The following is a 57671-nucleotide window of genomic DNA, read 5'->3' on the forward strand; positions in this document are numbered from 1 at the left end:
CCAGGCGCGGACACCGTGCCGGATGCCCCTTCACCTAACCCGCGGTGATCGCAAAGCGAGCGTTGAGTCCTCAACGCAGGTCTCACAAAACCGACGCCCGTGATCTCCCACGCTTCCTCATGGAAGCTCCTCCGGCGGCAAGGGTCTGTGTTGTTCTTCCGGCCCTTGACCCCGGCTACCGTCGCACGTTGGGTTTGAGCAAACAGCGCCGTGCCGGCAAGAACGTGGCCCAAGTACGACTCTGGGATTGTCACTCCTCCCGCGCTCCCCTGTTGGAATTTACGCTTTGCGCGGTCTTTGCAGATCATTCACAGATCCACTTGCGTTCCGAACACCGAAGCGTGAGAATTGCTTTTGCAATTGAATGTCGTTTTGGCTAGCCGCCGATCTGGAATCGTCTGTGCAACGGATCTGTGCCATTGTCGTTCTGCTGATTCACGGGGGGATGAGTCTCCTCGGGAACGCGGGGCTGCATGCTCACAGCGGACTCTGCTGCCACGAACACAGCACGGTTGCGGGACACCGGCACTCCGGCTGTTCGCATCACCACCATCACAACTCGGCCGGTTCGGGCGAGCGAAAGTCCTCTGAGAAGAAGGCCCGCGGGCCAGCACTCAACTGCGACGACGACTGCTCTCTCTGCCGTCTGTTCTCCCTGTCGGCTTCTCCGTCGCCCCCGCCGCAAATCGGCATCGTGGCTGAGATCGCTCCGCAGCCGCTCCCCGCCTGGGACGCGGTTGTCGTCGAAGCGGTTCGCCGCGTCGCTTCCGCCCGCGGACCACCCGGCGGTTCTTCGCAGGCCTGATTCCCGCTGCGTTGCCGTCAGTCGACGCACGCGCGGAGGGAACGCCGCTGGACGCAATCCGGCGGTCCTGCACTCGCTCAATCCTCGCTTCGCTGCTCTCCAGCCGCCCTGACGGTCTTCCGGCCCCTTCGTTTTTCGGGCTGGCGGACGCGCCGTTTCTTTCATCCGCTCATTCATTCCGACGGAGACATTCCATGGCCTCGCGACGAGGTTTCACGCTGATCGAACTTCTGGTGGTCATTGCCATCATCGCCGTGCTCGTGGCGATCCTGCTGCCCGCCGTCCAGCAGGCCCGCGAAGCGGCCCGCCGCTCCACCTGCACCAACAACCTCAAGCAGGTCGGCGTGGCCCTGCACAACTACCACGACATCCACAAGACCCTCCCGAGCGGCTGGATCGGCGTCAATGAATCGACGCGACTCCCGTCGGCTCACGAAGGGGGGAGCGGCGCGGGGTGGGCGATGATGATCCTCCCGATGATGGACCAGGGGGCGCTCTTCGGAAAATTCAACGACCAGCTTCCGATCAGCGATCCCGCGAACGCCGCGGTCGCCCGCCAGTTCCTTCCGGTCTACATCTGTCCTTCGGACGCCGCCTCCGTCCAGACGTGGGACATCGACGAGGAGGGGAGCCCGGGGACCAAGCTGGCGACGCTCGCCCGGGCGAACTACGTCGGATCGTTCGGGACCGTCGAGATCGACCTGTGTGAGAACGCGCCAGGTGCGGCTCCGGTCTCCAGCACGGGGCAGTGCGTCAGCGACGGGGCCTTCTATCACAACAGCCGGAACGGGTTCCATGACTTCACCGACGGAATGAGCTCGACGTTCTTCGTCGGCGAGCGGAAGTCGTTCCCGTCGGCGCCGTTCTACTCGACATGGGTCGGCTCGGTTCCCGAAGGGGAAGAGTCGTTCGCCCGGATCCTGGGGGTCTTCGATCACACTCCGAACCATCCGGCGGCTCACCTGGAGGACTTCAGCAGCACCCACGTCGGCGGGGCGCAGTTCGTCTTGGCGGACGGGCACGTCAAGTTCGTCAGCGAGAACATCGACGGCGAGGTCTACCGGGCGGTCGGAACGATCCGCGGCCGCGAGATCATCTCCGACTTCGAGTGAAGTTCCGGGCCGCGCGGCTTGGTTGATGTCCGTCAACCGTTCGAGTGAGATACCGAAGCGATCGCACACCCCGGCCTCCTCAGCGGAGGTGTGGGGTCGTTTCGTTCTCCGGAGCCGCCCTGTGTCCGAGTCTTCGAGCCCTGTCCGCGTCCTGGCGATTCATGCCCATCCCGATGACATCGAGTTCCAGTGCGCGGGGACGCTGGCGCTGCTGAAGCAGAAAGGGTGCGACGTCCACATGGCGGTGATGACCGCCGGGGACTGCGGGAGCGCGGAGCTGGGGCCGGACGAGATCTCCAACGTCCGCCGCGAAGAGGGTCGGAAAGCCGCGGAGATGCTGGGAGCGGGGTACACCTCCCTGGAGTTCAAGGATCTCCAGATCTGCGTCGACAACGACAGCCGGCGGCGGGTGACCGAAGTGATCCGCCGGACGCGGCCGGATATTGTCATCACCGCTCCGCCGGTGGACTACATGTCCGATCATGAGATGACGAGCCGGCTGGTCCGGGATGCGACGTTCAACGCGTCGTGCCCGAATTACGTGACGCAGCAGTGGGATCCGGCTCCGGCGACGAAGAAGATCCCGTACCTGTACTACGTCGATCCGATTGAAGGGGTGGACTGGTTCGGGGTGTCGACGCCGACTGACTTCATCGTCGATATCTCGTCGACGTTTGAGCTCAAGCTGCAGATGCTGGCGTGTCATGACAGCCAGCGGGCCTGGTTGCGGCGGCAGCACGGGCTGGATGAGTATCTGGAGGGGTGTCGGCGGTGGAGTGCCCGCCGGGGGCAGGAGATCGGTGCGGCTTACGGGGAGGCGTATCGGCAGCACAAGGGTCACCCGTATCCGCATGACAACCGTTTGGAAGCGCTCATCAAGGGTTGATCCCGAACCGCGTCCTTGCCGGCACGACTTTCATAACTCAGACCCAACGTGCCACGGCCGCTGGGGTCAAGGGGCCAAAGAAACAACACAGGCTCCCTTGCCGCGGGAGGCACGTTCATGAGGAACCGTGGTAAGCAACGGACGTCCGCTTTGTGGAACCGGCGTTGAGGACTCCCTCATATCGGAACGCTTGCTGTGGGATTCCCGCGGGTTGGTGAGGGGGCATCCGGCACGTTGTCCGCATTTGGACACTCACGCCTTCAGACATCTCTCGACGGCCAGGCCTCCGGCGGGCAAAGGGGCGTTGCCCCTCTGCACTCCCCACCAGGGGTTACCCCCTGGACCCCGGTGGTGTGGGATCATGTCTCCTCACGGACCGCCTTCCGCAATGCCCGGAGCGACATATAAACCAGCGAGTCCGGCTCCCCCGTCGCAAAGAAATCCCGCGTCAGAACCTGCCCGCCAATCCATCCATTCTGCGGGTCCTCATGCCCCCGCCCCTTCTCAAACAGTGGAGCGAACGGGTGAAGTTCCCCAACAGGGAGCGTGGCATGCAACCCGTTGTCGAGCGAAATCACCGCACCGCCGCTCTCGTCCAGCAGAGCCACATCCCCATCCACCATCACCCGCTGCGACGTTTCGCCGGCACGGTCGGTGTGAACGGTCTCAAAAACGATGCGAGCCCTGTCGTGCGGCTTGATCGGAGCCTGTTTCGTCCCGGCCATCAGTCCCCTCCAACAGAACGGTTTCCGGACCGTTGATCCGGGTTGCCTCAGCGGGAACGGCCGGAGCGGCACTCTCGATCAGACAATCGGAGCCGGTCCCCGATCAATCCGGTAGAAATCGCCGCCGCGAGGCGGTTGCCCTTCACACATGCCGCACCGTTGATACGATAACTCCCCAACCGGGAGCGCTCCCCGACGACCTCACCCTGCCTTGCCGCGCCATGGCGGCAACCGGAGTCGTCCGCATGGAATCGTCCGCCGCCCCCCTCGCGTCCTCCCTCCCGCCGGTCCCTCCCTCGACCTCCTCCGCTCTCGCCGGACTCAAGTCGCCGCTCGAAAGCCCGATCACCGTCCAATCCCGCCGCTGGTTCCTCAAAGCAGGACTCGCCGGCCTCGGGGGACTGATGTCTCCCTCGCTGCTGCGGGCCGGAACCGAAGCGGCTGCCACGAAGCCGAACTCCAAGAAGTCCGTGATCCTGATCTGGCTCTCCGGAGGGCCCAGCCACATCGATATGTGGGACCCCAAGCCGGAAGCCCCCACGGAAATCCGCGGCCCCTACAGCCCGATCGCCACCAAGTTGCCGGGTGTCCAGTTCTGCGAGCACCTCCCGCTCCAGGCCTCGATCCTCGACAAGATGTCGGTTCTCCGCGGAGTCGACTGCCAGTCGAGCAACCATACGCCGATTACCTTCCAGGCCGGGAACCCCCTGGCCCGCCGGACCGATGACGGCAAGGATGGCGCGGGCTGGCCCTCGATGGGCTCCGTCGCCGCCAAGTTCCGCGGCTCCAACCATCCCGACATGCCGGCATTCGTCGGCCTCGCCCCCTCATGGGTCGCGGACGTCTACGAATCCGGGGACATGGGCGCGCAGTTCTCCGCCATCAAGGGCCTTGATGTCGTCGGGAAGTTCGCGCTGCCGAAAGGGATCGAGGCGTCGCGGCTCGAAGACCGGGAGTCGCTGCGACAGTCGTTCGACCGGCTGCGGCAGGACCTCGACCAGAAGGCGACCCTCGAAAAACTCGACCGCTACACCCAGCAGGCGTACAGCATGGTCCTGGGGGGCCACGTCCAGCGGGCCTTCGATCTCAACAAGGAATCGGACGAGACCCGCCTCAAGTACGGCAAGAACGAGATCGGCGAGAAGGTCCTGCTGGCCCGGCGGCTGGTCGAGGCGGGCGTGAGCTACACGACCGTCAGCGCCAAGTGGGGCTATTTCGACCACCACGGCGACAACGTCCAGTGGGGCGGGATCGAAAAGGGGCTCACTCCGATCCTCCCCACAGTCGATCGGGCCATGTTCGCCCTCGTGAACGACCTCGAGGAACGGGGCCTCCTCGACGACACCCTGGTCCTGATGCTCGGCGAGTTCGGCCGGGCTCCGGTCATCAACAAGGAAGCGGGCCGCGACCACTGGACGAGCGTCATGTCGATGCTCGTCGCGGGGGGCGGCCTGCGGCACGGCCAGGTGATCGGCAGCACCGACAGCAAGGGATACGGTATCCAGAGCGGCATTGTCCGTCCGCAGGACCTCGCCGCGACCGTCTTCCGGCACCTGGAGATCGACCTGGAATCCCAGTGGACCAACCTCCAGGGCCGTCCGATGCCGATCATCGTCGAAGGGGGCCGGCCGATTCCGGAACTGGTCTGAGACCCGCCCCCCGCGCGGCCGCCGCGAAAGCGGCTTACCGCACGTTCAGGCGGATCATGTCGCTCCAGGGGGTGGCCTGAAAATTCGCTCCCGATCCGCGGGTCGCGCGAACACGGAACACGATCCCGGACCGCCAGGCCCGGAACGAATACGACGTGGTGTCCGCGCCGACGCGGCCGATCGTCACCCAGTTGATCGCCGATTTGCTTCCGGTCCCGTACTGGATTTCGAACCCGTCTTCCTGGTTCGCGTTGTCCTGCCACATCAGCGTCACCATCGTCCGGGAATTCGAACCGATGAGGCTGGTCGGCGCGTTGAAGATCGGAGTCGGCTGGACCGGCTGGTAGTTGTCGGGATCGAATGCCGTGATCACCGCCGCCTCGGCGTCGACGAGTCCGTAGCCGAACTCGTTGTCGCGTCCGGCGGTCCCCAGATCGTGCGCCGAGACCTGCAGCACGGACCGGACTTCATGGTGCAGCAGCCCGTCGCCGTTGAGGTCGGGGACCCCCGCGGCAATGATCAGTGCGGCGACGCCGGCGACGTGGGGAGAGGCCATCGACGTCCCGCTCAGGGTCGCGTAGCCCCCATTGGGGTACGTCGAAAAGATCGACGATCCCGGCGCCGCCAGCTCCACCGTTGAGCCGGTGCTCGAGAAGCTGGAGCGGGTGTCGGAGGTCGTTGTCGAGCCGACGGCGATCACAGAGTCGTAGCGGGCCGGATAGCCGACCGTGTCCGCTCCCGGCCCCTCGTTCCCCGCCGAGGCGACAATCACCACGCCGGCCGCATAGGCGTTGTCGAACGCCTGCTTCACGATCGTGCCGGGATTGGACGTGCTCCCGAGACTGAGATTGGCGACCTGGATGTTGTTCTGCACGCACCACTGGAGGGCGGAGATGATCTTCGAGTACGCCCCGCTGCCGTCGGCTCCCAGGACCTTGAGCGCGTACAGGTCCACCTCGGGAGCGACTCCCACGGGACCGACTCCGTCGCGGACCGCCGCCACCGTGCCGGCGACATGCGTCCCGTGGTAGTGATCGTCGATCGGGTCGGAGTCGTTGTTGACGAAGTCGTAGCCCCCGCGGTACCGCGGCCCCAGTTGCGGGTGCCGGTAGTCGATTCCCGTGTCAATGACCGCCACGCGGACGGATCGCCCGAGGATCGGGATCGCCCCGGTGTAATTGAAGGTCCCGGCATGGACGGGCCCGCAGCCGATCCGCCGCACGCCCCAGACCGTGTTGATGTCGTGCGCATCGACCCGCTCGTCGGCCTCGACCGTGACGACCCCCGCTTCACCCCGCAGCTTGGCGACCGCCGAAGCGGGCATCTCGGCGGCGATCGCCGGCACGAGGGAAAACTGCTTCCGCACCCGGCCCCGGTGCTTCTCGACGATCCCCGCTTCCGCGAGAGCGGGACGGCGATTGAAGCGGATAAGAACGGGAATCGAGTCCTCGGCCCGCGCGGCCGAACCGTGAGAACTGACCAGAATCAGGAACGCCGTCAGTCCACAGAGTGGCAGCCTGCCCATTCGCCCAGCCTCCCGACGCGAAGTCGAACCGAGGGACTCCTTGCAGCGCGCCGGGCCGGTGTCCTCGGTCCGTGGTCCGCGCCGTCGCCCTCAATTCGCCCGACGACGTAGCTTCGCATCCCCATTCCCAGGGGGCAAGGCGGAGATTCGTTCCGAGGACGACGCATCGGCGCCGCAGTCAGCGATCGGTCGCCGCCTTGGACGCTCCAATCCCCTGCAGCCGCTCGACCGTCTCCCGGACGATCCGGCGGATTTCCGGATCGCCGTCCCCCGCCAGGTCGGCCAGGTCGCTGATCTGCCCCTTCCAGACCATCCGCCCGGCAATCCGCATCGCCCGGCGGCGACGCTCGGGATTCTCCTTGGAACGGTCCGACCGGATATAGGCGAGGAGCGGCTCCGCCCCGGCCGGCCCGAGCTTGAGCAGGTCCTCCTCATAGACGTAGCCCAGCTTCGTCTCCCCGATCGTGGCGAGGACCGCATCGAGGCGGGCCTGGAGCTCGCTGTCCTGCGGCGTCTTCATCACGAGCAGCGGAAGCTGCCACCGGGTCGCGGCCAGCGGGTCCATCTTGCGGCTGCGTTCGGCCGGCTTTCCGCCGACAATCTCGACGCACGATTCCGGCGGAATCTGGATGGCCGACGCCGATGTCTCCAGCGCCAGAGCGTGGTCCGTGAGGGCCGTGCAGGAGACGGCGTCGGTCTTCACCGACCATTGCAGTTCGGAGGAGGTGGGGCATTGGAACACCGATAACCGGGGGGCGACGCCGGACCGCGTCCCGAGCTGAATCCCCAGTTCGCACTGCCGGGCCGCCTGGGCCCACACCTGCCCTTCGACCAGTTCCACGCGTTCCAGAGGATGCACGACCAGTTCCGTCCCGGCATCCATCCGGACGATTCCCTGGCAGCCGGTTTCGAGCTCGCAGAGGGCGTCGGGGCCGGTCCGGACGCGGGCGCCATCCGTCAGGACAACCGGTCGGTCGGGGATCAGGCTCGTCCGCTTCCCGGACGGGCTGATGACTTCAACCGGGCCGGTCGCCCGGACCAGTCGCGTCGAACCCGCCGCGGAGGCGATCGGGGTCGCCTTGCGCCCCGCCCGCAGGCCGATCGCCACGGCGACCAGGAGTCCGGCGGCAAACAGGAGCCCGAGCCATCCGGCACCGCGCGCCGAGGGAACCGAAGCCTTCGCCGGGCGGGGAGGCGGGGAACCGATCTGTGTTTGCAGGCGCGCGACGAACGCCTCGACATCAGGAACGACGAGATGCGCCCGCAACTGGCGGTCGACCTGGCGCAGGTCGTCGAGCCGGCGGGCACAGTCGGAGCAGGTCGCCAGATGCGCGCCGACGCTTTCTGCGTCGGCCTGCGGAAGCACGCCGTCGAAATAGGGGCTGAGCCGGTCGGAGAGTTCGTCACACCTCATGGAGCGTCCTCCCGACGGTCAGGAGTTGCCGCCTCAGGATCTCCCGGCCGCGCGCGAGCCGGTCGCTCACCGTCGCGCGGGCCACTCCGATCCACCGGGCCATGTCGTCGTAAGTCATTGCATCGTAGTAGTGCAGCAGGATCACTTCCCGCAGTTCCTCGGGGAGTGACTGCACGTGCCTCAGAACGGCCGCCTGCTCTTCCGCCGCCGCGGCTGTCCGCTCAGGAGGGTGCTCCGCGGACGAGACCGTCAGGACCGCATCGCCGTTCCGGCTCGGACGGAGGCGGGCGGACCGGACGCGGTCGACGCAGGCGTGGATCGCGATCGACCGCAGCCAGGCGCCGAAGTGCTCCGGATGCTGGAGCCGCCCGAGATCCTGAAACCCTCGCAGGAGGGTCTCCTGGGCGACGTCTTCCGCGTCGGCGCGGCATGCCAGACGGGAGTGGCATAGCGCCAGGATCCGCCGGAACCAGCGGCGCGCAAGCTCCCCGTAAGCCGCGCGATCGCCGGCCACCGTTCGCTGCACGAGCTGTTCGTCCGGAGTCTCCACCGGAAGACAGTGTCCCTGGAATGACCACACGATTTCCACCGCACCCGCCCGGATGCGGCCCGAGGAAGTCGGTGCCAGACGTGCCGCAGACCGGGCAAATCCGGGCCGATCTACCGTTTTTTGAATCTTTGGAGAATCCCCCTGCCTCCCCGCGACGCCCGAGCGACTTAGCAGGAGAGGTGGCATCGGTCCGTGTCACCTCTCCTTGAAGTGTCACCGTCCCGGGTCCCGAAGGAGTCTGCCATGAATCGCAAGTGGTTTTATCTGCTTCCCGTCGGCGCCTGTCTGTGCGCCGCGTGGGTGGTCCGCGCCGCGGCGCCGAGTTCCGCGGAATCGGCCCCGAACAAGATCCTGCCGGCGACTGCCACCGGCGACGACCTGATCGTCCATGAGTGGGGAACGTTTACGACGTTCTCCGGCTCCGACGGCATCCGGCTCGACTTCCGTCCGCTCGCGGCCGCCTACAGCGACCTCCCCGACTTTGTCCGGGACCGGGCCTTCGGATTTGGTTCCCCCTGGTCCAAGGGACGCATCCGCGGCAAGGTCCGGATGGAGACGCCGGTGACCTACTTCTATACGGAGCGGGAACGATCGATCCGGGTGAAGGTTGATTTCCCGAAGGGGCTCCTGACAGAGTTCTATCCCCCCGTGCAGTCGTTTCTGCCCGCTTTCGACCGGAAGGTGGGCACGACGACGGGTGAGACGATCGGGAACTCCAGCCTCGACTGGGGAACGGTCCAGTTGATCCCCGCGAGCGCCTTCCGCCCGCAGGTGTCCGACCCCAAGGACGCCGAGTGGCTCCAGCAGCAGATCCTGCAGAACCTCTGCCTTCCCGGCAACGGCCACTATACGGCGGCCCGCGCGACGGACTCAGCTTTTGTCCGAACTGTTGAACCGCTTCCGGCGAAACCGGTGATCGACGAACTGGACGGGTTTTCCAACATGCCGGGCCGGCGGCACCTCGAGAAGTTTCTGTTCTATCGCGGTGTCGGGAAGTTCGAGCTGCCGGTGACAGCCACCGCCGACGCCTCCGGACAGGTGAGTCTGATCAACAAGGGGGATGCTCCCCTGACCGGGGCGTTCCTGGTGCAGGTCCGCAGCGGTGCCGACGGCCGACCGACGTTGTGGCGGACGCGAGTTGCCAAGGTTCCCGTCGGGTCGCCTGTCGTCTTCGATGGTCCGCACCTCGTGACCGATCGGAACAAGTTCTACGACGAGATCGTGTCGCAGCTCGTATCGGAAGGTCTCTACGAGAAAGAGGCGCGGGCGATGGTGGCGACGTGGGAAGACTCGTGGTTCACGGAAATCGGGACGCGGGTGTTCTACTGTCTGCCGCAGGCGGCGACGGATGAGATTCTCCCGCTGACGATTGAGCCAAAGCCGCAGCAGACGGTGCGGGTTCTGGTGGCCCGGCTGGAGGTAATGACGAAGTCGGACGAGACGCGGGTTCTCGAGACGATTGGAAAGTCGGCGGTGGAGCGGACGGAGCGGATCAAGGCGGCGGGTGGGGCTCGGATTGAGGAGGCTCCGATTCCGGCGGATCTGTTGGCGCTGGGGCGGCTGGCGGAGCCGGCGTTGGCGCGGGCGAAGTCGATTGCCCGCGAGGAGACGGTGCGGACTGAGGCGGAGCGTCTGCTGAACCAGTTGCAGAATGAGCTGCAGACGCGGTAGCGCGCTTCATCACCGGGGTCCAGGGGGTAACCCCTGGTGGGGAGTGCAGAGGGGCAACGCCCCTTTGCCCGCCGGAGGCCTGGCCGTCGAGAGATGTCTGAAGGAGATCGTGTCCAAGCGCGGACATCGTGCCGTATGTCCCCTCACCAACCCGCGGGGATTGCAAAGCGAGCGGTGAGGTCTGAGGGGGCGTCTTCGCTACGCGTTCAGCGCAGGGCGGACAGAGCCCGCTGCATCCGTCCCAGGTGGCCGCCGAGGCGAAGAAATCCGCTCGCGCCCCGATGCCATTCCCACACGAGCCCGTCGTCGGGATGCAGGACGGAGCCCACGCAGCGGAACCCGAGTTTCCGGAGGACCGACGTGGAGGGACTCTCGTGCGGCAGCGTCTGGGCCGTCACCAGGACCTCCGGATAGGCGTTGAGGGCGATCGCCACCAGCCTGCGGGCCTGCTCGGTGGCGATCCCTCGCCCTTCGAATTCCGGGAATGTGCAGTAGGCGATCTCGACACGCGACGGACCGTTGGTGGAGTCAGGCGGCGACTTGAAGCCGCAGGCTCCGACGATCCGCCCCTGGGATTCCGCGAAGTACCCGGTCCACGGACGAACGAACCCGGCGCGGCGGTAGAGGTCGGCCGTGGCGTTTCGAATCTCGTAGGTAGCCCTGGCGGGGAGCGGACAGTCCGTCTCGATCTCTCCCGCGGGCCCAATTTCAATCAGGTGGATCACGTTCCCCTCGCCCTGCGTCACGATGTGCAAGGGACGAAGACACGCCCGATCCGGCGGGGTTCGCGGGCGACGCCTCGGATGGCCAGCCGCACCCTCAACCGGTCAGCGGATGCTCGCTCAGGATGCTGTAGACCGGGCCCGCCGCGGACAACTCCGATCGGTAGTGGCAGACCGCTTCGATCCGCGGTTCGCCGAACGCTGTGGACGCCTCGTCGCGGAGGAGTGATTTCAGTCCGGGACAGTCTGGTGTCTTCACCCGGGCCAACGTGACGTGCGCGGCAAACGGCTTCCGGTCGCACGCGAGACCGAGTTCCGGGAGAGCGGCCTGGAGCCGCGCAGCGATGAGCTTCAGCGGGTGATCCGGAGCGAGTCCCATCCACACGACCCGCGGACGTCGGAGATCGGGGAAGGTTCCCAGACCGGTCAGACGAGCTGAATAGGGCTCAACACCTCGGATGCTCTCTGCGATCGCACCGGAGATGGCCGGAACCGCCCCGGCAGGCGTCTCACCGAGGAACGCGAGCGTCAGATGGCATTGGCGGAGTTCGACGACGCGAACTTCTCGTCGGAGGTCCTGAAGTTGTCGATGGAGAGCGACCATCTGCGGCGTGGCGAGGATCGGCACGCCGACAAAGGTCCGGATCGTCCCGGGTGTCTCGTCGGGAGTGGGCGGCGGAAGCGTCACGTCCGCGGAGCCCCTTGGCTGGAGAGCCATTCGAGAGCCTGCCGCGCCGCCCGGTCCCCGCTGTGAATCGCGCCCGCCACCGTGGCCGGGAAAGTGGCGTCGGTCGCCTCGCCCGCCCAGAACAGCCCACCCGGGCCCGGCGCCTGGAGCGGGGCGTGGGCCTCGGCGTGCCCAACGGTCGCGTAACTGTAGGCACCGAGGGCCCAGGGGTCCTGGCACCAGTTGTAGACCCAATCCTCGACGAGGTGCGAGGCGATCTCCGCAGCCGGGAGGCCGAATCCTTCGGCGAGGTCGTCGAGAGCGACCTGCCGGATCTCCTCGGTCGACATTCGGCTGATCGCTCCGGCACGCGGTCCACCCGACCATCCGGTGAGGACCCGGCTCTCGCCCAGCGGCCACCAGGTCATGAAGGTCCGGCCGGGGACATGCAGAAAGCCGCCGAGTTCCGCGAGGGTGTCCCGCCAGAACGGCTCCCGGAACAGCAGCACCGCCTTGATGATCTCCCCCATCCGGAATCCGCGGATCGCGTCGGACCGGCGGACGCTGTCGGGGACAAAGCGGAGGACGCCCGCCTGGAGAACGCCGATCGGAAAGGTCGCGATCGCGCAGCGCCCCTCGTAGGTCCGCGGCCCGCCCGAGCGAGTCGCGGTCACACGGACGCCGGTTCCCGGTTCGCTGGAGACGTGGGTGATGTCCGTCTCCAGTTCGATTTGGGACCGGGATGCGCTCTTCTCCAGGGCCGCCACGACCTGATCGTATCCTCCCTGAAGTCGACGGATCCCCTGCTCGTCGACGCCGACGCTTTGCTCGGAGGACCGGAGCCAGCGGATGCTGATGAGCTCCTGATCGGCCGCGTTGAAGCCCTCGACGTACTCGGTCGCCATCCGCCGGGCGTCGGCCGGGACGTCTTCGCAGAACTGTCTCAGGAACTCGGCGAAGGAGAGGTCTGGTCCGTCGTAGTCGTTCAGACGGCCGAAGATCGTTTCCCACTCGCCGCCGAAGCGTGTTTCGACGAGTTCGTTTCCCTCTCGGACGAGATGCCGGTCGGGCATCGTGTCGCTGCGGATTCCCGCTTCCTGCAAGATCTCGTCGAAGAGGGGGGACGAGCCGTGGAGGAACTCCGGACCGCCGTCGCAGAGCTCACCTGTGGAGAAGCGGTCGGTGACGATCCGGCCGCCGAGGCGACTTCGGCTCTCGAGAATCACGGAGTCGACGCCGGCAGCCGAGAGACGGCGGGCGGCCGCGAGTCCGGCTGCTCCGCCGCCGAGGATCAGAATGGGAGAACCTGACATTGGGGCAAAAATCCATGTGCCGCTTCTCCCGTGGAGCGGCACGTCCGCATTGTGGACTGTGGCGCGCCTGCCCTTGGGGGTTGCTGGCCGATGAATTGTACGCTGCGGCGTCAGGACGACACGAACGTGTCTGGCCCCTGAAGAGTCGGGTCCAGGGGCACCCTGGTGGGGGATGCAAGTGGGGCCACGCCCCCTTGCCCGCCGGAGGCCCTCTCGTCGGTAGATGTCTGAAGGAGAGTGTGTCCAAACGCGGACACCGTGCCGGATGCCCCCTCACCAACCCGCGGGGATTGCCAAGCCAGCGGTGTATTTTGAGGGAGTTCTCAACGCGGGTTCCACAAAGCGGTCGCCCGTTGCCTACAACGGTTCCTCATGGAAGCGCCTCCGGCGGCAAGGGGGTGAGACCCCCTTGACCCCGGTTGCCGTGGAACGTTGGGTCTGAGCTATCAACGCAGTGCCGGCGAGGACGCGGCCAGAGTATGCACCTCATGCAGCCAAAACCCCGTCAAGCCGTTCGTATCCAGCCGCAACACCCATCTCCATCCCACAGGCAATCGTGCCGTCCCGCGCCTCTTTCGAAGGATAGAGAATCGTCGTCGTCAGCGTCGTCACCCCGTTCGCCTCCGCGAGAACCGCGGTCCCAATCTGCTCACCCGCCTGCGTCTCACAGCCGAACTCGAACTGCTCCGTGTTGACGATCCGCTCCGGCGCGAGGATCTCGCGATACGTCCCCCGCATCGCCATCTCGGTCCCGTCCGTGTTCTTCCAGGCATACCGAAAACCGCCGCCCACCCGCAGGTCAATCTCGCACACGGTCATCGTCCAGCCGGGAGGCCCCAGCATCCACCGGCGGAGCAGCGCCGGCTCCGTCAGCGCGCGGAACACGGCCGCCCGCGGCGCATCGAACTGCCGCTTGAGGACGATCTCGCGATCGGACGGCGTTTCGACGATCAGCTTTCGGTTCGCTTTCATCGGGACTTTCCTTTTCGGGGAGAACGGGGAGGTTTGTCGGGTTGGCCGACCGCCTTGAGCTCTTCCAGGACCGCGTCCAGGCGTTCGTAATTCGCCTCCCACAGCCGGCGGTAGTTCTCAAGCCAGTCGGTCGCCTCGGCCAGGGGCTGGCTCTCGATGTGGCAGGGACGACGCTGGGCTTCCCGCCCGCGGCTGATCAGTCCCGCCCGCTCCAGCACCCGCAGGTGCTTGGAGATGGCGGGCTGACTCATCGCGAACGGTTTGGCGAGCTCCATCACCGAGACATCCCCCTCCGCCAGACGGGCCAGAATGGCACGGCGGGTCGGATCGGCGAGCGCGGCGAAGGTCGCAGTCAGGGCGGCAGACGGGTCGCTGGATGGGGAAACAGAGACCATTGAATAACCTCCTTGTTCTATAACCTATTGGTTATTTATAATGCCGCCGGATGGTCGTCAAGCGGGGAACATGACAAACTGGTCAGGTCCTCCGGGCCCGTTCCCCTCCCCTTCGGCCGCCGGTGAGATGTTCTCGCTGGATCGTCCCGACCGCCGCGTGGCGGCCGAGGACCGCAGGTTTTGTCCGATGAAAGGAAGAAGAGTCATGCGATTCGCCGCCGCATTCACCGTCCTGGCCGCGCTGTCCCTGGTCTCGCTCGCCCCCGTGGCCTCCGTCGCAAGGGGGGCCGAACCGATGATGCCCGCTCCGCAGAAGGAGCATGAATGGCTTCAGAAATTCATCGGTGAGTGGGACTCCGAGTCCAAGGCCTCCATGGGACCGGGACAGCCGGACATGCAGTGCAAGGGGACGATTACCTCCAAGGCCCTCGGCGGGTTCTGGATCGCTTCGGAGATGAAGTCCGAGATGATGGGGATGTCGTTCACGGGCCTGCAGACGATCGGTTACGACGCCAAGAAGAAGGCCTACGTCGGAACCTGGGTCGATTCGATGACCGACCACATGTGGAAGTACCAGGGGACGGTCGACAAGACCGGCAAGATCCTGACCCTCGAAGCCGAAGGCCCGAACTTCATGTCCGACGGGAAGATGACCAAGTTCCAGGACATCTACGAGTTCACGGACAAGGACCACATCACCTTCTCGTCGAAGATGCTGGGCGATGACGGCAAGTGGGTCACGTTCATGAGCGGCACCTCCGTCCGCAAGAAGTGAGAAGGTCCGACTCGCAATGCCTCGCGGGCCCGCCACGTGCGGGCCCGTTTTGTTTGGAGTGATGAGTTCTCGATCGTCAGTTTTCAGCGACAAGGCGGTACGGTGCCGGGAGAGGGCGATCCCGGCGGGAGCGACTTCCTCGGGCCGCGTTGAAAGACGGCGGGCATTGCCTGATACTCGCGGGCGTCTGCCGGTCCGCTCGCTGGGTGCACGCCAACACCGCAAGGTCGGACCGGATTCCTCCTTCGGCCCACCTGTCTGTTCAGGATCTTCGCCATGCTGTTCCGTTCGCTCTCCGTCGCGGTCGCGGTCATGTTCGGGCTTGTCCACCCCGTCCTTTCGGCGGAGCCAGCGGCCTCGACGGCCGCCGTCCAGCCGGTCCGGATGGGCTGCGGGATCATGACCTTCGACACGGTTCCCGGCTGGGGACTGGGAGACGACGGCAAGTCGGTCCTCGGCTCGACCCACGGCGGCGTGGTGGTCGACAAGGGCGGCCTGATCTACACCAGCTCCAGCATGGGAGTCTTCGCCTTCACGCCCGAAGGAAAGATCGCCCGTAGGTTCCTGGGGGACAAATACTCCAATCTCCACGACATGGAGATCCGGGACGAAGACGGCACCGAGTTCATCTACGGCGCCCGCAATGCCAACGCAGAGGGGATCAAGTTCAACGCCGAGACCGGGGACATTGTCCTCAAGCTCCCGTTCCCGCCGGAGTCCGGACTCGACCTCAAGAAGTTCAGCCCGACCGCAATCACCGTGGCCAAGAACGGCGACATCTATCTTTCCGACGGCTACGCCAGCAACCACATCTTCATCTTCGACAAGACGGGCAAGTACAAGAAGCACTTCGGGACCAAGGGGAACGACCTCAAGGAGTTCAATACCGCCCACGGCATGACCCTCGACACGCGGTACGAGCCGAACCGCCTCCTGATCTGCGACCGCAACCACGCACCGAAGGGGCGGCTGGTCCACTACGACCTCGACGGTAACTTCATCGAAGAGGTCGTGACCGGCCTCGGAATGCCGACCTCCGTGGCGATCCAGGGGGATTACGTCTCGGTGCCGGACCTCCTGGGCCGCGTCGTCATCCTCGATAAATCCAACACGATCATGGCGGTCCTGGGGTACAATCCCGATCCGGCCATCGGACGCAACTTCAACGTGCCGCAGGACCAGTGGAAGGAAGGATTCTTCAGCGGGACGCACGGCTCCTACTGGGACAAGGACGGCAACCTCTACGTCCAGGACTGGAACGTCTCCGGCCGGATCATGAAGCTCGTCCGCGTGAAATAGCTTGCCAGAGGCCGTTTTCGCTCGATTTCCGGGCGAAATCGGCCCTCGAATCGCTGGAAACCGCCCCAGCCGGCACTGTGGAGGTTTTCGAAAATCCTGATATCCTGAGCTTTTTGGCAGGCTCCGGACGCTTCCGGGCCGGCCAAATGAACACCGGTTCGCAGAACTGACAGAGGATTCGTGAATGGCTCGTCGAGGCTCGACCCGACTGGACAAGCGCCGCGAGGCGGAAGCTGTCGCCGCGCGTGAAGGGGGAGAGGGCGGAGAAGCCCCGGTCAAAGCGAAAAAGGCGGCCGCCAAGAAGCCGACCCGCCGCAAGACCAAGCTTGCCGACCGCAAGCGGCTGAGCTGGGGCGTGTTCAGCGGAACCCTCAAGGAAGAAGCCCGCTTCGCCTACGACCAGAAGGCCGCTGCCGAGGAGAAACTCGAGCAGCTCCGTTCCAAGGGGAAGAAGCTCTACTTCATCCAGCCGATCAAGGAAGTCATCACCGACGGCATCGCCCGTCCCCGGCCGATTCTGGACGAGGACGACGAGTACGATACCTCGCCCCGCGCCCGCCGCGCCGCCGCCAAGGCTAAGAAGGAGCGCGAGTCCGAGGAAGAGGACGATATGCCGGAACCGCTGGACGATCTGGACATGGGCGACGACGACGAGTGATCGTCGGTTTTCCGCCTGAAGCATTCGAGAGAGACGCGACCCCACCGGTCGCGTCTCTTTTTTTGCAGGCACGGCTCGTTCCAGTGTCCGCTATGGCTTGGACGGCTCGGCGGGGGCGAGGCCTTCAAGGGGCGGATGATCCATTGCGCGAGTGAGGCGGGGTCCAGGGGCTCGCCCTGGTGGGGGATGCAAGGGGGCGACGCCCCCTGCCCGCCGGAGGCCTGGCTCGTCGGGAGATGTCTGAAGGAATGAGTGTCCAGGCGCGGACGACGTGCCGTATGTCCCCCCCACCCACACGCTGGGATTGCAAAGCCAGCGGTGTGATGTGAGGGAGTCCTCAACGCTGGTACCACAAAGGGGACATCCGTTGTGTCCACGGTTCATCATCGAAAGTGCCTCCGGCGGCAAGGGGGCGTGGCCCCCTTGACCTACCCCTTTAAAGGTGCCTGGCAGATACAATGCGTTAGATCAACAAGCTTCGTAATTTCCAGGCCAGTTTCCCCAGGACTTAACGCGGATGTCGACTGCCTGTCTCTTCGAGACCAAGAACCTCTCGAATTGTCAACTGCGGAGTCAATGGAGGCAAAACGTCGTAACCACCCCTGCGGTCGCCAGTTAAGATCACCTTTAAAGGGGTACCCCCTTGACCCCAGCGGCCGTCGCACATTGGGTTTGAGCTATCGAGTCGTTCCGGCAAGAACGTGGTTCAAGACCACGGAATCAGCCGCCCTTCTCGACGGACCACGATTCTGCGATTGCCCCCGCCCCCTGACCGTAGCCCGCTCGCCACTGAAAACCGACGACTGAAAACTTCCTACACAATCGACGAGCTCTGCAGAATCGGCAGCATCAGACCCACGACCACAAACAGCACGATCGCCGCCATCACCAGCAGCATCAGCGGCTCCAGCATCCTGACCACGATCGCCAGCTCGCGATTCGTCCGGATCTCCAGGTTGTCCGCGATGTTGATCAGCACCTCTTCCAGATTGTTCGCCTCTTCCCCGACCGAGATCATCTCCACGACCTCCTCGGGAAACTCCTTGCTTTGTCCTAGGGGCCGCGCGAGCGACTTCCCGGTCGAAACGTTTTGCGCCGCGTCCTCGATCGCCTTGCTGAGAACGAGGTTCGCCGTGGCGTCCTTCGAGATCTGCAGCGACGGCAGGATCGGCACGCCGTTCCGCAGGAGCGTCCCCAGCACGCGGCAGAACCGGGCGATCGCCAGGCTCCGGACGATGCGGTTCACCCCGTAGGCCTGGAGCCGGAACCGGTCAAACTGCCACCGCCCCTTCTCGGTCACCAGGTACCGCTGGATCCCCACGACGGCTCCCGCGATCGCCCCGACGGCGACCCACCAGTACTTCTGGGCGAAGTCGCTCATGGCGATCAGGGTTGAGGTCGCCCAGGGGAGCCCACCCCGTTCCCGCATCCGCTCGAAGATCGGCTCGAACTGCGGGACGAAGTACACCATCAGGACCATCACGACGACCGAGCCGAAGATCAGGAGGAACGAGGGATAGATCATCGCCCCGATCACCTCGGACTTGATCTTCTCCTGGTGCTCCGTGAACAGCGCGACGCGTTTGAGGACGTCTTCGAGGAATCCCCCTTCTTCCCCGGCGCGGACCATGCTGATGACGAGCTCGCGGAACACCTTGGGGTGGTGCCGCATCGCCTCGTACATTCGCGTCCCGTCCGCGACTTCGCCGCGGACCTCCTGGAGGACGTACTTCATGGCGGGCAGGCGGGCCTGCCGTTCGAGCAGCTCCAGCGAGCGCAGCAGCGGTACCCCGGACTTCAGCAGGTCCGCGAGCTGGGAGTAGAAGAGGGCCAGATGTTTCGGGCTGACGCCGCGGGTCGCCGACTTGCGGTTGACCTCGCCGGACTCGGCCAGCGTGACTTTGATCGGGAAGAGTTGCTTTGTGCTGAGCGCAACGAGGGCTTCCTGCTGACTCCCGGCGGGGATCAGTCCGGTTACCTGTTTGCCGGTGAGGTCACGTGCTGTGTATTCGTAGTCCGCCACGACCGCTCAAGCCAGAAGGAAGGGGCTGTCATCATACGGGGGCTTTGGCAGACGATTCAAACCGGGTTTTCGGAGGATTCAGCGGACGCTCAGGTTTGTGGGCGGGGCAAACGGGCTTTTCCGTTGTTCGAACGGCGTCCTTGCCGGCACAGTTCCCATAGCTCAACGCCAACGTGCGACGGCAGCCGGGGTCAAGGGGGCAACCCCTTGCCGCCGGAGGCCTCTTCCACGAGGAACCGCGGGGCACAACGGATGTCCCCTTTGTAGAACCAGCGTTGAGGGCTCCTTCAAACCACACACATTGAATTGCGATCCCCGCGGGTTGGTGAGGGGGCATCCGACACGGCGTCCGCGCTTGGACACACTCTCCTTCAGACAACTCCCGACGAGCCAAAGCCTCCGGCGGGCAGGGGGTGGCCCCTGCAAGCCACCAGGGCATCCGCCCTGGACCCGGTCGGCCAGCCGGGTTGGGTTGCGCCCTCCACACCCGTCGGCCTCGGTACGCCCTGCGAACGCCTGCGGCACGGTTAGCCACCCTCTCTACCTTCCGCCTTCGGCCTACCGCCTTACTCTCTCTCCCCCTCTCCGCCGCTGGCCATCCCGCCCCGATCCACCATAATCATCTCTCCACCACAAGAGGTTCGCTTGACCGCTCCCTACGACGCCCTGCTCTTCATCTCCTTCGGCGGCCCGGAAGGACCGGACGATGTCATTCCCTTCCTGGAAAACGTCCTCCGGGGACGGAACGTCCCCCGGGAACGGCTCCTGGAAGTGGCGGAGCACTACAACCACTTCGGCGGCGTCAGCCCCATCAACGCCCAGGTCCGGGACCTGATCGCGGCGGTTCAGGCGGACTTCGCGGCCCACGATCTCGCCCTCCCGATCTACTGGGGCAACCGAAACTGGAAGCCCTACCTCCCAGACACCTTGGCCCAGATGAAAGCCGACGGCGTCCGCCGCACGCTGGGCTTCGTCGTCTCGGCCTACAGCTCCTACTCGAGCTGCCGCCAGTATCGCGAGAACATCGAGGCCGCGCAGCGACAGGTTGGCGAAGATGCCCCGAACGTCGACAAAATCCGCGTCTTCTACAACCACCCGGACTTCATCGCCGCCAACAGCGAACAGGTCCGCACGGCGATCCAGTCCCTGCCGGCCGCACTCCAGACCCGCCCCTTCGTAGCCTTCACGGCCCACAGTATTCCCAGCTCGATGGCCGCCGGCTGCGACTACGAGAAGCAGCTTGGCGAAACGGCGCGGCTCGTCGCCGAATCGCTCGGACTCGTCCCGGACCAGTGGCGGGTCGTTTACCAGAGCCGCAGCGGCCGGCCCGAAGATCCCTGGCTGGATCCGGACATCTGCGACTTCATCCGGACACTCAACCCAGAGACAGACCCGGCGCTCGTCATCGCTCCGATCGGCTTTCTGTCGGATCACATGGAGGTGCTCTTCGACCTCGACGAACAGGCGGCGGAGGTCTCCGCCGAGCACGGAATCACCATGGCCCGGGCCGCGACGGTTGGGATCCACCCGCGATTCGTGGGGATGATCCGCCAGCTCGTTCAGGAGCGCCTCAACCCGGAAGCCCCCCGCGAGGCGATCGGCCTCTACGGCCCCAATTGGGACGTGTGCGCGGCCAATTGCTGCCCCGCCCCCGTTTATCCGGGACGTCCCTCCCGCCCCGCAACCTAGCCGCCGGCGCGGACGCGCTTGTCCGCTGGCCGGTCCCCCTTTCCACTCCAGTCTCATGACCATCGCGGACGCATTTCGACTCGACGGACGACGACTCTTCATCACCGGCGGCAGCCGCGGGCTGGGCCGCGAGATGGCTCTCGCGATTGCCGAGGCCGGGGCGGACGTCGTCATGGTCGGCCGGGACGCGGCGAGCCTCGAGGCGACCGCGGGCGAGATCCGGGGGCTCGGGAGGACGTGCGAAGTTCTTGTCGGTGACGTCGGTATTCCGGAGGAGTGCGAGCGAGTCTGCCGCGACGCCCTCGACCGCCACGGGCCGTTCGACATTCTGATCAACAACGTCGGCGGGCGGCGGATCAATGTCCCGCTGCAGGAGCAGACCCTCGACGAGTGGCGGCAGATCCTCGATCTCAACCTGACCAGCACGTTCCTGTGCATGAAGCACATCGGCGGGGCGATGCTCGGTCGCGAGACCGGCAGCGGCGGACGGATCATCAACATCGCGTCGATCGCGGGACAGGTGATCTTCCGCGGGATGGGAGGCCGGAGCTACGAGACCGCCAAGGCGGCGGTGATCCAGCTCACGAAGGCGGCAGCGGCCGACTGGGCGACGCACGGCGTGACAGTGAACGCGATTTGCCCGGGGGGCTTCATGACGGAGCCCAACCAGCGGTGGCAGCGGCTGGACCCGCAGTTCACGGAGCGGGCGGTCGCCCAGATCCCGCAGGGAGTCTTCGGCCAGCCGGAAGACCTGGGACCGCTGGCGGTCTACCTCGCGAGCGACGCCGCCCGCTACGTGACCGGAACTGCGATCGTCATCGACGGCGGATACACCGCCTGGTAGCGCGGCGGTCGATCCCGCTCAAATCTCGACGATCGGTTCGGCCTGCTCGACCGTGGCCTGGGCCGCGGCCGCAAAGGACTCTTCGAGGGTAACCTCCCGCGATGCATCGGCAATCCGCAGTCGACCGGCAATCCACATGCTGGCCAGCGTCACGACCGCCCCGATCGCTCCCACGACCGGAAAATGCAGGAACCGCCCGTCCGCTCCCTTGGCGAGGATCAGTCCCGCCACGGAGGTCCCCAGGCCCGACGCCATATGCTGCACGGCGGAATTCGCACCCAGAAACCCTCCGCGCCGGTGAGGCTGAACGCTCGAGGTGATCATCGCCATCGCCGGGACCATTCGCCCCGCGTTGCTGACCATCAGGGCCGCCATGACCAGCACCGCAAGCGCCGTCGAGACCGGCGGAAGGTTCGTGACGGCGATCATCACCAGCGCCGTGACGGGCGCCAGCATCCGATAGACGCGGAGCTTGCCCAGGCGGTCGGCGATCCGCCCCGCGATCGGAGCGGCGAAGAGAGTCAGCGCTCCTCCGACGATGTAAAGCAGCGCCAGATGGCTCTCCGGCAGGCGGACATTCGCGACGAGGTACGGACTCATGAACGGGAGCACGGCAAAGCTCCCGAACTGCATGGCGACCGTCAGGGCGAAGGCCCGCAGGTGATTCGGTTCAACGAGAGTGCCTCGCAGCCGCGCCAAAGCGGATTCGGTCTGGACCTTTCCGACATGGGCGTCGAGCGCCGGCATGGTCCGCCGGGCCATCAAAAGCGTTGGAACACCCAGAGCGGCGAGGACGAAGAACGGCGTGTGCCATCCAAACTTCTGCCCCAGCGTGAGGCCGATCGGCACGCCGAAGATCGAGGCGATCGCGAAGGCGGACATCAGCGCTCCGGTCGCCGCCCCCCGTCGATGTTCGGGGAAAACATCGCCGATGATCGTCATGGCCATGCCCCCCAGGACCCCGCCGAACGCCCCCGTCAGGAACCGCGCGGCGAGCAGCGCTCCGTAGTTGGGCGCGAGCCCGCAGGCGAGCGTTCCGACGAGGAACCCGGCGTACAGACTGAGGAACGCGCTCCGCCGCGGCCAACGATCGATGACCATGGTGGCCAGAAGGCCCGCCAGCCCCGCTGCGTAGGTGTAGGATGAGACGACCATCGAGAACCGCGCAGGAGTCAGCCCCATGTCCCGCTCCAGTTGGGGAGCAAGCGGCATGATGACCATGAAGTCCACAATGTTCGTGAACTGCACCGACGCCAGGATCAGCAGGATCAGCGATTCGTGAACGGGAGGCGCGGCGGGCGTGAGGGACGGCTGCGGACTGGAGGGAAAGTCATTATTCCCGGCGGAGGGGGCGGGCTCCGGGTCAATCATTTCGGCTCACGTGGGCGCGGTGTGGGGCGGGGCCAGCATTGTAGGCACCCTGCCGCGCGGTGGAGAGGTTGTCCGATGAACTTTGGAGAAAGACGGCCGCTGGAGCGAACACGCTCCGCCCCTGTGTTCACCCGGACCGCGTTCTTGCCGGCACGGATTTCATAGCTCAAACCCAACGTGCTACGGCAGCTGGGGTCAAGGGGGCAACCCCTTGCCGCCGGAGGCACTTCCACGAGGAACTGTGGTAAACAACGGATGCCCCCTTTGTGGAACCAGCTATGAGGACTCCCACGATCCACACCGCTGGCTTTGCAAGCCCCGCGGGTCGGTGAGGGGGCATACGACACGATGTCCGCGTTTAAACATGCCCTCCTTCAGACGTCTCTCGACGGGCCAGGCCTCTGGCGGGCAAAGGGGCCTTGCCCCTCTGCACTCCCCACCAGGGTGCCCCTGGACCCGGTTCTGCGCCCCGTTACGGGAGCGCGATCGTCGGTGCCGTCCCGCTGGTCGGACGGTCGAATGGCGTTCCGTACTCAGTGTAGCCGTCCACGAACCCTCCATGAGAGAGAAAGAACTTGCCGTTCTCAACACCCATGAACCGATCGAGGCGATCCTTTTTTCCCGTGGCGTCGTGGCTGAACGTGGCCCGCGTCAGTTCCGTCCACGTTCCATCCGCCGTCCGGATCCACTGCGGGCCGAAGAGCGCTTTCCGGCGCAGATGTCCCGTGCTCCCCGAGAAGTTCTCGCTGAAGCTGTGCAGGCCCCGCAGGTAACTGCCGTCGCGCGGCGCCTGCATGCTGGAGATCAGCATCCACGCCTTCTGGTTGGGGTGAAAGTAGTACCCGCTGTAGATCGTCTTCTCCCCGTCAACAGGCTTGGCCGTCAGCAGGAACCGCTGCGGCTCTCCGGTCCGCCAGAGGTACTTGAGATGGCTGTGCCCGCCAGTCCCTTCGTTGCCGAAGTCGGACGTGTGGACCCCTTCCCCCTTGCCGACCAGCGACACCCGGTTGTCCTCGGCCACTTCGTCCCGCTTGTCCGCCGTGGCGCCGTTACCGGCGTCCCACACGCTGAAAATGATCCGGCGCTCCGTCTCGGAATTGACCTGCATGCCGAAGTAGCCGCGATGGAATCCGCAGGCCATGTAGAACGTCGTCACGGGATCGTCGACCGCCGTCACTTCGTTGTAGAACCACTCGACCTTCGCATCTTTCGGAGTCGGGTAGGCCAGATGGACGGAGGCAGCGTTCCGCCGGGGCTTCAGGTTGAAGTGGGCCGTCGTCGCCGGCTCCCCTTCCAGGATCAGCGCCTGGATCCGGTCCACGCCGGTCCGGGGATTTTCAACGGAACGCAGCACGATCGGAACGTATCCCGTCTTCGCGATCGTGAACTCGCCGAACGCGATCTCCCGCTGCGTGCCGTTCCCCGCGTCGACGTGTGCCTTGCGCGTCTCGTCCCCGATCTGCAGGGACAGATCGACCGGGACATCCCCTGTGAGCTTGACCTCGAGCCCGGCTTTGACGGTCCCCGTGGTCTTGAAGTCGCCGAACCAGGCAATCTCCTGCTGGGGATCGCCCCAGCCATTGATCCCTTCGCGCCCCATACGTCCCGACTCGGGATCGGGAGCGAAGTAGGCCGTTCGCCCGGGAATCCGAACCTCGTCCGCCAACAGCACCGCCGGCATCAGCGCCAGCAGGAATCCGACTCGATACAGCACGCTTCCGTCCCTCCCCGACCAATTCGCGAGCGCGATAAGATCCAAGTTGGACGTCTACGATACAGGAATTTCCGGCAGGATAATAGACACCGGCCGTTCTGGTTCGTCCGAGGCGGACAAGAGGCCGGGGCCGACTTCGTCGCAACGGTCACGGGGTGGAGGCCGACGGGCTGTTCGCGGATTGAACCGCGGGAGGCGATCCAGCGGGATCGAAGCTGTTTGGCGCCCCACCTTCCGCAGTCGAGGCGGTGGCGTTCCCGACGAAGACGATTCCTGAGCACTTTCCCGTTGTCGTCAGCGCGGCGTTCCGGAGACCGCTGAAGACGTTTCCGGTCAGGACCACGTCCGATGTTCCGTCGAGCAGGACGCCGTAGGCCAGGTCGCGGGAGATCGGCTGTGCGTGCTCGAGGGGCCGCTTCGTCTCCTTGCCTGTAAAGCTGTTGCAGAAGGTGTTACCCGTCGCCGTGATCCGGCCGCTTGCGGGGCCGACCTTCAGCGAGAACTGGTTCACGAGCACGAACGTGTTGGCCGAGACCGTGCAGCCCCATGCGTCGCGAAGGTCGATTCCCCCCTCCAGGTGGTGAGCGATGACGTTCGCGCTGAGCGTGATGCCGTAGCAGTCCCGGTCGAGGATCAGGGCCGTCCCGTTGCACTCTTCGATCATGTTCCCGGAGACGACCGAGCCGTAGGTGTTCTCGATGATGACGCCGTTGCCGAGGTGGTCGTCGACGTTGTTGCCGTTCATGCAGAGGTTGAAGCTGTCGACGCAGCGGAGCGCGTCCTGGTTCTCCTCGAAGTGGTTGCCGCTGACGACGATGTCGTGGCAGTTGACGATGTTGACGCCCGCCTTGCGGCAGTAGGTGATGATGGAATCGCAGATTCGCGGGTCTTCGAAGCAGTCGATGAGGCTCACGCCGTGGCCGCCGTGGTGGTCGATCGACATGCCGCTCAAGTAGACCTCCTGGACCCCTTCGCACAGTAGCCCGTCGCCCCCCTTGGGCTGGGTCGACTTCGCGTCGACGGCGGCCGGATCGCCGCAGATCCGGAAGTCGGCGAGCTGCACGCGCCAGAGCTTGGCCTTCTTGTCGGTCTCCCAGGTCGCCGGGCGGACGATCAGGGCGGGTTCTCCCTCCGTGTTGGCGTTGACGATCTTGGTCGCCGCGCCTGCCCCTTTGATCCGGGTCTCGCTGCGGGAGAGGACGAGGGGCTTCGTGATGCGGTATTCGCCGGGTGGAATTCGAACGATCCCGCCGGCGGCGGGGACCGCGTCGAGGGCGGCCTGGAGCGAGGGGTAGTCTGCGGCGGCGATCTGGACTGGCCCGGCCGGGTTGGCCGGAGTCGGCTGGGATGGGGCCTGAGCGATCCACATGGAGGCGGCGACGGTGATCGCGAGGAGGAGAAAGAACGGGTGACGCATGAGAAGTCGATCCTGTCGATGAGGTCGCGGAGCCTGGAGCGGCGGAGGGTCCGCGAGGCATCATCACGGGACCATGCCGGAGGAGCAAACCACGGCGGACGGATGATCGATCGTGAAACCCAGCCGGGGTCCAGGGGCACCCTGGTGGGGAGTGCAGAGGGGCAACGCCCCTTTGCCCGCCGGAGGCCTGGCCGTCGAGAGATGTCTGAAGGAGAGGGTCTCCAAATGCGGACAACGTGCCGGATGCCCCCTCACCAACCCGCCGGGATTGCAAAGCCAGCGGTGTACTTTGAGGGAGTCCTCATCGCCGGTACCACAAAGTGGATGTCCGTTGTGTCCCACGGTTCCTCATGGAAGTGCCTCCGGCGGCAAGGGGTTGCCCCCTTGACCCCGGCTCGCCATGGCACGTTGGGCTTGAGCTATCAAATCGTGCCGGCAAGGACGTCGCCCGAGGCAGCCCCCCCCAACTCTCTCACGAGTTTCCCGGATTGCCGTTGACATATTCCTTTAACGGCATATTCTACAGCCATGGCTCGTGCAGCAACGACAGCAGACGTTTTCAACGCCATCGCCGAACCCCGGCGGCGGCAGTTGATCGGTCTGCTGGCGGAGGGAGAAGAGGCGCCGGTGGGAGACCTCGTGGCCCGTATGGGATTGCCCCAGCCGACGGTCTCCAAACATCTTGGCGTGCTGCGAAAAGTCGGCCTTGTCTCGGTCAGCCAGCGAGGCGCGCAGCGCCTCTATCGACTGAATCCCGGGGAGCTGAAAGCCGTGCATGACTGGGTCAAGTCGTTTGAACGGTTCTGGGCTCATCAGATCGACCGGATCAAGGAGCGGGCGGAACGCCGCGCCGCCGAGATCCGCGAAAACAACTGATGACGCCGGTTCTCTGATCTGTTTGAAAGTCGCTTGCCCGCGTTGACGTCGGTCGACGTGAAGAGCGAACGCCACATCCCGATGCGCCCCTGTTTCGCGGGGCGTTTGACGAAGTCCCCGCACGGCCGCCCGATCCACGGGACAAGGCCGAGTCAATTCCATGGACGCGCGTCGGGGCGCGCCGTCTTCAAAGGCCGTTTCCCGCCACTGAGGTGTTCCGATGGTGACCAGTACTGCGTCGGTTGAAACGCTCGAAGTCCTGAAACAGGAGGTAATCGCCGCGCCGCCGGAGATCGTCTTCGAGTCGATCCTGGAAATGCTCGGCCCCGCGAGCGAGATGCCGGACGGAACCCCGTTTCCCATGAAGATCGAGCCGTGGCCCGGCGGCCGGTGGTACCGCGACCTCGGGAACAATGCGGGACACTTCTGGGCCCACGTGCAGGTCATCAAGCCGCCGTTCCTGCTCGAGCTGGCCGGCCCGCTGTTCATGTCGTACCCGGCGATCTCGCACGTGCAGTACCGCGTCACGGCCGAGGGGACGCAGTGCACGCTCAAGATCCAGCACAAGGCGATCGGCCTCATCAGCCCCGAGCACCGGACCGGTGTTCACGAAGGCTGGGAGGGAGAGATGCGACTCATCCGCCGCCTCGTCGACAAGAAGCTCAAGTCCCGGTAGGGGCATCGCCCTTTCGCAGCCGCTCGCGCGTTCGCCGCTCATCTGCCGTCTGCAGTTTCCATCCCGTCTTCGGAACGACTTATGAAAGCAATCGACTCCATCCGCTGGGCCCTCCGTTTCACGGACGAGGGAATCCGGCATCTTGTGGCGGACATGCGGGATGCTCCGCTGACGCAGCCCACCTCCCGCGGCGGCAACCATCCGCTGTGGGTCATGGGGCATCTCGCCTACATCGAAGGGACGCTCTCCCCGACCCTGTTCGGCGAGCCCAATCCGGTCGAGCACTGGGCGGCACTCTTCGCGCCGGGAACGACGCCGTCGACGGACGCCTCGACCTATCCCCCGTTCGAAGAGATCCAGCAGACGTTTCACAAGCTGCGGGCCGCGACGCTCAAGCGGCTCGACGAGGTGGGCGAAGGAGGGCTCGATGCGCCGCTGAAGGAGGTGCCACCCGGGTTTGAAGAGGCGATGAGCTCCGTCGGCCAGACGATGCTGCTCATCACACTGCACCAGATGGTTCACTACGGACAGATCGCCGACGCCCGCCGCGTGGCCGGCCGCGCTCCCCTGATGTAGTCCGACGCCCGGCGGTCGGCCCCATCGCCGACAACGCCGGAGTTCTCATTTCCTTTTCCACACCTTGCCCGAGGAAGTCATGGCCACACACCCTGTTGTCTCCCGTGAAGAATGGACGAAAGCCCGCCTGGCCCTGCTGGAGCGGGAGAAAGAACTGACGGAGCTTCGCGACCAGGTGAGTGCGGAGCGGCGGCAGCTCCCCTGGGTCCGGATCGACAAGGATTATCGGTTCGCGACTCCGGGCGGGACGAAGAAGCTCGGCGAGCTCTTCGACGGGCGGCACACGCTGATCGTCTACCACTTCATGCTGGGCCCCGGCTGGAGCGAAGGCTGCCCAAGCTGTTCCTATCTGATGGACCACGTCGACGGGATGCAGCCGCACCTGAATGCTCGCGGCGTCACGTTCAGCGCCGTCTCGCGGGCGCCGCTGCCGGAGATCGAACGCTTCAAGACACGGATGGGGTGGAAGTTTCCGTGGGCGTCGTCGTTCGGCTCCGACTTCAACTACGACTTCCATGTCTCGTTCGGGCAGGAAGATCTGAACCGGGGGAGGGTGGAGTACAACTTCTCGACGGGGCCAGCTCCGGTCGAGGATCTGCCGGGGCTGAGCGTGTTCGCCCGCGAGCCTTCGGGCGAGGTGTTCCACACCTATTCCGGTTATGCCCGTGGTCTCGACATCCTGCTCGGGACGTACAACTACCTCGACATGACGCCGCGGGGCCGCGAAGAGGAGAGCCTTGCCTTCAGCATGGCGTGGGTCCGGCATCACGACAAATACGGGACGGACTACAAGGTCGACCCGCAGGCGGGCTACGTACCCCCGGTCGGCGCGGCGGTGCCGCACTGCTGCGGGTGCGAATCATGAGCGGCTGCCGTTGCTCGCGGCCGCGAACGGCTATGGAAATCGGCGGAGCCACCCGGACAGGCGCGAGCTCACACCCGGTGTTGTCCCGTCTGGGCGATGCCGCGTTGTGGGCGGTTCCCGCCGTCGTGCTGGCGATCCTTCCGAAGTGCCCCGTTTGCTTTGCGGGCTGGATCGCAGTCCTGTCGGGGATCGGAGTCACGCTTCCTGTCGCGGCGTCGATCCGGTGGGTGCTGGTTGCTGCGTCGGTGGTGGCGATGGTTTACCTGACGATTCGCCAGGCGGCGCGCCTCGCGCGGACGTAGTGCGGCCTGGCGATTTCGTCCGGTCGAACCCCGCCCTCGCCGGCACGACTCCCATAGCTCAAACCCAATGTTCCACGGCCACTGGGGTCAAGGGGGTCTCACCCCCTTGCCGCCGGAGGCACTTCCGATGAGGAACCGTGGGAAACAACGGACGTCCGCTTTGTGGAAGCGGCGCTGAGGACTCACCGCTCGCCCCGCAATCCCCGCGTGTTGGTGAGGGGGCATCCAGCACGGTATCCGCGTTTGGACACGATCTCCTTCAGATATCTCTCGACGGCCAGGCCTCCGGCGGGCAAGGGGAATTCTTCCCCCTGCACTCCCTGACCAGGGTGCCCCTGGACCCGGTGGAGCTCGCCCCCGGTTGACGCAGTTTGACGTTCAACTGATAATCCCGCCGCGTGACCTGCGGGTCGCACAAGCTCAAGTTCTTCGGAACGCTGCGGGGTTACCCCGCGGGAGATGTGTTGATCCTCATTCGACTCAGAGCTCGGCGACGGTTCGCCATTGGAACCGTCCGCCGAGCTCGGCACAGGATTCGTTGTGCGGCCCGCCGGTCACCGTTTCTGCATCGCCTCGCGTGTTCACACTCCCGGACCTCCTTCCCTCCGGACGTGGCAACGATTGCCAGGCACGTCACGACCTGCGTGTGAATCGTCCGCATGGGATTGCTGAGCTTCCTCAAACGGTTGCTGTTCGGAGCGCCGGCCTCAAACGATGCGCCCGCCCGCCCGAAGCCGTCCAACGATCCGGCAAGTCGACCAGCGACTCCGCCCGCGTCGCCTCCATCGACGGACGGCACCGCCACGAAAAAGCGGGTTCGCCTCACGCCGATGCGCCGGCAGGGCCCGCGGGAGCGGGGCCAGCCCGCACGGGAAACCGCTCGTCCCCCCTACCCCTACGCCTTTCCGACGTACGGCGGAAAGTTCCTCGACCTCTCGGACGGAACCGACTTCGAGCGGCTCCGGCAGTTCGGACTGCCCGAACTGGTCTACCCGGGACAGCTCGCCGAATGGCTTCAGCTCCCCCTCGGCCATGTGGCATGGCTGACGTACCGGTTCTGCGACGGCAACCGGCCACAGACGGCGGGGCAGGCGCACTACCACTTTCACTGGGTGCGAAAGAAGAGCGGCGGACACCGCTTGATCGAAGCCCCCAAGTCCCGGCTCCGGCGGGTCCAGGACCAGATCCTGCGGGAAATTCTCGACCGCGTCCCGTCCCACCCGGCGGCGCACGGGTTTGTCCGCGGACGGTCGATCGTGACCAACGCCGAACCGCACGTGGGACATAAGTTCGTCTTCAAGCTCGACCTGGAGAACTTCTATCCCAGCGTCCGCTACTCGCGCGTCGTGGCGACCTTTCGTTCACTCGGCTACTCGCGGGAAATCGCGATCTGGCTGGCGCGGCTCACGACATCCCTGATCCCGACTGACCTGCCGACTCCGGGACAGCGGCCGGGAATGCTCTACGCGTACTTCGGACGGCACCTGCCTCAAGGGGCCTCGACGTCGCCGGCGATCGCCAACCTGTCCGCGCTGGGGCTCGATATCCGGCTGAGCGGCCTGGCAAACGCCTACGGCTGCACATACACACGCTACGCGGACGATCTGACACTTTCGGGCCCGGGGAAAGCGGCCGGAGCGCTGCGGGAACTGATTCCCCTGTCGGAGCAGATCGTCCGGAGCGAGCGTTTTCATCTGCATCCGGTCAAGCGCCGTATCCTCCGCCGCGGACAGCGGATGCGGGTGACCGGTGTCGTGGTGAACGACAAGGTCAACATCGCCCGGGGCGACTTCGACCGCCTCAAGGCGATCCTGACGAACTGCATCCGGACGGGCCCCGAGGCCCAGAACCGTGAAGGGCTCCCGGCGTTTTCCGACCACCTGCGGGGGCGGATCGCCCACATCACGCAGCTCAACCCCAACCGGGGAGCGAAACTCCAGGCCCTCTTCGCCCGGATTCGATGGCCCTGAGCGGGGATGGTCGGGTAGACTCCGGGTTCGACGGTCGCAAGTCGTTCTGGGAGTTGCCGAATGCGGTGGCTGGCCTCGGTTGTCCTGCTGATTGTTCTCGCGCCTCGGGCTCAGGCGGAGGCTCCGACCGCCGAAGGGCTCAAGTTCTTCGAGAGCAAGGTCCGGCCGCTGCTCGTTGAGAAGTGCTTCGAGTGCCACGGCGAGAAGAAGCAGAAGGGAAGCCTGCGGCTGGACAGCCTGGAGGCGGCCAAAGAAGGGGGCGATTCCGGGGCTGCGGTCGTTCCCGGCAAGCCGGAGGAGAGTCTTCTCGTCGACGCGATCAATTACAGCTCGCTGGAGATGCCTCCCGGCGGCAAGCTGACGGAAGACGAAATCACCACGCTGACCGAGTGGGTCAAGATGGGGGCTCCCTGGCCTGAAGAGGCCAAAGGGACATCGAGCCGGCGGACCGAACGGACGATCACGGACGAAGACCGCAGTTACTGGGCCTACCGTCCGCTAGCGGCCCCCGTGCCGCCGCCGACCGCCGACGCCACTTGGTCGCGGACGGACATCGACCGGTTCGTGCTGGCGCGGCTCGAGGCGGAGCGGATTCGACCGGCCGAGACCGCTTCGAACGTCACGCTCGTCCGCCGTCTCTACCAGGACCTCACCGGCCTGCCGCCGACGCCGCAACAGGTCGATGCGTGGCTCTCGGACACGTCGGACAAAGGCTACGAACGTCTCGTCGATGAACTCCTCGCGAGCCCGCGTTATGGCGAACACTTCGCCCGCTTCTGGCTCGACCTTGTCCGCTACGCCGATTCCGACGGGTACAAGCAGGACACCTATCGTCCGCACGCGTGGCGGTACCGGGACTACGTCATCGGGGCCTTCAACGCCGACAAACCGTACGATCAGTTCGTCCGGGAACAGCTCGCCGGCGACGAATTGTCACCGAGTGATCCGGAGGCCCTTGTCGCCACCGGGTACCTGCGGCATGGGATCTACGAATACAACCAGCGCGACGCGCGGGGCCAGTGGCGCGTGATCCTGGAGGACATTACCGACACGACGGCGGACGTCTTCCTTGGGATGGGCTTCGGATGCGCGAAGTGCCACGACCACAAGTTCGACCCGATCCTGCAGAAGGACTACTACCGGCTCCAGGCGTTCTTCGCGAACCTGGGGATGCGGGACGACGTCGTGATCGCCGATGCCGCCGCGTCGGCACGGCACCGCGAGGAACTCGCCGTCTGGGAAGAGAAGACCGCGGAGATCCGCACGGAGCTGCAGAGGATCGAAGGACCGTACCGCGAACGGTCGCGGGCCCACGCGATCGGCATGTTCCCCGAGGACATCCAGGCGATCATGGCGAAGCCCGCGCCCGACCGGGACTGCTACGAGCGGCAGATTGCGCATCTCGTCGAGCTGCAGGTCTGGGAAGAGTGGAACCTGATCGCCCAGAAGCTGAAGGGGGATGAGAAGAAGCGGTGGGACGCTCTGCAGAAGGACCTCGCGGTCTTCAAGGAGATTCAGCCCGCTCCGCTCGCCGTGGCCCCGATGGCGTGCGACCTGACCCGCGCGGCCCCCGTCGTGATGGTGCCGGACAAGCCCCGGCTGGGCGAGATCGAACCGGGTGTTCCGAGCGTCTTCGACACCGCCCCGCTCGCGATCCAGCCGGTCTCGACGGCTCCGGAATCGTCCGGCCGCCGCGCCGCTCTGGCGGAGTGGTTGACCCGTCCGGACAACCCGATCACGACGCGGGTCATCGTCAACCGGATCTGGCAGCAGCACTTCGGAACGGGACTTGTCGCCTCGGTCTCGGACTTCGGCCGGCTCGGCGATCCTCCGTCGCACCCGGAACTGCTCGACTGGCTGGCGCGCGAGTTCGTCGCCCATGGCTGGAGCTTCAAGTGGCTTCACCGGCAGATCGTCCTGTCCGCCGCGTACCGGCAATCGGCGGAGCCTTGCGCTGTCGCCACGGGCCAGCCGGATCCGGCGGTTGTCGATCCGGGCAATCGTTTGTTGTGGCGGTTCCCGGTTCGACGTCTTGCGGCGGAACAGATCCGGGACGCGCTCCTGGCCGTGACCGGGGAGCTGCAGTCCTCCGCCGGCGGCGAGGGAGTGGAACCGGTCGAGCCGAAGCGAACGGTCTATTTGAAGATGATCCGTAACCGCCGCGATCCGCTGCTGGAAGTCTTCGACCTCCCGGACCGGCTGATCAGCGCGGGGGACCGGAACACGACGACTACTCCGACGCAGTCGCTGCTCCTGATCAACAGTCCCGCGATGCTCGAACGGGCGCAGCAGTTCGCGGCCCGTGTCCGGCGGGAGGTCTCCGGCGGCTGGGAGTCCTCGGTCCGTCTGGCGTACCAGCTCAGCGTCTCCCGCGAGCCGACCGACGTCGAGTCGCGCCGCGCGGTCGAGTTCCTTGTCCCAGCTGATAAGGCGGTGGACGAACAGGCGACGAGTGCCCGTTTTGTGGACTTCTGCCATGCTCTGCTGAACTCGAACGAGTTTCTCTACATCGACTGACGCGGCGTGCGTTCGCCAGATGGTGATCCGACATTGCGCCCCAGCCGGGTCCAGGGGCACCCTGGTGGGGAGTGCAGAGGGGCAACGCCCCTTTGCCCGCCGGAGGCTTGGCCGTCGAGAGATGTCTGAAGGAGAGCGTGTCCAAACGCGGACACCGTGTCGGATGCCCCCTCACCAACCCGCGGGGATTGCAAAGCGAGCGATGTAGAGGGGAGGAGTCCTCAAAGCCAGTACCACAAAGGGGACGTCCGTTGCTGACCACGGTTCCTCATGGAAGCGCCTCCGGCGGCAAGGGGTTGCCCCCTTGACCCCAGCGTCCGTCGCACGTTGGGTTTGAGCGATGTGCGTCGTGCCGGCAAGAGAATCGTCCCAGCGAGCGGGACAAGACGTTTGTTCGCCTCCACCAACCACGCACGCAGACGTCGAAGCCGTGTCGGGCCGGCCTCAAGGCCGCCATCTCTGATAGAGATCGCCGAGGATCGCCCGCAGAGGCGCAACCAGCTCCGGCGCTCCTGCAACGATCGCCTGATCGACACTCTCCCGCTTCGGCTGATCGGGATCGTCCGGAGGAACGCCCCAACTGCTGTAAGCGGGATAAAACCGGTTCTGGTTCCCTGAGGTAATGGCATCGATCGCCCGCTGCGCGTCCCCCGCCGTCGCTGAGTCTTTCTGCGAGAGCAGGGGCCGAAGGTCTTCGAGGGCAGACCTCTTCAAGCTGTAGGCGAACAGGGCACAGGCGTTGTGCCGGACCGTCCGACTTCGATCCTGAAGAGCGGACCGAGCCAGCCGGAGAGCCCGGTCATCGGCATGGGCGTATCGCAGGACGAATCGGACAAGATCGGCGCGGTAATCGGCCGCCGGCTGCTGCAGGTACTTCGCCTCACAGCAGGGGATCAGCTCGGCTCCGAACTGCGCCAGATAGATCTCGCGGATCGCCGATCTCTTTGCCGGCGTGGTCGACTCGAGGAGATCGAGAATCCGGTTGATCACCTGCATGGGTTTCCCCAGGGAGGGACATCACCCTCCGTATGTTGGAATCGAGGTGGCAGGACAAGGAGGCAGCGAACTGACGATCCGGTCCAGTGCCTCGCCCGGCTAACGGTCGAAGATGGGGAGGGCGTGGTTGGGAACCTGAAGAATAATGAGGGCCATCGCCGTGCTGTATTCGTTCCCGAACCAGGGGTCGGACCAGTAGCCGTCCGTGAGCTGGGAACTGCGGAGCTCGGCCCGGATGCCCGAGTACCACTGTTCCCACATCCGCCCCCCCGCATGCCAGGCGGCCTGGATGGCGTAGTAGTGCCCGTAGAAGTAGTTCTCCTGGTCGCGGACGATCGCCACGCCGGGAAAGAACTGCTGCAGGTAGCGGCGGCCGTTGTCGAGGAGCGGGCCCTCATGGACACCGGAGGTATAGAGACTGGCGACGGCCGCGGCGGAACGGGGGAAGCGGCTCTCGGCCGCCTCGAAGAGGCGGTAGCGGAAGCCGCCGTCCATATTCTGGCAGCGGGTGACGTACTCGATCCCGCGGTCGATCGTTTTCTTGGGGACCGAGATCCCGGTGTTCCGGGCGCCGCGGAGAGCCATCAGCTGGCAGGCGGTGACCGAGATATCCGCCTCATTGGAGGCGGGCGTGTAGCGCCAGCCCCCCTGGTCGTTCTGGGAGTCGATGATGAGGTCAACCGCCCGCCGCAACAGACCGCGGAGCGCCGGGCGGTCGGTCGTGCCGTACGCCTCGGCCAGGAACATCGTCGCGAAGCCGTGGCCGTACATCGGGCCGTGGTAGCCGACCCCCTCTTCAACGATGTAGCCCGAGGGAGCGGCACGGCTCTGGAGATAGTCGATGACGCGGTTGATCGCTCCTCCGTACGGGCCGCGGCCGGGGGTGCTGCCCGAGGAGAGGAAGGCGAGTCCCGCGAGCCCGGCGATGCCGACATTCTTCCGGTAGCTGCCGGCGGTGCCGAATGCGCCGTCGGGAAGCTGGCGTTCGGCCAGCCACTTGAGACCGCGGTCGATGGCGGCCTGTGTCTCCGGCGTCACGAGGGCCGGCGTCGATCGAGAGTCGGGCTGCCCGTACGACGCGAGGAGCGGCAGCGAGCCGGCGGCGCCTCCGAGCAGAGCGATGAAATCGCGACGCCGCATTCCGGACGATGCTCCCGACAGGACCCCGTTGTGATCGAGCGATGCGGTCAGGTTATCGCGAAGCCGCTTCGACCGCGACGGGTCAGCGTCGATGCGTCACTGGTCGATCTGTCGGGGAAAGGCGTGGCGCACCGATTACGCCGGCGGGGAGTGATCGATTCGAGGTCATCCGGCGACAGGCCCCATATAGGGCTCAAGAGACGCGGGGGTAATGACGACGCGCTCAGGAACGGCGTCGTTCTGTGGCCGCCGCGACACTTCCCGCCCCTCCCCGACCGCCATGAGCTGGGAACGCCTGATCGGTTGGTTCTCGTCGCTGCTCTTCTGGCCGGCGCTCTTTTGTGCCGCGGGGCTGTTCGCGCTGGTCGTTGTCACCCCGCCGCTGGTGGAGTCGTTTGAACTGGAGGAGCGGCTCGCTCAGCGGACGGGCGAGCTGATGGGCTTGAACGCACGCGTTGAGCAGCTGCGGCGGGTCGAGCGGGCCTTGCTTTCGGACCATGGTTTTCAGCGGCGCGTGATGCAGGCCCAGGTCGCGGCGGCTCCCCGAGCGGACGAAACGCGGATTGCCGTGGCGGACGAGCTGCACTTTGATCCACGGTCTACGGAGACGGCGCCGACGATCGTCTGGCAGGCTCCGTGGTATGCCGCGGCGATCACGATGCTTGACGAGTCACCGGGGCTGCGGCGGTCGGTTGTCTGGACGTCGGTGGTGCTGTGCCTGTTTGCTTTTGTCTTCCTTCCGGTCCGCGTGGCCGTGGAGCGGGAGGTGGTGACGGAGGACGTGGACGCTCCGGAAATTGCTTCAGCCGCTTGAGCCTGTGGTGTGGTGGGTGCAGGGTACGATCCCCAAACATTGCTGTCCGAACCGGGTCCAGGGGCACCCTGGTGGGGAGTGCAGAGGGGCAACGCCCCTTTGCCCGCCGGAGGCCTGGCCGTCGAGAGATGTCTGAAGGAGAGCGTGTCCAGGCGCGGACACCGTGCCGGATGCCCCCTCACCAACCTGCGGAGATTGCAAAGCGAGCGGTGTGGTTTGAGGGAGTCCTCAACACTGGTACCACAAAGCGGACGTCCGTTGTGTCCCACGGTTCCTCATGGAAGTGCCTCCGGCGGCAAGGGGGCGTGGCCCCCTTGACCCTGGCTGCCGTCGCACGTTGGGCTTGAGCTATGGAGGTCCGTCCGGCGAGAACGCAACTGGAGCCAGCGGGATAGCCCTTCTCGCGCGGTTCCGCGAATCGCTACGCCGCCTCGCGGAACCGCAACAGCGGCTTTTCGATCGTGACGACCGTGTTCCGCGGAACGCTCCGAGTCACCGAGGCGCTCGCCCCGATGACCGAGTAGGCTCCCACAACCGTCCGGCCCCCCAGCACCGTCGCATTGGCGTAGATGGCGACGTGATCCTCGATCGTCGGGTGTCGCTTGGTCCCGCGGACCAGATTGCCGTCCGCATCCTTGTCGAAGCTCAGCGCACCGAGCGTAACCCCCTGATAAATCTTCACGTGCGCCGCGATCTCGCACGTCTCGCCGATCACGACCCCCGTCCCGTGATCGATGAAGAACGACGGCCCAATCGACGCGCCGGGATGAATATCGATGCCCGTCTGCGAGTGAGCCCACTCCGAGAAGATCCGCGGGACCAGCGGGACCTTCTGGCCGTAGAGCTGGTGAGCCAGCCGGTGGACCGTCACCGCCTCGAAGCCGGGGTAGCAGAAGACGATCTCGTCGATTCCGGAAGCGGCCGGGTCGCCGTCGTAGGCCGCCTGGGCATCGGTCGCAAGGAGCCGCCTGAGGTGCGGCAGGGCGCTCAGGAACCGGATGGCATGGTCCTGCCCGAGGGCGGCGAAGTCGGCCGGGACCGGTTCCTGGCCGACGGTCCGTCCCGCCTGCGACTGATAGCGGAAGGCCCGCGCAAACTGGTCGGCGAGGCGGTCGTGGAGCGAGTCGATCAGGTCGCCGACGTAGTACGGCGCGTTAACGAGGCTCAGGTTCTGGCGACGGCGGTAGCCCGGAAAAAGGATCTCCTTGAGATCACTCAGGATCGAAAGGCAGACTTCCAGACTTGGCAGCGGCTCCTGCCCCAGATGGGTGATCGACGCGGCGTCGGACGAGTAGGTGTCGATGACCTGGCTGGTGATGCTCGCCAGGACGGACTTGCGACGAAAGTCGATAGCCATGGATCGGTGACTGCGCAGGAGATCCGCTCGAACGCGAAACGGCTGAGCGGGATTTCGGCGGCACGCTGTCCCGAAGGCGAGCGAAATCCGAACGCGACCGACCGTGCTCCGGCTCCCCAGCCGCAGAGTTTCTCCCCCCTTCCGAAATTCTCCACAAGAACTGCGGACCCTGGGGCGGATTCTGCCGATGTTATGAGTCGGCGGCCAAACGACTTCCGGCTGCTCCCCTCCCCGTTCCTCCGCCCGGCCTGGCCTCGACAGACGCATCCCCTTGTCTGCTCCCCCACCCACCGCTGAGCCTGACTACTGGTTCGCTGCCCGGCGTCCGTTTGCGGCGCTGGTCTTCGTGCTGCCGTGGCTCTTGGTCTACGAGGTGGGCGCGATCTGGCTGGGGCGGGAGCTCGAAGGGGTCAGGACCGGAACCGACGCGTGGATCCGGATGTGGCTGATGGACTTCGGAATGCCGGTTCCGGTCGTCCTGCCGCTGCTGACGATCGGGATCCTGCTCCTGTGGCACCGTGGCCGGGGAGACCGCTGGGAGATCCGCCATGAGACGCTGGCGGCAATGGGAGCCGAAAGCTGCTTCCTGGCGGTCCTGCTGGCGGCCTGCGGGCACCTCATGCGGACCTTCGTCCCGGCGGCGATCGGGGCTCCGGAGGCCATGTTGACCCGCACGGTCAATTTCCTTGGGGCGGGTCTGTATGAGGAGACCCTGTTCCGCCTGATGGCGATTCCGGCGTTGTTCCTGCTGCTCCGCGCCCTGCGGGCCCCGTCGCGGGCGGCCTGGGGAGCGAGCATCGCGGTCGTGAGCCTGGCGTTTGCCGCGTGCCACTACGCGGAGGCGGGAAGCGGAGGGGGGATTCTGAGCTGCGTGCCGCATCTGGCGGCCCACCCGGAGCACTGGTTCGGGTTCGCGTTCCGGCTGTTCGCCGGGGTGTACTTCTCGGTGGTTTTCCTGGTGCGGGGATACGGCATCGCGGCGGGGACGCACATTGTCTACGACCTGCTGGCCGGGATTCTGTTGTCGGCCGGGCCAGCCTGAAGGACCGCGTCCTCGCCGAACGGACGCTCATAGCTCAAACCCAACGTGCCACGGCCGCTGGGGTCAAGGGGGTCTCACCCCCTTGCCGCCGGAGGCACTTCCGTGAGGAACCGTGGTATGCAACGGGTGTCCGCTTTGTGGGACCAGCTATGAGGACTCCCTCAAAATACACCGCTGGCTTTGCAATCCCCGCGGGTTGGTGAGGGGGCATCCGACACGTCGTCCGCGCCTGGAGACTCACTCCATCCGACATCTTCCGACGGCCAGGCCTCCGGCGGGCGAGGGGAATTCTTCCCCCTGCATTCCCTGACCAGGAGACCCTGGACCCGGTAATGGTCTGTCCGCGCCCGATGTCTGCCGCGTACAATTCCGCAGACTTCCCGTGGCGGCAACGGAACAGCGGAACCGGCGCTCGATCGGTCTCCTGTCGGCCCACGTCGCCCGTCCCCCCGGTCAGGAGCGGCCGCCGTGTCCATTTCCGCCCCCCGCACCCTCCCGTCGGAAATCCGAGCCATCCAGGACGAGATGGCCGAGATCGCCCGCGGCTATAAGCTCGACTTCTTCGAGACCATCTTCGAGTTCGTCGACTACGAAGAAATCTCCATGATGGCCGCCTACGGGGGCTTCCCCGTCCGCTACCCCCACTGGCGGTTCGGCGCCGAATATGACGAACTCATGAAGGGCTACTCGTACGGTCTCCAGAAGATCTACGAAATGGTCATCAACACCGACCCCTGCTACGCCTACCTTCTCTCCTGCAATGCCCTGACCGACCAGAAACTGGTCATCGCCCACGTCTACGGGCACTGCGACTTCTTCAAGAACAACGCCTGGTTCGCGCACACCAACCGCAAGATGCTCGACCAGATGGCGAACCACGCCTCCCGCATCAACCGGTACATCGACCGCTACGGCTACGAGACCGTCGAACAGTTCATCGACGCCTGCCTCTCGATCGAAGACCTGATCGACCCCTACTCGCCGCACATCCGCCGCACCCCCAACCCCGACCAGGTCCGGGCCGAGAAGGACCGCCGCGACCACGAAGATGAACAGGAGGAACACGGCCTGCCGGAGCCCAAGGGAAAATTCCGGGCGAAGGACTACATGGACGCCTACATCAATCCGCCCGACGTCCTGGAGGCGGAGCACCGTGAACGCCGCCGCCAGGAAGAGGCCAAGGCGGCGTCCCGGTCATTCCCCGAGGAGCCGCAGCGGGACGTGATGCTCTTCCTGCTCCAGCACGCCCCCCTCCGCGAGTGGCAGCACGACGTCCTGGCAATGATCCGGGATGAGGCCTACTACTTCGCTCCGCAGGGGCAGACCAAGATCATGAACGAAGGGTGGGCCAGCTACTGGCACTCCACGATCATGACCCGCCACGGGCTGACCGATGCGGAAGTCATCGACTACGCCGACCACCACTCCGGAACGATGGCCATGAGCCCCAGCCGGCTCAATCCCTACAAGATCGGTATCGAGCTGTTCCGCGAGATCGAGGAGCGGTGGAACAAGGGGCAGTTCGGCGCCGAGTGGGAGGAGTGCGACGACCACGAGACACGGAAGCGTTGGGACAAGAAGCTGGGCCTCGGCCGCGACAAGATCTTCGAGGTCCGCCGGATCCACAACGACGTGACCTTCATCGACACGTTCCTCACGGAGGACTTCTGCCGCAAACACCGGATGTTTTCCTTCGCCTACAACGAGGACAGCGGCGACTACGAGATCAAGAGCCGCGAGTTCAAGGAGATCAAGAAGCAACTCCTGACGAGCCTGACGAACTTCGGCCGGCCGTTCATCTATGTCTTCGACGGCAACTACCGCAACCGGGGTGAGCTCTACCTGCGGCACGACTACGCCGGCGTCGAGCTCAAACAGGACTACGCCCAGGACACGCTGACCAACCTCCAGCGGCTGTGGGCCCGCCCGGTCCACATCGAGACGGTCATTGATGACGAGAAGAAGGTCATCTCCTTCGACGGCACACGGCACGAGGTCCGCGGCGCCTCGTAGGCCCGTGGACTCGTCCTCGAACTAAGTTGCTTTTCTCCCCGCCCGCCTCAACACTGGCCGCACATCGAAATTCGATGATGTGTCTCGTGGCTGTTGAGGTCGCTCATGGTTCGTGTTGCCCGCGCTGCTTTCGCGGTTGGCCTGCTCCTCTGGACATCGCTCGCCGCGGCGGACGATGCCTTCCCGACGCCGAAGAACACCGAGCCGTCGACGCAGCCATTCACCTCCCCGCAGGACGCCCTCAAGAGCTTTCAGGTCCCGGCCGGCTTTGAAATCAGCCTGTTCGCCGCGGAGCCGGACGTTCAGCAGCCGATCGCGATCGCCACCGACTCACGCGGCCGGCTGTGGGTCGCGGAAAACTACACCTACTCGGACGCCAAGCAAAATCACGACCTGAGCCTGCGGGACCGGGTCGTGATCCTCGAAGATACGGACCACGACGGAAAGCACGACAAGCGGACGGTCTTCTGGGACAAAGCCCAGAAGCTGACGAGCGTGGAAGTCGGTTTCGGCGGCGTGTGGCTCCTCTGCCCGCCGCAGATGCTGTTCATTCCCGACGTCAACGGGGATGACGTTCCCGACAGCGAGCCGCAGGTCGTCCTCGACGGCTGGGAAGCTGAGGGCTCGCGGCACAACTTCGTCAACGGCCTCCGCTGGGGCCCGGACGGCTGGATTTACGGCCGGCACGGGATCCTGACGACGTCGCAGGTCGGCCGTCCCGGCTGTGCGCCGCAGGACCGGACCCCGATGAACTGCGGGGTGTGGCGCTATCACCCGACGCGGCAGACGTTCGAAGTCGTCTGTACCGGAACGACGAACCCGTGGGGGATGGACTGGGACGAGAACGGCGAGCTGTTCTTCATCAACACCGTCATCGGCCACCTCTGGCACGCGATCCCGGGAGCCCACCTCCAGCGGATGTTCGGCGACGACCTCGATCCTGAGGTGTACGCCCTCCTGCCGCAGGTCGCCGACCACTTTCACTGGGACACGCGCGAACAGTGGAGCGACATCCGCAAGCTCGGCGTGACGCCGACGACCGACGAAGCGGGCGGCGGCCACGCCCATTGCGGCCTCCTGATGTACCAGGGGGACAACTGGCCGGCCGAGTACCGCAACTCGCTCCTGACGCTGAACCTCCACGGACACCGGATCAACCGGGACGTGATCGAACGGGAGGGGGCGACTTTCACGGCCCACCATGCGCCCGACGTCCTGAAGGTGGGAGACCCGTGGTTCCGCGGGATCGACCTCATCACCGGGAACGACGGCGCGGTCTACATTGCCGACTGGACCGACGTCGGCGAGTGCCACGAGAACGACGGCGTCCACCGGACGTCGGGCCGGATCTTCAAGGTCAGCTTCGGCCAGCCGAAGCCCCCGGTCGCTCCGGACCTCGCGCAGCTGTCGCTCGACGAACTCGTCTCGCTCCAGTCGCACACGAACGACTGGTATCCGAGAGTCGCCCGTCGGCTGCTCCAGGAGCGGATCGCGACCGCTCCCGAGGAGCAGCGGACACAGCTCGCCAGCCTGCTTCGGAAGCGATACGACCAGGAGACGAATCTCCGGACACGGCTCCGGCTCCTGTGGTGCCTCGGCTCGTGCGGCCTCGTCGAGGATGGCTGGCTCTATGGCCGGCTCGGCAGCGAGCACGAGAGCATCCGCGTTTGGGCGATCCGCTTCCTCCTCGACCGCGGTCCCCTCTCGCCGCAGACGAGCAGCCTTCTGACCGAAATGGCGGTCAACGAACTGAACGGGCTCGTCCAGGTCTATCTCGCCTCCGCCCTGCCGCAGCTGGCGCCGGCGGACCTCTGGAAGGCGGCCGATGGACTCTGTCAGGCCTCCGATTTTGCCCAGGACCGCGTTCTCCCGCTGATGGTCTGGTACGGGCTGGAGAAGGCGATCGCCGAGAACCCCGAAGCGGCGGTCATTGTGGCCGGCCGGTCGCAGATGCCGCTGGTCCGGCGGTTCATCGCCCGGCGGCTGGGGAGCCGCATCCTCAAGGATCCGGATCCGGTGTACCGGCTGACGCGGATCCTGGCGGCCAAGGAGGACTCCGACTTCCGTGAACAGATCCTGACCGGCCTGCACGACGGGATGCAGGGGATCCGGAAGGCGACGCCCCCCGAGACGTGGGACCACGTCCATGGCCTCCTCGAGAAGGATGCTTCCGAGAGTGTTCGCCGGCTGGCGGACGAGCTCTCGGTGATCTTTGGAGACGGCCAGGCGCTCGACGCGATCTTCGCCATTGCCAGGTCCGACAAGCAGACGACCGATGCCCGCCGCCAGGCGCTGCGGACCCTCATCACGGCCCAGGCCCCCGGCACCGCTCCGCTGCTCCAGGGGCTGCTGACAAACCGCGAACTCGGCGTCGATGCGATCCGCGGCCTCGCGGCGATCCAGGACGCCGAGACTCCGAAGGTGATCCTGGCGAACCTCGGCAAGCTCACCCCGCAGACGAAGGTCGAGGCGGTCACCACGCTCGCCTCCCGGCCGGAGTTTGCCGCGGTGCTGCTTCGCGGCGTCGAGGAGGGGGGGATTTCCAAGGCCATCGTCTCGCCTTTCCTTCTGCGGCAGATCCAGTCCTTCGGCGACAAGGATCTCTCGGAGAAGATCGGCCGGTTGTGGCCTGAGCTGACTCAGCTCTCGGCGGAGAAGCAGAAGCGGATCGAGGAGTGGAAGGGACGCCTCACGGACGAGGTCCTCAACGCCGCCGACGCCTCGGCGGGTCGCAAGGTCTTCAGCCAGTCGTGCGCCAAGTGCCACCGGCTGTTCGGGACCGGGGGGACGATGGGGCCCGATCTGACCGGCGGCCAGCGGACGAACCTGAACTATTTGCTCGAGAATATCATCGACCCGAGCGCCCAGGTCTCTCCGAACTTCAAGATGTCGATCGTCGTCACGACTGATGGCCGCGTCGTCACGGGGATTGTCGTTCAGAAGACCGAGAGCGCGATCCAGCTGAACACGCCGACCGGCAGCGTCTCGCTCCCGATGGAGGAGGTCGACGAGCTTCGCGAGTCGCAGCTCTCGCTCATGCCGGAAGGGCAGATCGATGTCTTGCCGCAGCCGGAAGCGATCTCGCTGATCAAGTACCTGATGTCGCCGCAACAGGTGCCGTAGGGGAAGTTGTCAGTCGTCAGTCATTTCTGAGGCACGATGTAAGTTTTGCGCGGACGGTGTGGTGTGGTGTAGTTCAGGGGGGCGGATTGGCGTCCTTGCCGACACAGCGTTTTAGCTCAAACCCAACGTGCCACGGCCGCTGGGGTCAAGGGGGCCACGCCCCCTTGCCGCCGGAGGCACTCCTGTGAGGAACCGTGGTACGCAACGGATGTCCGCTTTGGGGAACCGTCGTCGAGAACTCACCGCTCGCTCTGGAATCCCCGCGGGTTGGTGAGGGGGCATACGGCACGGTGTCCGCGCTTGGATACGTGCTCCTTCAGATATCTCTAGACGAGAGGGCCTCCGGCGGGCAAAGGGGCGTTGCCCCTCTGCACTCCCCACCAGGGGTTCCCCCTGGACCCCGGTTCTTGGGCCGGTCAGGCGGGGGGAAGCCGATGTCGTCTCCATCGTTCACAAACGACTGCGCAAGACTCCGTTTTCGGCTCAGTCGTTCTCAGTCGCCACGCGGACGACGGTGCGGCCACTGACTTCACCAGCCAGGATTTTCGGGACGACGTCGGCGACCTGATCGAGATCGACGACGGTTCGCTGCACCGCAAGATCGTTCGGCTTCCAGGAGGTCGACAGCAGTTCCCAGATCACGCGCCGGCGGTCCTCGGGACACCAGGCGGAGTCGATCCCCGCCAGCGTCACGCCGCGAAGAATGAACGGATAGACGTTCAGCGGCAGTTCCGGGCCCCCGACGACGCCGCAGGCCGCGACGCAGCCGCGGTGGAGGGTCCCTTTCACGACGCTCGCCAGCATCGCCCCGCCGACGGTGTCGACCGCGCCAGCCCAGCGGGCAGAGAGGAGCGGGCGGCTGCTCGAGTCGAGAACGGCACTGCGGTCGATGACTTCGGCGGCTCCGAGCTGCCGCAGCCACTCGTGCTTGTCGGCCTTTCCGGAGACCGCGACGACCCGGTACCCCTGCGAGGCGAAGAGTTTCACGGCAAGGCTCCCGACGCCGCCCGTCGCTCCGGTCACGACGATGTCGCCGTCCGGCGGACGAACTCCGTGCGAGCGGACGGCCAGCAGGCATTGGGCTGCGGTGAAGCCGGCGGTGCCGATCGTCATCGCGTCTTCCAGCGTGAGCGCCTGCGGTCGCCGCAGAGCCCATTCGCCGGGGATGCGGAGGTATTCGGCCCAGCCGCCCCATCGCTCGACGCCGAGCTCACGTCCGGTCACGACGACTTCCGTCCCGACCGGAAGATCAGCCCGCGTGCTCTCGACGACGACTCCGGCGGCGTCGATCCCCGGGACGTGCGGCAGTTTGCGGGCGACACCGGGATTCCCGGTCGCCGCCATCGCATCCTTGTAGTTGACCGAGGAGAACTGGACGCGGATCAGAACGTCCCCCGTCGGAAGCTCGGACATTGGTCGCCGGGTGATACCGGCGGTCACGCGGTCCCCTTCGCGGGTCACAAGGTAGCAGCGAAAGTCTTCGGGCATCCGATCCTCGTTCTGGAAGGCATCGACATGATTGTCCTGCCGTGATTGTACCGGTCTGGCGGGAGCGTTGCGGCACAAGACCGGGGGCAGCGATTTGAGCGGTCAGCTTTCAGCCGTCTGCGAATTGCCGGCTGCTGATCGCTGGCTGCTCTACTCCGCAATCTGCCGTTCGAGTTCGGTTACGACCGCGGCGACGTGACCTTTGACGCGGGCGACCTTCCACCCCGCAGCGATCCGGCCCCGGGGATCGATCAGGAACGTGGACCGGACGATCCCCATGTAGGTCCGGCCGTAGTTGGTCTTCTCCGCCCAGACGCCGAACGTCTCGCAGACCGCGTGATCGACGTCAGCCAGGAGCGGAAAGGTCAGCTCAAACTTGTTGCGGAACTTGACGTGATGCTCAGGGGAATCGGCGCTGATCCCCCACACCGTCGCGCCAAGGGCCTCAATCTGCTGCCAGTTGTCCCGGAAGTCGCACGCTTCGGTCGTGCAGGTCGGCGTGTCGTCTTTGGGATAGAAGTACAGGACGGCAAACTTCCCCTTGAGATCGGCGAGGCGGTAGGTCCCCTCGGGGATGCCGGGGAGCGAAAACTTGGGAGCGGGAGTGCCGACGTCGAGCATGGGCGGATCACAGAAGGACTGAGGGACCGGCCGACGAGGCGTCGACCGCAGGGCGGGTCCAAGGGGCCCGATCATCCCGCCGGCGCCGCGGAGGTTCAATCCCCGCGCGGCCTCCTGGCCAGCAATCCCCCAGAGCAGCCAGCCAGCTTCCGAAGAATCCCTTGCTGTGGGATCCTCAAGACCTCGACAATAAATGCGTCCCCTTCGGGAGGCCCGTCCATGATTCGCTCTCTGGCGCCGAGAGTCCGTTTCGCCGTGGCGTGGTGGCTGATCGCCTTTCCGCTTTCGGAGCGGCCTTGCCGTGCGGAGCCGCCGGAGTCCGGCGGGATCATCGCACAGTCTCCTCCGTCATCGCCCAAAGAGGAGACGACCTCGCCCGCGGCGAACCCGGCCGACGAACGAAAGCTGACCGCGGAAGAACAGCAGCTGTTCGACGCGACAAACGCCGAGCGGACGAAAGCCAAGCTCCCGCCGTTCAAGATCGACCCCGCGCTCCTCCGCATGGCCCGAGAGCAGTGCCGGCTCATGGCCGAAGCGGGGCAGATCTCTCACGCCGTGAACGGGCAGACGTTCGCGATCCGGATGCAGGCGGCGAAGTACCCCGCGCAGACCGCGGGAGAGAACTGTGCGGAGGGGCAGGAGACACCGGCGGCCGCCGTCGCGGGCTGGATGCTCTCCCCGGGGCACAAAGCGAACCTGCTCAATCCTGAGTTTCAGGAACTCGGAGTCGGGATCGGGACGAGCAAAGCGGGAGTCCGTTACTACACGCAGGTGTTCGGACGCCGGTTCGCCGCCACCGGGCCGGCTCTCGACGAGACCGTTCCCGCGAAGCCGAAACCGGCCGCGCCGACTCCGGAGAAGCCGAAATCGACCACCCCTCCGGTCCGATCCTGACAAACCAGCCTTCACCGCGGGAGCGGCGACTACTCGATTGGCGCACTGACGCCGGACGGCTGCTGCTGGGTGATGCAGTGGATCGATCCCAGTCCCCACACGAGCGGCGTGCAGTTGATGCCGACCACCTTGCGGCCGGGAAAGTACTCCTGCAGGATCCCCAGGGCGATCTCGTCGTTGGAGCAGCCGTAGATCGGAACCACGACCTTGGTGTTGCAGATCAGGAAATTCGCGTAGCTCGCCGGGAGCTGAATCCCGTTCGCGTAGCTCGGCGAAGGCATCGGCAGCTTGACGATGTTGAGCGGCCGGTCGCGGTGGTCCGTCATCTCCAGGAGCCGCCGGTAGTTCTCCCGGAGCGGGTGGAAGTTCGGGTCCGCCGGGTTCTCTTCAATAACGGTAACGATCGTATCCGCCGAGACGAACCGCGTGATGTCGTCCACGTGGCCGTCCGTGTCGTCGCCGACGATCCCGTCCCCCAGCCAGAGGATCTTGCGGACCGCCAGGAAGTCCCGCAGGGTCTGTTCGATCTCCTCGCGGGTCAGGTGCGGGTTGCGGTTCTGGTTCAACAGGCACGCCTCGGTCGTCAGCAGCGTCCCTTCGCCGTTGACGTCGATCGATCCCCCTTCCAGGACGATCCCGGGAGAGAAGCGGCGCTCGATGAACTCATCCGCGATCCGCCGCGGGATGGAGTTATCCGAGTCGTACGGGGGATACTTTCCGCCCCAGGCGTTGTAGTCCCAGTCGACGATCGCCCGTTCGCGGCGGCCTTCGACGTTGCGGACGACGTAGATCGGGCCGTGGTCCCGGCACCAGGTGTCGTTCGTGGGGTTGTAGTGGAACCGAACCTGGTTCATGTCGACCCGGCCCGCCTCCAGCAGGAACTTGACCCGCTTGGCCATGTGCGGGTCGCCGACGTTGATTCGGACGAGCTCCGACTCGGCGATCGCCCGGACGATCTGGACGAAAACGCCCGGGACTTTTTCGAACGCGCCGGGCCATGTCTTTTCGCGATGGGGCCACGAAATCCAGGTCGCTTCGTGCGGCTCCCACTCTGCCGGCATTCGGTAACCCAGAGAGGCAGGGGTCGCGGAGATCGTCGTCGTCATATAGGGGTAAGAGACGGGAAAGGCTCGGTCGGGTAGTCCGTCCCGACGCAACTGAGCGCGCCGAATTATGGCGTTTCCGGGACCAGAGTCGAGTCGATTTTGCCGGGGGGACCGGCCGAAATTTTCCCACTTTGTCAAGTTTTTTGGAGCAGGGGCCGCGGATCGCACGGCCCTTCCGGAGCAGAAAAACAAGACGCAAGTCATTTATCTAAAAGCGATTCCATCGCATCCAAGGCCGCTTGTTCCGGCACGGGCGCAAAAAAATCCCGCCCACACCCTCCGGAAGAACCCGGCGGGCATGGGCGGGATGGATGGCTTCCAGGCTCGATGGGCCCGCGGGCGCGGCCACCGGGCGATCGGCCTCGAAAACGAGGCGGTTACTTCTCGGCGGGGAGCCGGGCGTGTTCCACCTTGGGGAAAGGGCCCGTGCAGGCCTTCATGAACGCGACGAGGTCCTTCTTCTCCTGCTCCGTCAGGTTCAGCTTTTTGATCTTGTTGCTGAGGTTCTTGTTCGGCGTCCCGCCCTTGTTGTAGTGCTCGACAACGTCCATCAGCGTTTCGAGGCTGCCGTCGTGCATGTAAGGAGCGGAGAACTCGACGTTGCGGATCGTCGGCGTCTTGAACGCGCCGTAGTCTTCGGCCTTCTTGGTGACCGCCATCCGGCCGACGTCCGGATCCTTGGCGTCCATCCCGATGCCGAGGTTGTGGTACTTCTCGTCCGCCAGGTTGGCCCCGACGTGGCATGCCGCGCAGTTCACCCGCTCGCTGAAGAAAAGGTCGCGGCCGCGGACGGCGGACTCGCTCATCGGGAACTTTTCGGCCTGGACCTTCGCCAGCAGAAACTGGGCGTAGACCTCCGGCTGGTCGGTCTTGAGGTCCTCGAGGTCTTCCGGCTCCAGCTTCGAATACTTACGGAGGATCTCGGCGTAATCGTACGGCGAGGCTCCGGTGACGAGGACGCGTTCGAACGATGCGATCGCCTTGGCGACGTTGTCGATCGTGACCCCTTCCTTCTCGCCGAACACGGCGTTGAACTGCTTCACATAGCCGGGGATCGTCTTGAGGGTGTCGACGCACTGGACGTGCGTGTTCCCCATTTCGATCGGGTTGGCGATCGGCCCCTTGGCCTGCTCTTCGAGCGAGTTGGCCCGGCCGTCCCAGAACTGGACCGAGGAGAGGATGCGGTTGTAGCTGATCGGGGAGTTGCGGTTCCCCTGCTGGCCGTTGATGCCGACGCCGAACTGCGTGTGCTTGCCGAACCCTTCGTCCGGATGGTGGCAGTGGGCGCAGCTCACGGTATTGTCGCCGCAGAGGCGGGTATCGAAATAGAGCTGCCGGCCGAGCTCGATCTTGGCGCGGGTCAGCGGATTTTCCTTGAGGCCGGAGATCTCCGAGACGCCGAGGTCGAGTCCCGGCGGGAGGGTGATTTCCAGAATTTCATGGTTCTCGGGCTTCGCCAGGAAGGCGTCAATCTCCTGGACCGTGAGCGTCTTTCCCTTGCCGGGGATGCCGGACGTCAGGGCGTCGCTTGGCAGCTTGACCTTCTCCGCCGCGGACAGGGTGGGGACGAGCATCAGGCTGGCCGCAAGGGCGGTTCCTTTCACGAACGTCCTTACGGAATGCGACAGGCGAGTCATGCAGTCTCTCTCCACGGTCGGGGGATCAGGGATGGCGGGAACAAAGCAGGCTAAGCATCGGAACAGGGCGATTCTAGCCGCCGCCGCGATATCATCAATTCCCATCGAGCTTCTGTGATGGATAAGATTCGCTTATGGACATTTCGCAGCTCGAAGCGTTTCTCAAGGTTGTGGAGTTCGGCAGTTTCACGCGGGCGGCCCGGGAGCTGGGAGTCTCTCAGCCGGCGATCAGTCAGCAGATGGCCCGGCTCGAGGAGACGCTCCGCCAGCCGCTGTTCGAGCGGCAAGGGCGGAGCGTGCGGCTGACGCACGCCGGCGAGACGCTTCGCGCGCGGGCCGAGCAGATCGTCTCGATGGTCCGCGACACCCGCCGCGAAGTGACCGACGACGGATCGTCGGGGCGGATCGTCGTGGGCGGGATTCCGACGATCGCTCCGTATTTCCTGCCGCCGCTCATTGCCCGTTACCACAAGCGGTTCCCGCAGGTCCGGATCGAGCTGCGCGAGGACGTGACCGAGCGGCTGCTCCGGCTGTGCCAACAGGGGGAGATCGACGTGGCCGTCATGGCGCTGCCGATCGACGAGACGGGGCTCAAGGTGGAGCTCCTGTTCGACGAGCCGCTGCTCCTGGCGGTGCCGAGTGCGCATCCACTCTCGGCCCGGGACCGGATCCGGCCGGCCGACCTGGAGGACGAGCAGTTCGTGCTCCTGGGGGAAGAACACTGTCTGCGGGGGGACGTGGTCCGATTCTGTCAGCGGCACGCGTTCCAGCCGGTGTCGGTCAATCAGGCACAGCAGCTCACGACCGTCGAGCAGCTGGTGGCGAGCGGGTTCGGGGTGTCGTTCGTCCCGGCGATGGCGGTCGACGCCGTGGCGGCCCGGCGGGTCGTGCATCGGCCGCTCACTTCCGGAGGCCCGCGACGGAAGATCGCGGCGTGCTGGAACCCGGTCCGCTATCAGACGAAGGTCCTTCGGGAGTTCTTCCGCGAGATGCGGACGTTCGCGGCGGAACACAAGAAGTCACACGGCGAGAGCGCGAGCGGCGGATCGTAGCCATTTCCCTCCGCGACATAGCGGCATTGGACGAACATTGAGGAGAGCAGCATGACAGCGCAGACCGCGCGGATCGGGATTGTGACTGTGTCTGACCGGGCGAGCCGCGGCGAGTACGAGGATCGCGGCGGACCGGCGATCCTGGCGTACTTTCAGGAGGTTCTCACTTCTCCCTGGGAGCCGGTCGCCCGTGTCATTCCCGACGAACGGGAGACGATCGAGAAGACGCTCATCGCGCTGGCGGATGGGGAAGGCTGCTGCCTGATCGTGACGACCGGCGGGACCGGTCCGGCCACGCGGGATGTGACTCCCGAGGCGACCGAGTCCGCGTGCGAGAAGATGATGCCGGGCTTCGGGGAGCTGATGCGGAAGGTGTCGCTGGAGAAAGTCCCGACCGCGATCCTTTCCCGGCAGACCGCCGGGATCCGCGGCCGGACGTTGATCGTGAATCTTCCCGGTCAGCCGCGGGCGATCGGCGAATGTCTCGACGCGGTGATGCCGGCGATTCCCTACTGCATCGATCTCATCGAGGGGCCGTATCTGACGACGAACGAGGCCCGCATTCAGGCGTTCCGGCCGAAGCGATAGCGTCCTGCCGGCGCGGCTCTGTTTGCTCAAACCCAATGTGCGACGGCCGCTGGGGTCAAGGGGCCAAAAACAACACAGGCCCCCTTGCCGCCGGAGGCGCTTCCATAAGGAACCGTGGTAAGCAACGGGTGTCCGCTTTGGGCAGCCGGCGGTGAGAACTCACGGCTCGCCTTGCGATCCCCGCGGGTTGGTGAGGGGGCATCCGGCACGTTGGCCGCGTCTGGATACTCACTCCTTCAGACATCTCTCGACGGCCAGGCCTCCGGCGGGCGGGGGGGCGTGGCCCCCTTGCATCCCCCACCAGGGGTACCCCCTGGACCCCGGTTTGTGTTGAGCGATTGTTGAAACGCGGCCTGCTGGATGATCAGCGCGGGCTGACCACCAGCACCCATAAACGCGGGCCGAAGATCGCCGCTCCGACCGCCGCCGCGCCGAGAGCCGCCAGCAACACCCCGCCCGCCGCCAGGTCCTTCGCATGCCCCACCGCCGAGTCCCGGTCCGGATGCAGGCGGTTCAGCAGCGCCTCAATCGCCGTGTTGAATGCCTCCGCCGCAGTCACGGTCGCAATAGCCATCGCCACGGCGCACCACTCCCACGGCTCAATCCTCCAGAACACCCCCGCCGCCACGACCACAACAGCGGCCACGAGATGCACCCGCGCGTTCCGCTCCCGCGCGAACAGAGCCGCGATCCCCCGGCCGGCGTAGACGAACGACAGAAGGAAGTCCCTCAAGGTCCTGGCCTCGATTCCCGCACAGACAACAAAAAAAGGGGCATGTCCTGAGACATGCCCCTCGATCACTTCATTCCAATCTTACTCGGCCTGCTGGCCAAAGCGGAGGATGATCCCGCCTCCACCCCCGCCGCCGCTGTTGATCGTGACCTGGGCATTGAGGGCCGCCCGGATCCGCGACTGGCTGTCGATGAGGTGGGCTCGCGTGTAGTCATCGAGCTTCAACCCCTGGGCATCCAGCAGCGTCTTGATCTGGCCGTCGACCGCCTGGAGATGCATCCGGGTCAGGGTCCGGGCGTCTTCCGGAACGCCAGTGTCCTGGTTCAGCATCTTCGCCAGTTCCTCGAACGTCACCCGCTGCAGATTGCGGCGGAAGCTCGAGATCATCGGCTTGCGGTTCGAGTACTCCCCTTCCAGCTTCTCCGGACGGTACTCGGCCGTGATGCCGTCGATCAGCGTCTTGACGTGCTCGGCCAGGGTGTAGGCGTCGTCGCCGTCCTTGACCTTGAACTCGCTGTCGGCGATCCGGTTCAGAACCTGTGACGAGATCAGGTGCCGCAGGATCCGGGCCTGCATTTTTTCCACGGTGTCGTGGATCGGATAGTCGAGCCGGTTCAGCTCCGTCAGGCCCCAGTGGTTCCAGCGGGTGGCGGCGAGGTAGTTCAGCGACGGCCCGTCGATCTTCGGCGAGGCGAAGGCCGAATCGACGACGAGCTTCATTGCTTCCCGCTGCTTCTCGGCCGGAATGGCCTGGAACGGAACGCGGGCGTTCGGAGTTCCCTTGTGGTCGCGGTTGACCGTCACGCCGCCGGGGAACCGGGCGGCGTACTGGGCACACCGCCAGTACTCGCCGAACAGGATCCCGAAGGCCTGACGGGCCCGCTGGTAGCCTTCACCATCCTTGACCGTCCGTTCGACGACCTCCGGCAGCAGTTCGACCGAGTGGGCCATCTGCCGCTTCACGAATTCGAGCGGGTCCTTGCCGAGGTCGTAGCGGTTCGAGAGCGGGTCGCTGTCTTCCGGACGGGTGTCTTCGTCCGTCCCGTAGTCGAGGCCGGGCTGGCCGGACTTGGCGGCGATCTTGGTCAGCTCTTCCTTCTCATCTCCCTTGAGGAGGCTGTAGCCGTACTCGATGGCCCAGTGGTCGTACGGACCGATCGTCTGGGTGTAGAACAGGCCCTGCTTGGCTCCCTTGGGGGCGATGTTCGGCGGAGCATAGTCCATGACGCTGCCGACGGTTCCTTCGGCAGTCCCCTTCTCGAGGTCGGCCATCTCTTCCATCGTCTTCCAGGCGCTGGCCTTGAAGTTGTGCCGCAGGCCGAGCGTATGCCCGACTTCGTGCATCACGACTTCCTTCAGCCCCTGGTGGATGAACTCCTCGGGAAGCTTACCGTCGGCCGACAGCTCGGGACGGGCGGCGAAGGCGGAGGCGGCGAAGCCCATCTGCCACTGCATCCCCTGGCAGAGGGAGCACTGCTCGCCGTGCCGGTGCTGGTGCGCTGCGCGGCTCCCGGACTGCGAGACGAACGGCGTCTCGAACGGGGTCCAGTCGGCGTTGAGGCCATGGGCCGCCGACGGGATCAAAGTCTCATACTGCTGCTTCCACGACTGAAGGAAGCCGGCGTCGAAGATGATGTCGGCGTCGAGGATCTGCCCGGTCCGGGGGTCGACCCGCGAGGGGCCCATGGCGAAGCCGGCGTCGGCGGTGATCCAGCGGAAGGTGTTGTAATGGATGTCTTCCGGGTCCCAGGTGTCGTTGTCCTGCTGCTGCTCGACGCGGATGGCGCCGGCGAACCCGAGTTTCTCGAAGGCCTTGTTCCACTCCAGGATCCCCGCCTCGATCGTCGGGCGGAGCGCGATCGGAACCGTCCGCTCCATGTAGAAGGTGATCGCCTTCTTGGGGGGGCAGAACTTGACCTTGTCGTCCTTCTTCCGCAGGTCCCAGCGGTTGATGTAGCGGACGAAGTGCTGGTCTTCGGGCGAGGTGGAGAAGTCCTTCAGGACCGTCATGAAGTAGCCGACCCGGTCATCAGCGCGGCGCGTGGTGTAGCCGTTGGAACCGAGTTGCGGCAGCAGGCTGATGCTGTAGTGAATGCCGACCGGCACCCCTTTGGAATCGGGAACCGTGTCGAGTTCCTGCCGGCCGGAGTAGACGGCGGAGACCTGGAGTTCGACGTTGTCTTCGAAGGCCTTGACCTTGCCGATCGTCGACCGGTCGGAGGCGAACATGAAGTCGCCGAGGGCCCGGCCGATCTGGAGATCGTCGTTCATGAAGACGCGGGTCATGTCGACCAGCACGCCACCGGGGGAGGTCGTCAGGATCGGGAGGGCGTAGAGGACGCTGTCGTTGTAGGCGATCTTGACGGCGCTTGCTTCCGGGCTTTCCGGAGCGGCGCGGTAGCGGACGTTCCGCCGGATGACGAACAGCTTGTCTTCGGACTTCCGGAAGGTCCAGATGATGTCGTCGCCGAAGCCCCACGACATTCCGCCGATGACCATTCCCGAGCTGACGCCGCGGGCGATGGAGGGGAGGATGATGTATTCCCGGCCGAGCATTCCGTCTTTGATTTCGACCAGCAGTTGCTGGTCCTTGTGGTAGACGTTCCACAGGCCGGAAGATTTTGTCTTCCCCTTCGTCAGCTCTTCAAACTTGGACGTATCCTGACCGCGGGCCGGGCCGCCGCTGCCGATCAGGCAGGCGGTCGTCAAACACAACGCCATCCAGAACCGCATGGCACTCCTCTTTGAGACGAAATCCTTAGGGAAGCAGAACCGATCGAGCGTATCTCATCACGTGCCAGCCAGCACGTGCAAGACGCCTGTTTCCAGCTCCAGCCGACGGCGCACCGCGACGGTTACGCATCACGTTCCGGAATGTTGCCGACCGGCATCATGCCCCTGGCTGGAAAAAGCCGCTCAATCGGAATGATATCAATGGGGACGCGGGGCTGACAGAAAATCCTTGTGGAGGGCGGGCGATTCTGGGGAGGGTGCGGGGCGTGCCGGCGCACTCAATTTTGGATGAATGTCGGAAAGCGTGCCTGGCGGATGGGTGTCTTTTGCCCAACTCAACCTCGATCGCCCACCGGGTCCAGGGGCACCCTGGTGGGGGATGCAAGGGGGCAACGCCCTCTTGCCCGCCGGAGGCCGTCTCGCCGGAGGCCGTCGAAAGGAGTATGTGTCCGAACGACGGATAAGGTGCCGGATGGCCCCTCACCAAGCCGCGGGGATTGCGAAACAAGCGGTGTCTGTTTAGGGGGTCCTCAACTCCGGTACCACAAGGGGGACATCCGTTGTGTCCCACGGTTCCGCGACGAAAGCGCCTCCGGCGGCAAGGGGGTGAGACCCCCTTGACCCCGGCTGCCGTCGCACATTGGGTTTGAGCGAGCGAAGCTGTGCCGGCAAGGACGGGGTGCCCGCGACTACGAAATGCCGCCGCTCACCGATAAAGCGCGTACAGCACCGCGTTCACCGCGATCTTCACCGCGTCTTCACCCACATACCCCTGGCAGTTCGGAGTCGCCTGCCGCTCCAGCGCACAACTGATGTCGTACTTGCTGTAGACGATCGCATACCGCCCATCGATCTCGATCCCCTCCAGGAACGGCTCCCCCGCCACGTCCTGAGCCTGAATCGCCCCCCCCTCCGTTCCGGGAGCGAGCACCCGGCGTTTCACCGTCCGGATGTCATGCCCCAGCGTCGGATGGAACATCTCGTGCGTCGGCGGAACCCGGCTCAGCGGCTTCCCCCCCAACTGCTCCGCCAGCCGCCGGAAACTCTCGTCAAACTGCGTTGCCCCGCAACAGGCGTCGGCAAACAGGAACCCGCCGTTCGCCAGATACTCCTTCAGCTTCTCGATCTCCTCCGGCGCCAGGGCAAAGTTCTTCCGCCCATGCATATAGAGGACAGGATGATCGAACAGCAGCGGATCGGTCGCTGCCACGCTCGGGGCATCGGAGGCCGCCTCGATCCCGACCGTCTTGAGAGCCGCCTGCAGATGCCGCAGAGCGTGCGGAGCGGAATCCCAGCCCCCCGTGTGCCGCAGCCGCCCCACCCGCAGATGCCCCCGGTCGAGCTGATTCTCGTCGACCTTGGCGAGGGCCTCCTGCCGCCGCAGCTTGTCGTGGACCTCCCGCCCGGTCGCGTAGGCGATGACGTTCGTCCCCAGCCGCATCGAGCGGATGATCTGCGTCGTCACCGCCGGCTGCCGGCCGGGCGGATCGAACCGCGTCCACTTCCCCCACCGGCAGCCAAGGTCGTGCGGCGAATAGACGATCGCCGTCCGGCACCCGAAGTCGACCCCCCACAGCTCCGGCGGATTCTCGGTGAGCGCAAACTCGCTGCGGTAGATGTCGTGCGTCGGAGGAAGCTTTTCGAGGCGGTAGTCGTCGCTCGGCAGGAGCTCCTTCACGAATCGCCGCACATCCTGGTCGAACCGCGGGTCCTCGCAGCTGCGGACGATGAACAGGAAGCCCCCCTGGGAGATGTACTCCTTGAGGAGCTCCATCTGCCGCCCCTGGATCGCCGCGAGGTCCCGGTGCCCGGTCAGGAGCTGCACCGGAGCCTGGAGAAGGGCCCCGACCCCTTCGCCGTTGGCCGCGACCTCCAGGTCAACCGACTGCCACGTCATCAGCTTGGGCCACTTCGGGAGTTCGGTGATGTAGTCCACGAGGTTGCCGACGTCGCGGCGGTGCCGGTTCCAGTCGTTCCCGACGACATCCCCCGTCACGCCGTCCCGCGGCCCGTACTTCAGCTTGTTGACCACCACCGGGGCCAGCCCCTTGGCCAGGAACAGGAGCGCCAGGCTCGTCCCGACAACCTCCTCGCTCTCGTTGTTGCTGCGGTAGCTGCCGTTGACCGGGCTCTGACCGCGGACGAGGAACGAGGCCCCTTCGCGATACCAGTCTTTGTTTCCGAAGAACCGGGTCCCGGTGAACCGCCCCGCTCGCTCCAGGCCGTACAGGTAATAGAGGAGATGGCCCGGCCCGCCAGGATTCGACGTGACCTGGATGTTACGCGACATCCAGCGAACCGCTCCGTCGAGAGCGACCTCGACCGGTTCCGGGGCCTGCTGGCCGCAGCAGAGGAT

At 65.5% G+C, this 57671-nt stretch carries 47 protein-coding genes (1 of these 47 running past the window's edge); 24 read left to right on the top strand and 23 right to left on the bottom strand.

From position 1 onward, the window contains the following. Nucleotides 1-400: 400 nt before the first annotated feature. From VT03_RS06150 to VT03_RS06160, 3 genes are all read left to right on the top strand, one after another. On the top strand, nt 401-805 hold the full coding sequence (locus tag VT03_RS06150) for a hypothetical protein (protein ID WP_075092180.1): 405 nt from the start codon (nt 401-403) through the stop codon (nt 803-805). A gap of 194 nt (nt 806-999) precedes the next feature. After that, on the top strand, nt 1000-1917 hold the full coding sequence (locus tag VT03_RS06155) for a DUF1559 domain-containing protein (protein ID WP_075092181.1): 918 nt from the start codon (nt 1000-1002) through the stop codon (nt 1915-1917). A 121-nt stretch (nt 1918-2038) separates the two neighbouring features. Further along, on the top strand, nt 2039-2803 hold the full coding sequence (locus VT03_RS06160) for a PIG-L deacetylase family protein (RefSeq protein WP_075092182.1): 765 nt from the start codon (nt 2039-2041) through the stop codon (nt 2801-2803). Nucleotides 2804-3162: 359 nt separating this feature from the next. Here VT03_RS06160 and VT03_RS06165 read toward each other — a convergent pair whose 3' ends face one another. Further along, nucleotides 3163-3528, bottom strand: a complete 366-nt coding sequence (locus tag VT03_RS06165; RefSeq protein ID WP_075092183.1) for a hypothetical protein — start codon at nt 3526-3528, stop codon at nt 3163-3165. Between the two features lie 245 nt (nt 3529-3773). Here VT03_RS06165 and VT03_RS06170 point away from each other — a divergent pair, with 245 nt between their 5' ends. Beyond that, nucleotides 3774-5177, top strand: coding sequence for a DUF1501 domain-containing protein (locus VT03_RS06170; RefSeq protein WP_082845987.1), 1404 nt, complete (start codon nt 3774-3776; stop codon nt 5175-5177). Nucleotides 5178-5211: 34 nt separating this feature from the next. On the opposite strand, the gene VT03_RS34960 is transcribed toward VT03_RS06170, so the two are convergent. From VT03_RS34960 to VT03_RS06185, 3 genes are all read right to left on the bottom strand, one after another. Beyond that, entirely contained in the window at nt 5212-6702 is a 1491-nt protein-coding gene (locus tag VT03_RS34960; RefSeq protein ID WP_075092184.1) for a S8 family peptidase, read from the bottom strand. Between the two features lie 178 nt (nt 6703-6880). Further along, the gene (locus tag VT03_RS06180) at nt 6881-8116 is read right to left on the bottom strand and encodes a zf-HC2 domain-containing protein (RefSeq protein ID WP_075092185.1); all 1236 of its coding nucleotides are present in this window, start codon (nt 8114-8116) and stop codon (nt 6881-6883) included. Then, entirely contained in the window at nt 8106-8696 is a 591-nt protein-coding gene (locus tag VT03_RS06185) for an RNA polymerase sigma factor (RefSeq protein WP_197489215.1), read from the bottom strand. Before VT03_RS06185 ends, VT03_RS06180 begins: the two co-directional genes overlap by 11 nt. Nucleotides 8697-8909: 213 nt before the next feature. Between VT03_RS06185 and VT03_RS06190 the strand changes: the two genes are divergently transcribed. After that, nucleotides 8910-10337, top strand: coding sequence for a hypothetical protein (locus tag VT03_RS06190; RefSeq protein ID WP_075092187.1), 1428 nt, complete (start codon nt 8910-8912; stop codon nt 10335-10337). Nucleotides 10338-10543: 206 nt separating this feature from the next. Here VT03_RS06190 and VT03_RS06195 read toward each other — a convergent pair whose 3' ends face one another. From VT03_RS06195 to VT03_RS06215, 5 genes are all read right to left on the bottom strand, one after another. Continuing rightward, on the bottom strand, nt 10544-11062 hold the full coding sequence (locus VT03_RS06195) for a GNAT family N-acetyltransferase (RefSeq protein WP_197489216.1): 519 nt from the start codon (nt 11060-11062) through the stop codon (nt 10544-10546). A 94-nt stretch (nt 11063-11156) separates the two neighbouring features. Further along, on the bottom strand, nt 11157-11747 hold the full coding sequence (gene thpR / locus VT03_RS06200) for an RNA 2',3'-cyclic phosphodiesterase (protein ID WP_075092189.1): 591 nt from the start codon (nt 11745-11747) through the stop codon (nt 11157-11159). Continuing rightward, the gene (locus VT03_RS06205; RefSeq protein WP_075092190.1) at nt 11744-13039 is read right to left on the bottom strand and encodes a flavin monoamine oxidase family protein; all 1296 of its coding nucleotides are present in this window, start codon (nt 13037-13039) and stop codon (nt 11744-11746) included. The genes thpR and VT03_RS06205 overlap by 4 nt, the downstream gene beginning before the upstream one ends. 486 nt (nt 13040-13525) lie before the next feature. Beyond that, nucleotides 13526-14011 carry an SRPBCC family protein gene (locus tag VT03_RS06210; protein WP_075092191.1) on the bottom strand — a complete coding sequence of 162 codons (486 nt, stop codon included), beginning with the start codon at nt 14009-14011 and terminating at the stop codon, nt 13526-13528. Beyond that, entirely contained in the window at nt 14008-14406 is a 399-nt protein-coding gene (locus tag VT03_RS06215; protein WP_075092192.1) for an ArsR/SmtB family transcription factor, read from the bottom strand. Before VT03_RS06215 ends, VT03_RS06210 begins: the two co-directional genes overlap by 4 nt. A 205-nt stretch (nt 14407-14611) precedes the next feature. Here VT03_RS06215 and VT03_RS06220 point away from each other — a divergent pair, with 205 nt between their 5' ends. From VT03_RS06220 to VT03_RS06230, 3 genes are all read left to right on the top strand, one after another. Further along, complete coding sequence (locus VT03_RS06220; protein ID WP_197489217.1) at nt 14612-15181, top strand: DUF1579 domain-containing protein; 570 nt, start codon at nt 14612-14614, stop codon at nt 15179-15181. Nucleotides 15182-15457: 276 nt separating this feature from the next. Beyond that, nucleotides 15458-16480, top strand: coding sequence for a 6-bladed beta-propeller (locus VT03_RS06225; protein ID WP_075092193.1), 1023 nt, complete (start codon nt 15458-15460; stop codon nt 16478-16480). A 184-nt stretch (nt 16481-16664) separates the two neighbouring features. Then, entirely contained in the window at nt 16665-17138 is a 474-nt protein-coding gene (locus VT03_RS06230; protein ID WP_075092194.1) for a hypothetical protein, read from the top strand. 814 nt (nt 17139-17952) lie between these two features. Here VT03_RS06230 and VT03_RS06235 read toward each other — a convergent pair. Further along, a complete protein-coding gene (locus VT03_RS06235) occupies nt 17953-19161 on the bottom strand; it encodes a type II secretion system F family protein (protein ID WP_075092195.1) in 1209 nt (402 codons plus the stop codon). 645 nt (nt 19162-19806) lie between these two features. Here VT03_RS06235 and VT03_RS06240 point away from each other — a divergent pair. Both VT03_RS06240 and VT03_RS06245 read left to right on the top strand, forming a co-directional pair. Further along, nucleotides 19807-20850: a ferrochelatase gene (locus tag VT03_RS06240; protein WP_075092196.1), complete on the top strand. Its 1044-nt coding sequence runs from the start codon at nt 19807-19809 to the stop codon at nt 20848-20850. Between the two features lie 55 nt (nt 20851-20905). Beyond that, nucleotides 20906-21694 carry an SDR family NAD(P)-dependent oxidoreductase gene (locus VT03_RS06245; RefSeq protein ID WP_075092197.1) on the top strand — a complete coding sequence of 263 codons (789 nt, stop codon included), beginning with the start codon at nt 20906-20908 and terminating at the stop codon, nt 21692-21694. Nucleotides 21695-21712: 18 nt separating this feature from the next. Here the strand turns inward: VT03_RS06245 and VT03_RS06250 are convergent, their stop codons facing one another. The 3 genes from VT03_RS06250 to VT03_RS06260 form a co-directional block, all read right to left on the bottom strand. Beyond that, complete coding sequence (locus tag VT03_RS06250; protein ID WP_082845991.1) at nt 21713-23065, bottom strand: MFS transporter; 1353 nt, start codon at nt 23063-23065, stop codon at nt 21713-21715. Between the two features lie 472 nt (nt 23066-23537). Continuing rightward, entirely contained in the window at nt 23538-24779 is a 1242-nt protein-coding gene (locus VT03_RS06255) for a DUF3472 domain-containing protein (protein WP_197489218.1), read from the bottom strand. A gap of 148 nt (nt 24780-24927) precedes the next feature. Beyond that, complete coding sequence (locus VT03_RS06260; protein WP_075092198.1) at nt 24928-26196, bottom strand: right-handed parallel beta-helix repeat-containing protein; 1269 nt, start codon at nt 26194-26196, stop codon at nt 24928-24930. A gap of 528 nt (nt 26197-26724) precedes the next feature. Between VT03_RS06260 and VT03_RS06265 the strand changes: the two genes are divergently transcribed. The 7 genes from VT03_RS06265 (at nt 26725) to VT03_RS06295 (ending at nt 33978) form a co-directional block, all read left to right on the top strand. Next, nucleotides 26725-27072, top strand: a complete 348-nt coding sequence (locus VT03_RS06265) for an ArsR/SmtB family transcription factor (protein WP_075092199.1) — start codon at nt 26725-26727, stop codon at nt 27070-27072. 220 nt (nt 27073-27292) lie between these two features. After that, a complete protein-coding gene (locus VT03_RS06270) occupies nt 27293-27748 on the top strand; it encodes an SRPBCC family protein (RefSeq protein ID WP_075092200.1) in 456 nt (151 codons plus the stop codon). 81 nt (nt 27749-27829) lie between these two features. Next, nucleotides 27830-28324 (top strand): DinB family protein, encoded by a 495-nt coding sequence (locus VT03_RS06275; RefSeq protein WP_075092201.1) that lies wholly within the window; start codon nt 27830-27832, stop codon nt 28322-28324. 79 nt (nt 28325-28403) lie between these two features. Beyond that, nucleotides 28404-29189 (top strand): DUF899 domain-containing protein, encoded by a 786-nt coding sequence (locus VT03_RS06280; protein WP_075092202.1) that lies wholly within the window; start codon nt 28404-28406, stop codon nt 29187-29189. A 77-nt stretch (nt 29190-29266) separates the two neighbouring features. Continuing rightward, nucleotides 29267-29491, top strand: coding sequence for a hypothetical protein (locus tag VT03_RS06285; RefSeq protein ID WP_156514326.1), 225 nt, complete (start codon nt 29267-29269; stop codon nt 29489-29491). A gap of 659 nt (nt 29492-30150) precedes the next feature. Next, nucleotides 30151-31461, top strand: a complete 1311-nt coding sequence (locus VT03_RS06290) for a reverse transcriptase family protein (protein WP_075092204.1) — start codon at nt 30151-30153, stop codon at nt 31459-31461. A 60-nt stretch (nt 31462-31521) separates the two neighbouring features. Beyond that, on the top strand, nt 31522-33978 hold the full coding sequence (locus tag VT03_RS06295; protein WP_075092205.1) for a PSD1 and planctomycete cytochrome C domain-containing protein: 2457 nt from the start codon (nt 31522-31524) through the stop codon (nt 33976-33978). A 444-nt stretch (nt 33979-34422) separates the two neighbouring features. Here VT03_RS06295 and VT03_RS06300 read toward each other — a convergent pair whose 3' ends face one another. Further along, on the bottom strand, nt 34423-34974 hold the full coding sequence (locus VT03_RS06300; protein WP_075092206.1) for a hypothetical protein: 552 nt from the start codon (nt 34972-34974) through the stop codon (nt 34423-34425). Between the two features lie 99 nt (nt 34975-35073). Then, the gene (locus VT03_RS06305) at nt 35074-36114 is read right to left on the bottom strand and encodes a prenyltransferase/squalene oxidase repeat-containing protein (protein WP_075092207.1); all 1041 of its coding nucleotides are present in this window, start codon (nt 36112-36114) and stop codon (nt 35074-35076) included. Between the two features lie 211 nt (nt 36115-36325). On the opposite strand from VT03_RS06305, the gene VT03_RS06310 reads away from it, so the two are divergent. Further along, entirely contained in the window at nt 36326-36928 is a 603-nt protein-coding gene (locus VT03_RS06310; RefSeq protein ID WP_156514327.1) for a hypothetical protein, read from the top strand. Nucleotides 36929-37349: 421 nt separating this feature from the next. Here VT03_RS06310 and epsC read toward each other — a convergent pair whose 3' ends face one another. Beyond that, entirely contained in the window at nt 37350-38285 is a 936-nt protein-coding gene (epsC, locus tag VT03_RS06315) for a serine O-acetyltransferase EpsC (RefSeq protein ID WP_075092209.1), read from the bottom strand. Between the two features lie 271 nt (nt 38286-38556). On the opposite strand from epsC, the gene VT03_RS06320 reads away from it, so the two are divergent. The 3 genes from VT03_RS06320 to VT03_RS06330 all read left to right on the top strand — a co-directional run bounded on the left by VT03_RS06320 (nt 38557) and on the right by VT03_RS06330 (nt 44463). Further along, nucleotides 38557-39327 (top strand): type II CAAX prenyl endopeptidase Rce1 family protein, encoded by a 771-nt coding sequence (locus tag VT03_RS06320; RefSeq protein WP_075092210.1) that lies wholly within the window; start codon nt 38557-38559, stop codon nt 39325-39327. 525 nt (nt 39328-39852) lie between these two features. After that, nucleotides 39853-41340, top strand: coding sequence for a SpoVR family protein (locus VT03_RS06325; RefSeq protein ID WP_410000416.1), 1488 nt, complete (start codon nt 39853-39855; stop codon nt 41338-41340). Between the two features lie 105 nt (nt 41341-41445). After that, nucleotides 41446-44463, top strand: coding sequence for a PVC-type heme-binding CxxCH protein (locus tag VT03_RS06330; RefSeq protein ID WP_075092212.1), 3018 nt, complete (start codon nt 41446-41448; stop codon nt 44461-44463). 483 nt (nt 44464-44946) lie between these two features. Here VT03_RS06330 and VT03_RS06335 read toward each other — a convergent pair whose 3' ends face one another. Next, the gene (locus VT03_RS06335) at nt 44947-45951 is read right to left on the bottom strand and encodes a YhdH/YhfP family quinone oxidoreductase (protein ID WP_075092213.1); all 1005 of its coding nucleotides are present in this window, start codon (nt 45949-45951) and stop codon (nt 44947-44949) included. Nucleotides 45952-46101: 150 nt separating this feature from the next. Beyond that, nucleotides 46102-46572 carry a thioredoxin-dependent thiol peroxidase gene (gene bcp / locus VT03_RS06340; RefSeq protein WP_075092214.1) on the bottom strand — a complete coding sequence of 157 codons (471 nt, stop codon included), beginning with the start codon at nt 46570-46572 and terminating at the stop codon, nt 46102-46104. Between the two features lie 219 nt (nt 46573-46791). Between bcp and VT03_RS06345 the strand changes: the two genes are divergently transcribed. Next, the gene (locus VT03_RS06345) at nt 46792-47466 is read left to right on the top strand and encodes a CAP domain-containing protein (protein ID WP_075092215.1); all 675 of its coding nucleotides are present in this window, start codon (nt 46792-46794) and stop codon (nt 47464-47466) included. A 29-nt stretch (nt 47467-47495) separates the two neighbouring features. Here VT03_RS06345 and VT03_RS06350 read toward each other — a convergent pair whose 3' ends face one another. Both VT03_RS06350 and VT03_RS06355 read right to left on the bottom strand, forming a co-directional pair. Beyond that, nucleotides 47496-48527, bottom strand: coding sequence for an agmatine/peptidylarginine deiminase (locus tag VT03_RS06350; RefSeq protein ID WP_197489219.1), 1032 nt, complete (start codon nt 48525-48527; stop codon nt 47496-47498). 422 nt (nt 48528-48949) lie between these two features. Continuing rightward, nucleotides 48950-50209, bottom strand: coding sequence for a cytochrome-c peroxidase (locus VT03_RS06355; RefSeq protein WP_082845992.1), 1260 nt, complete (start codon nt 50207-50209; stop codon nt 48950-48952). Between the two features lie 134 nt (nt 50210-50343). On the opposite strand from VT03_RS06355, the gene VT03_RS06360 reads away from it, so the two are divergent. Both VT03_RS06360 and mog read left to right on the top strand, forming a co-directional pair. Further along, nucleotides 50344-51261 (top strand): LysR family transcriptional regulator, encoded by a 918-nt coding sequence (locus VT03_RS06360; protein WP_075092218.1) that lies wholly within the window; start codon nt 50344-50346, stop codon nt 51259-51261. A gap of 51 nt (nt 51262-51312) precedes the next feature. After that, complete coding sequence (mog, locus tag VT03_RS06365; protein WP_075092219.1) at nt 51313-51849, top strand: molybdopterin adenylyltransferase; 537 nt, start codon at nt 51313-51315, stop codon at nt 51847-51849. Between the two features lie 364 nt (nt 51850-52213). Here mog and VT03_RS06370 read toward each other — a convergent pair whose 3' ends face one another. The 3 genes from VT03_RS06370 to VT03_RS06380 form a co-directional block, all read right to left on the bottom strand. Then, a complete protein-coding gene (locus tag VT03_RS06370; RefSeq protein ID WP_156514328.1) occupies nt 52214-52582 on the bottom strand; it encodes a diacylglycerol kinase family protein in 369 nt (122 codons plus the stop codon). A gap of 81 nt (nt 52583-52663) precedes the next feature. Then, a complete protein-coding gene (locus tag VT03_RS06375) occupies nt 52664-55315 on the bottom strand; it encodes a zinc-dependent metalloprotease (protein WP_075092220.1) in 2652 nt (883 codons plus the stop codon). A gap of 706 nt (nt 55316-56021) precedes the next feature. Next, on the bottom strand, nt 56022-57671 hold the 3' portion of the coding sequence (locus tag VT03_RS06380; RefSeq protein ID WP_075092221.1) for a DUF4159 domain-containing protein. Its footprint extends 780 nt past the window's final position; only the last 1650 of its 2430 coding nucleotides appear in the window; its start codon lies beyond the right edge, outside the window; it ends in the stop codon at nt 56022-56024.

It is taken from the genome of Planctomyces sp. SH-PL14 (assembly GCF_001610835.1).
Classification (GTDB): domain Bacteria; phylum Planctomycetota; class Planctomycetia; order Planctomycetales; family Planctomycetaceae; genus Planctomyces_A.

Coding starts and splice junctions, on each gene's coding strand:
- VT03_RS06270 (WP_075092200.1), top strand. CDS start 27,293: ATGGTGACCAGTACTGCGTCGGTTGAAACGCTCGAAGTCCTGAAACAG.
- VT03_RS06355 (WP_082845992.1), bottom strand. CDS start 50,209: ATGACTCGCCTGTCGCATTCCGTAAGGACGTTCGTGAAAGGAACCGCC.
- VT03_RS06260 (WP_075092198.1), bottom strand. CDS start 26,196: ATGCGTCACCCGTTCTTTCTCCTCCTCGCGATCACCGTCGCCGCCTCC.
- VT03_RS06180 (WP_075092185.1), bottom strand. CDS start 8,116: ATGAGGTGTGACGAACTCTCCGACCGGCTCAGCCCCTATTTCGACGGC.
- VT03_RS06165 (WP_075092183.1), bottom strand. CDS start 3,528: ATGGCCGGGACGAAACAGGCTCCGATCAAGCCGCACGACAGGGCTCGC.
- VT03_RS06310 (WP_156514327.1), top strand. CDS start 36,326: ATGACGACGCGCTCAGGAACGGCGTCGTTCTGTGGCCGCCGCGACACT.
- VT03_RS06220 (WP_197489217.1), top strand. CDS start 14,612: ATGCGATTCGCCGCCGCATTCACCGTCCTGGCCGCGCTGTCCCTGGTC.
- VT03_RS06350 (WP_197489219.1), bottom strand. CDS start 48,527: ATGCCGGCAGAGTGGGAGCCGCACGAAGCGACCTGGATTTCGTGGCCC.
- VT03_RS06345 (WP_075092215.1), top strand. CDS start 46,792: ATGATTCGCTCTCTGGCGCCGAGAGTCCGTTTCGCCGTGGCGTGGTGG.
- VT03_RS06250 (WP_082845991.1), bottom strand. CDS start 23,065: ATGATTGACCCGGAGCCCGCCCCCTCCGCCGGGAATAATGACTTTCCC.
- VT03_RS06170 (WP_082845987.1), top strand. CDS start 3,774: ATGGAATCGTCCGCCGCCCCCCTCGCGTCCTCCCTCCCGCCGGTCCCT.
- VT03_RS06275 (WP_075092201.1), top strand. CDS start 27,830: ATGAAAGCAATCGACTCCATCCGCTGGGCCCTCCGTTTCACGGACGAG.
- VT03_RS06265 (WP_075092199.1), top strand. CDS start 26,725: ATGGCTCGTGCAGCAACGACAGCAGACGTTTTCAACGCCATCGCCGAA.
- mog (WP_075092219.1), top strand. CDS start 51,313: ATGACAGCGCAGACCGCGCGGATCGGGATTGTGACTGTGTCTGACCGG.
- VT03_RS06325 (WP_410000416.1), top strand. CDS start 39,853: ATGGCCGAGATCGCCCGCGGCTATAAGCTCGACTTCTTCGAGACCATC.
- VT03_RS06360 (WP_075092218.1), top strand. CDS start 50,344: ATGGACATTTCGCAGCTCGAAGCGTTTCTCAAGGTTGTGGAGTTCGGC.
- VT03_RS06225 (WP_075092193.1), top strand. CDS start 15,458: ATGCTGTTCCGTTCGCTCTCCGTCGCGGTCGCGGTCATGTTCGGGCTT.
- VT03_RS06210 (WP_075092191.1), bottom strand. CDS start 14,011: ATGAAAGCGAACCGAAAGCTGATCGTCGAAACGCCGTCCGATCGCGAG.
- VT03_RS06300 (WP_075092206.1), bottom strand. CDS start 34,974: ATGCAGGTGATCAACCGGATTCTCGATCTCCTCGAGTCGACCACGCCG.
- VT03_RS06205 (WP_075092190.1), bottom strand. CDS start 13,039: ATGTCAGGTTCTCCCATTCTGATCCTCGGCGGCGGAGCAGCCGGACTC.
- VT03_RS06230 (WP_075092194.1), top strand. CDS start 16,665: ATGGCTCGTCGAGGCTCGACCCGACTGGACAAGCGCCGCGAGGCGGAA.
- VT03_RS06215 (WP_075092192.1), bottom strand. CDS start 14,406: ATGGTCTCTGTTTCCCCATCCAGCGACCCGTCTGCCGCCCTGACTGCG.
- VT03_RS06295 (WP_075092205.1), top strand. CDS start 31,522: ATGCGGTGGCTGGCCTCGGTTGTCCTGCTGATTGTTCTCGCGCCTCGG.
- VT03_RS06375 (WP_075092220.1), bottom strand. CDS start 55,315: ATGCGGTTCTGGATGGCGTTGTGTTTGACGACCGCCTGCCTGATCGGC.
- VT03_RS06290 (WP_075092204.1), top strand. CDS start 30,151: ATGGGATTGCTGAGCTTCCTCAAACGGTTGCTGTTCGGAGCGCCGGCC.
- VT03_RS06155 (WP_075092181.1), top strand. CDS start 1,000: ATGGCCTCGCGACGAGGTTTCACGCTGATCGAACTTCTGGTGGTCATT.
- VT03_RS06330 (WP_075092212.1), top strand. CDS start 41,446: ATGGTTCGTGTTGCCCGCGCTGCTTTCGCGGTTGGCCTGCTCCTCTGG.
- VT03_RS06245 (WP_075092197.1), top strand. CDS start 20,906: ATGACCATCGCGGACGCATTTCGACTCGACGGACGACGACTCTTCATC.
- VT03_RS06190 (WP_075092187.1), top strand. CDS start 8,910: ATGAATCGCAAGTGGTTTTATCTGCTTCCCGTCGGCGCCTGTCTGTGC.
- bcp (WP_075092214.1), bottom strand. CDS start 46,572: ATGCTCGACGTCGGCACTCCCGCTCCCAAGTTTTCGCTCCCCGGCATC.
- epsC (WP_075092209.1), bottom strand. CDS start 38,285: ATGGCTATCGACTTTCGTCGCAAGTCCGTCCTGGCGAGCATCACCAGC.
- VT03_RS34960 (WP_075092184.1), bottom strand. CDS start 6,702: ATGGGCAGGCTGCCACTCTGTGGACTGACGGCGTTCCTGATTCTGGTC.
- VT03_RS06305 (WP_075092207.1), bottom strand. CDS start 36,114: ATGCGGCGTCGCGATTTCATCGCTCTGCTCGGAGGCGCCGCCGGCTCG.
- VT03_RS06335 (WP_075092213.1), bottom strand. CDS start 45,951: ATGCCCGAAGACTTTCGCTGCTACCTTGTGACCCGCGAAGGGGACCGC.
- VT03_RS06280 (WP_075092202.1), top strand. CDS start 28,404: ATGGCCACACACCCTGTTGTCTCCCGTGAAGAATGGACGAAAGCCCGC.